The organism is Kosakonia sp. S57 (assembly GCF_016516575.1).
In the GTDB taxonomy this organism is placed as follows: Bacteria; Pseudomonadota; Gammaproteobacteria; order Enterobacterales; family Enterobacteriaceae; genus Kosakonia; species Kosakonia cowanii.
Window position 1 is genome coordinate 114009 of the sequence record NZ_JACVUL010000007.1, and the last position, 55644, is coordinate 169652.

Below are 55644 nucleotides of genomic sequence, written 5' to 3' on the forward strand. Positions count from 1 at the left end.
TGCCCGGTAATGGCTTCCTGCGGGTAACTGTTCAGCTCAATAACTCGCACCCCAGCGACATAGCCAACACGACGCCATGCGTAATCGTTGCCACTATCCCGGCTGTAACGGACGTTCATCAGCTTCTTATGTTCCATCAGGATGCTGAACCAAGCCGGGTCGATAAGCAGTACCAGCTCCGCCACCGGAATATCTTTCTCAGTCAGGAATCGATTAACAGCAGCTTTGATAGCGTGAAACAGTTCGTTAGCTGCATCCTCTTCGCTCTCCGTGGTCAGGTCGAGCGAGACAACATTATTCGTAAGCGGGTTAAACGTTGGTTGCAGTGTCGGCGGTGGTACAAAGTCAGTCGCTTTGATTAGCTGGATGGTGTGCGCTTCGTCGTAGAATTTAGCGTGAGCAGTACCCATATTGCGGCTCAATTCTGCGCGAAAGGTGGGAGCTGTCCAGTCGTCCTGATAGTCAATCGGGATGCGGATATAGCTCAGCGTATCCACAGAGATAATCAGCTTATCCGACTTAACGGCGGTAGGCTCCAGCGATTGCCCTGCGGTTCTGCCCTTCACCTCAAGATCACCACTCAGGCGATCAATGCGGTATTGGTTGCTGGCTTTCAGCGGCTTGTATGTGCTCAGTCCCTCGGCGAGAAACACGCTCTTTGCCTCAAGGCGGGTCTGAACGTCCCGGTCATACGCTTCAATGTGAATGTCGTTGTCAGCATCCACACCGCCCCAGTGCGGGCGGAATTGGTCAGGGGTATAAACATTGTCAGTCATAGAAATAGCTCCCGCGCCAGCGATAGCCAGTGCGATTTATGGAAAAGAGAAAAGAGAAAAGAGAATGGGATGAATCAGGCAGCAGCTTTTTCAACAGCTACCTCAAGAATCAGGCCGATAAGCGCGAAAGCAGGCCAATGGGGATTAAGCTCGTGCAGGTGCGCAACGCCCCCACCAAAAGCATCACGCACATCAGCACCAGAGATGCCCACGCGTTTGGCCGCCCGGCGCAGCAATCGCAGCTCGGAGCCGGGAACATACGCCGAGGGCATACGCACGCCGAAGCGTGAGGCGAGCCGCCGCCAGTGCGCTTCGTCGGCAAAGTCCTGCTTAAGCTGGCTGGCGTTGGCTTTCCAGTGTTCAATCCTTGCGCTACGGGCAGCCCTAGCCGCTGCCACGTTTTCAGGTGTCAGTAAGTTCATTGTCAGATCTCAATGCAAAGTGGGTTTATGTGTGGTGTTTGAGAGGTAATTTCGCGTTTTACAGGCGCAGATATACGAATGCACATCTGACGATGTACAACGCGATTCAGGCTCTAAAACGTAAGGTTAAGACGTGGGGAAGATAGGACAGGCGATTGCTTAGCGGCCAGCGCGTTTGCCAGCGGAACGCTCCGCAACCAGAGCGCGGTATTGCTCGTCGTACTGGCGATGGCCGGGGCCATACCCTGATTGCTGCGCCCACTGCGAAAGCTGGTCATACGCTGCTATAAACTCAGCATGTGACATTCCGACAGGTTGCGCGGCAGTCTGGCCGTTCGGGACGTAACCGGTAATGGAACCGCCAGCCATACGCTCTTGCAGATACTGAACCGCACGCGACATCTGCGCGGGATCGCCAGACATGACCATCCTTTCAAGGGTTGATTGTGTCCCGGCGTCGAGGGTGCCCGCGTACTGCAACATCGCGTCAACTGTCCCCTGCCCTAGCTGGCTTTCGACAGACTGGTGAAACTGCCCCATTAACCCTTGTAGCTCCGCGGTGTACTCAATAGCTGTTCCATCCATCAGAGGGATAGTATCGCCCACCTGCGCCCCGGCGCTGTCCGCGTTCTGGTCTTGCTGATTAGCAATGTTGCTATTATTCCATTGGCCGCCATCATTGCCGTTAACGGGCTGGGTACGGAGAAAATCAGCATCAGCAGGCGCAGAGCTAAAGCGGGATGCGCCATTGTCAGCGCCAACAGGTGTAGCTATGTACGGCGATTGTTGCGGTGCAGCATCAGCGCCGGAAAGATAGGGGTTTTGATTGTCAGCCATAATTATACAACCTCTTGTGATGTAACCCGGCGGTGTGCCAGTTCAAGTAAAAGCATGTGTGCGTGCACGCATCGGGCAGGAATCATTTTCTGCCCGTGGTACGCCTTGCAGAGATCTTGCCTGTCGATTTGGTACACATTCGCCAAGTCGATTTGACGAAGATTCAAAGCCTCGGCGATGAATTTCAATTGTTGCCCGCAATCAGCCGCGCGGCGTGGCTCCATTAAAATGATGGTGCTCATGAAATTATCCTCAGTTAAATAAGACCGTGACGGCGCAGCCAACGACGCTCACCAACGGAGCCGCGCGGGCGTTGTTTCGGATTCTGGTTAAGTGTTTGGCTGGGGTCAGTTCGACCTTTCCCGGTCAGGTTCTGCGTCAGCACATCCCAACCCCGTGATTCAATCGGAGCGTATCCTTCGCGTTGTTCGTCAAGGTTCACGTAGAGAACAGGGTTAACGGCGGGGTGCAGCGGTTCGTTCTCTGCCATCATTCAGCCTCGCTGAATTTGGAGTTAACAGACTCCAGAGTATCCGGGTACGACCAACGATTTCTCAGGCAGCGTTGCACATGCGCGACGATCTCAACAGGGACGCCCAACTTCCCGGCGATCTCCGCAGCAGGCCAACCGAAGCGCTCTAACTTGTGGATTTCATCTAAATCAGTAAGCACTAACTTGCGCACTACTTTCGCTTTCTCCGGCTTTGCTTTGACGGCTTTCGGCACTGGGTGCGTGTGGGCGTTGCTAAAGCGGGAATGTGCGATAGCCAGCACAGTCTCAGGGCGAATCAGCATATCGCGGGCAATCATAAATTCTGTATCACGGTGCAGCTTGCCGGGCTTATAGCGGCTGCGGATGGCGTTGTACTCCGCCAGAGTAATATCAGTATCGTCTTTCCAATTTTCGGCCAAGTCATCGACATAGACGCCACGGATTACAGCATCAATATCGGTCAGGGTATGACCTGTCTCCGCTGCAATCTCTTCATTGTTCTTTAGGTGCTTATGAGCCAGCGCGTTAATGCGCTGGATATCGGTAATACTCAAAGTCATAAATTAAACTCCGAATCAAATTTGATCTGGTCAGTAACCAGCGTGTGAATCAGCGCAAGGCTTGACGCGGTATGTGTGCCCGACTTGCGGGCGTTGTCGTACATGGTGCGTGCGGCGCTCTGATAGTGCAGTGGCAGCGTGGCGAACCATTGTCTGAATTGTTCAGGGGTCATTGGTCGTCATCCTCCGGGAACACGTTGTTGAATGATGTGTCCGGGGCTTCTACGGCGTTGGCCTTGAGGAAGTTGACCGCACTGGATAACTCCGCTGCGGCCATGCGCGACTCACCAGCCTTATCTTCTTCAAGGCGGCGAATCAGCGCCCCAAGAAGCAAGCCTTTCATTCGCCATGTTTCATTTTCAAATTCAGATTTCGTCATTGGTGGTTATCTCCAACTGGTAACAGGCCAAGCGCACGGATGTGCTGTATCACTTCTTGATGCACGGGCTTCGGCAGAAATAAACGGCGGGCAATGGCGGCGTAAACTTCATCAGGCGTCTTGCGCACTGGATGCACTCGGCCATTAAAAACCCGATCAGACAGGCGGACAGCTTTCCAGCAACGTGAGCCATCCGGCCTTTTCATGCGGTTCAGCACAGCGGCCATACACTCCCACGCCTCGCAATCATTCAGCAGGCAATACCGCTGTAGCGGCGTACTTGCTTCACGTAACAAAGCCTCACGGTTAAGGGTCTGGCGATGACGCTCAGCCAATCCATCAAAGGAATAGCCATTCAGGGCAAAGGCTAATTGTGCGGTGACGAGCGCATCCGCACGCGCAGCACGACGCTGCGCATGTTCGGTAACAGGCATATGAACAACTCCAAAAAAAAAATCAGAGGGGGAGCCTTTCGGCTCAGAGGTATTTAGCGATGTACTGCCAGTTGCAGTTTTCAGGGCGGTAGAAGTAAGCAAGCTCATCAGGCGCAGCATCCAGCGCCAGCGATGACCACAGCAGAAACGCGCGGGCAGGTTGACCATCGCGCCCGGCTCGTCCAATCATCTGAATGAGGTCAGGCAGGTCATCAGGGATATATGTAACGATGACGTTGCGAATGTCTGGCACATCAGCCCCCAGCCCGAAGGCTTTAGTAGCAATCAGAACCGCGCCCGGCGTAGTGGCAAACCACTCAGCGTTTGCGTGGCGTTCCTCGTTACTCAGATGCATCGTCTTCGAATGATATGGCCGCGCCCGGTCGCCTAAGAGTTTCAGGTACGCCCGCAACGTCTTAAGGTCATTGACGAGAATGAGCGTCTTCTCTTCATCCGGCAGAGCCTCGGCCAGACCAACAGCTGCACGGTATCGCTGGCGGCACTGCCTGACCGGAATCAACTGGATATTCTCGCGAGCAACATCAGCACGGAATGTGACGTAATCGCCACGGCATCCCAGTGACTCCATTAAACCACGCTCATTTTCACGTAGTAGCGTAGCCGTAAACACGCAGCGTTGAGCCGAGGGAAAAGCATTCTGTAGTGTGTGCTGCATTGCGTCGTAAGCTGGGCGGAAATCCCAGTCTTTGACCGTATGTGCCTCATCGATAATAAAACGATCAACACCGTAGGCCATCAGCGCCGCGAAAACCTGACTCGATGGAACAAGATGCTCAGGTGAAACGATAGCAACCCGGAATGCCCCGGCAGCCAGCCCCGCGAGTTGTTGCGCGTTGCGGTGCCTCGGCAACTTGTCACCGAATGCCACAGCGTGAACGCCAGCATCCCGCAACTGGCGGAGAATCTGGCGCTTTAGGGTATTAGTGGGAACCACGATTACAGATAGGCAAACACCAGCGCGGGACTCATAAATCAATGGATAAGTGAAGGCGGCGCTTTTGCCATATCCGGTCGGCAGAACGGCAAGCACATCACTACCACGGGAGAAGATCGCATCAGCGACAGACAACTGCCCCGGCCTCCACTCCAGCCCATCGGGTGGCAGCAGGCTAACGCGTGCGTATCGGTCACAGCGAACCAGCGGGCGGAACTCATATGGTGCTGTAGTCAATGGCGGCACAGACGGCGACACTGCCAAGCCGTTTGGGTCACAATGATGATTTGTACTGTTAAATTTATCCTCGGTAGGTTTCGACTCTCCACACCACGATTGACGAAACTCCGCCGAGTCCCCGTAGCGTTTGAAATCTGTATTACGCATCGCTTCCAGTTTATTCATGCCCCTGTTGATGCGGTGCATGGTCTTCTCATCACAAATCAGAAACTCGCGGCAGGCTTTGAGAAAAGCATTCTGCCCGGTCGTTGATTCCGGTACGGTGTGCTCACGCGGTTTCAATGCGGCATCGTCAACGCGAATGCCGGGAAAATCTGGCGGCAGCGGGTCAGCATACCGAGCTGGCTTCTTGTTGAGCCACATCTCTATCTCAGCGCGTCGGCAATGTATCGCGTCACCGGGCTGGATGACTTGCCGTAACCCCGTGTCAGAGCGCTGTTTTTGCTTCTTCGGTTGAACACCGTGCAGCGTTCGCCACTCCCGCAAGGTCATAGCGGAACCATCAGCATTGTAATAAAACTCTTCGGTCTTTGTGTTGTATGCCGCCTTAACGGGTTTACGCTTTACGGGGCATATTTTGGAACGCCGAATAACAACCCCGTCAGCGATCATTTGCTGTACATCTGCGTTTGCAGTATTGAGCGGGTCAGCATTGGCAGCCTGCGCAAGCAGGCGGTGTAGGTTTATTGGCATAGAACTGTCTCCAGAAATTGGGGCGGGTTTAGAAAGGGTCGCAGGACGGCAGCGCCGGGATATGGCTGCTTGTCCTCCTGAGTAGTGATTCTCATGTCGGTGATTGCGTAGGTTGTTCCTACTACCCAAGTAGACACCTTTATTTGATTGTTTTTCGATCACCCCCACTACAAGCCTTGTTCTATCTGACTTGCCAGTGATTCAGGAGAAGGTAAACCGTAGTACCACGAGTAGCTCAAAGGTTGGTCATTTGCGTTACTCTTTCTCCGGTATAGATGCTCTTATAATTTTTTAATAAATACAGTTAGTTGTGATCAATAGCAGCTATCGAAAAACATTTTCATTAATAACTTATTGTATTTAAATATAAATAATTATAATTACAGCTTTGATAGTTACATTACTACTCTATCCCCGCCGCGTTGACTGCCCGGCAAGCACGGTTGCGTGGAGGGCCGAGCATCGCAGCGGGCGTAGACCGGGAATGAGCCAAAGGCGATGGAGCGGGCTGGAGCACAGCGAGAAGCGCAGCCAGTGGAGAGCGTGAAGCGATAACACTGATTAGGAGATGGGGATGTAGGGGAAGAACCCTTTTTTGTACATGTATTTTAAATGCACCTTTAAAGAGAGCGAAGCGCTCTTACACTGCTTGGGATGAGAGAGTGAAGGGAGAGAAACCTTTATTGTACATGTACCAAAGATACATCTTTAAAACAGCTCAACCAAGTGATGCCACTCCGTCTCCTGTCTGGCTTTGAGACTGGACAACACAGCCTTTGATCCCTTCCCCTGCCCCATCCCTCGAATTGTTCAGTGATAAATCACATTCACAATCTGATCTCGATGTTCATCGTCTGGCACGGCTAAAGCCCCGCCATCTCTTCACATCGAGAGCCGCGAGTAAAACGAAAACACATTACAAATCATAGCATTACAACATTACGCATAACATAACACTCTGAAATCAATACAAAAGCTGTAGGCCACCCATCACCCATAGCCCAGTAACGGCCAGTGCTGGCACCTCATTTGGCTGTAGGTCATCATCCCTCGCCCTTGTTCCAGTGGCGTTTAACGGTGCTCACGCTGACGCCGAGACGCTTCGCTACCTTCGATTGAGACAACCCCTCACTCCGCAGCTCCTGCACCTTGTGAGTGGTGTCGGTGGCTTCCTTGCGTCCCAGCTTAACGCCATTGGCTTTCGCCTTCTCCAGCCCGTCCAGCGTCCTCTCACGGATACGGTTTCGCTCGAACTCAGCAAAGGCTCCAAACATCTGTCGGATTAGCTTGCCCTCAGATGAAGTCAGATCACGCGCTGGCAGGTCAAGAGACACCACCTTCACGCCACGTTCTAACAACATGTCGATGGTCTGCTGTACGTCGATGTTGTCACGCCCCAGCCTGTCCAGTTTCAGCACGACAAGCTGATCTCCCGCTTCCAGCTTGTGCTCAACCATCGCCCGAAACTTAGGGCGCTGCATAGCCTGAACACTACCGGAAATGTCCTCGCTGATTACCCGGCTTTCAGGCACCTTGTACCCGGCACGCTCAATAGCCAGCACCTGATTCTGCGTATCCTGCTCGCGTGTTGAAACGCGGCAGTAGATAAAAGTCCTCATGCTTCACCTCTCCCGTCTGGTATCACAAAACGGTAGCATCATTGCATTGGTGGTAGCATTTAGTCAAACCCTAAATTGATGACACCAGATAGTAATCACTCAGGAAGGTAGCAAGAATCGAACGATTGATGACACCAAAGTCAAAACAATAACGACAGCCAAGAGAAGCGCCAAGCATCAACGCAAAGTGCTTTAACAGTGGAGATTCAGGAGTGATTTAGCGTTTAAAGGGAAGAGTAACCCTAACCCACAGCCTCACGGCCAGAGAGCGAAACAGGGTCATAAACGCCACAGAGGAAGGCAAATCGATATACAGCCCGCCCAGCCTTCGGCTGGGAGAGGCGCACGGGGGAAGTTGAAGCCTTAATCGTTGAGGGAGGCCCAACTATAAGCGTGCAATTTTTCAAGCCGGGTTAAACCTGCACTCTCAAGCATTGCAGTCTCACCAGTAGAGGATTCTTATAGTCCGTCTGGACTACCATGTTTCAACCAACTAGGGAAATAACCATCAGGTAATCTTTCACGGAACCAGTCATACAACTCACGCAACTCGCTTTCGAACGCTCGGCTTAAGCCGTATCGCCCATCCTCAGCCGTGCTAAGGGCAGATTCAACCGCCTCATAAAGCTCAACAAAATCTAGTTTCAATACTTGGTAGGTATAAGCTCCGACAAAGTTGTTCAGCGCACGGCCAGCCTTCCAGCGCTCCTCTCGCACAGAAGAGTTAATATCTCCAAACTCTCCCGTGCTAACCCGTGCCTCTGACACCGCCATGTAATACTTAATCAGCATTAACCTAGCTTTCATCAATTCAAAATCTTCATTCATCGTTGAACCTCCTAGCGGCTGGCTTGTGAACCAATAATCAAACACTAACAGAGCACATTGCAACCTATTGGAGAAAATCAGATAACCCCCAATGAATGAAACGACTGGGCGGATAACGTGTGAACGAAACCATTAGCCCCGTTGGTGGTACAGGCAAGCGGAGCCTCTGGCGACTTCATCAGGGTTATGTCAGTTAGTGAGGCTTATCAGGATGACCATGTACCCAAGGGGAGCGAGGCCGAACCGCTGGCAGAGCTTGCATATGGTCTGCAAGTACCGTGACCACCATAAACCTGTTTATCCCCTGCGGCGTCTCGCGACGGCGACAGAACGGGGGCATCGGGCTGTAATGCGCTTCACTAAAAGTTTTTGGGACTGTTTAGAGACGGTGGCTACGTCATAGCTTTCAAGTTGAGTCAGTACGTGTTTGACGCTTGGAACTACACGCCGCTATGAGTTAACATCCCAATTACCACTATCAACCACAGCGGCTTTTTCAAGGGACATAACAGAGCATTTCTTACAGGCAAAAGAGACAGATTTTATTGTCTAACTAGCTGTATTGTAAGAAATTTAGTGACTTGGTGCCGAAGGCCGGACTCGAACCGGCACGTATTTCTACGGTTGATTTTGAATCAACTGCGTCTACCGATTTCGCCACTCCGGCACGGAAGGGGATGCGGAAACGTGTTGGATTATACCTGTCAATCGCCTCCATGCAAGCAGCGCCGCGCGTAACGTCTGCCAAGTGCTGAAATTTTCAGCGCTAAACCTTCCCCTCTCCTCCCCTCATAAATTCACCAAACCAATTGTTGGGTGATTTACATCGCTGCGCATTTGTTATGTGATCACGTAACATTCACCGGTAATCCATTACCAGGAAAACCTATGCGTTTTTACCAGGTCGATCCCACACTGGAAAACTACTGGCGGGGAGTGATCCTCTTTGGCAACAACTTCGCGACCTATAAGTTCGCGCTGGCGCATGCGCTGTACGATATCGATCGCAGCAATACATTCATCTCCTTGCAGGATCTGGCGATCCCCTTTAGCCAGCATATCTGTGCGCACCTGAAAAACGCACCAAAGCAGATCCTCAACACCAGCAAACCCGGCCCGTTTATCACCGCCTGCTTGCAGTTTAATCGGGGTGAGATTAGCTACGATGAGCTGTTGCAGGTGACGGCGAAGCAGGGTTTTAAGGTGGTGCTGAAGGCGTTTCACAACGTCAACGGCGGGCCGATTGAGAAGCAGTTTTTTATTGATGAGCAGCGCGAAGGCAAAGGCATTCGACTGACGGATGATTTTTACCGCCTGGCGCAGACGCCGCAGTTCCAGAACCTGGTCCATGAGACGGACGCGCGCTGGACGCTGGTCGAAAAGGCCTGGGAGATGAACCTGCCGCCGCAGTTGCTGGATGTTCACTATGATGACCAGCAGCAAACGCTTTTTACCCAGCTTAAAAGCGCGCGCATCACGCTGACCAGTTGCCGGAACAGCCTCAATGGTTACCAGAAAGGGCACTGTTTTTACTGCCATGCGCCGATAAGTCTCGAAAGCAGCGATCCGTTATTAGCCGATGTCGATCACTTTATCCCGTTGATGGCGCGCGCAGGGCTGCCGGGCGTCAACCTGAACGGCGTCTGGAACCTGGTGCTGGCCTGCCAGAGTTGCAACCGTGGCGCGCAGGGTAAGTTCGCCCAGTTGCCGACCTTGCAGTTGCTGGAGCGCCTGCATGCCCGTAATGAGTATCTTATTAATAGCCGCCTGCCGCTGCATGAGGCGATTATCAACCAGACCGGTAACAGTGAACCGAAGCGCAGAGCCTTCCTGAATGACCGCTGGAACAGGGCGCTGGCTTCACAGCTGAAAACCTGGGCTCCAGAGAGAGAACAACAGCGAGTGCTCTGATGACGATGAATTACTACCAGAATCATGCGCAAACCTTCTTCGACGGCACGGTCGATCTCGATATGTCGCCGCTGTACGCCGACTTTATGGCGCACTTGCCGGAACGGGCGTGCGTGCTGGATGCAGGATGCGGCTCCGGGCGCGATGCGCTGGCCTTTGCCCGCAAAGGTTACAACGTGGAAGCGTTCGACGCCTCTGCCGAACTGGTGGCGCTGGCGCGTCACTACAGCGGGCTGCCGGTCAAGGAGATGACCTTCGACCAGTTGAATGAAACGCAGAAGTATAACGGGATCTGGTGCTGCGCCTCGCTCCTGCACGTCCCGTATAACGAATTACCTGCGGTGATAAACACCCTGGCGCGCGCGCTGAAACCCGGCGGCGTCTGGTATCTGTCGTTTAAATATGGCGATAGCGAGCGCGAACTGGCGGGCCGCCGTTTTAGCGATATGACGGAGTCCCGACTGACCGCGCTGCTGGCCACCTTGCCTGAGCTGACAATCCATAAAATGTGGATAACGCAGGATCAGCGCCCCGATCACGATGAAAGCTGGCTTAACGCGCTGGTTAACAAGCGCTAACCCGCCTGCAAAAACAGCGCCCGCTCCGCTTCGCGCCGCCGTGTCAGCCCGGGCAGCACTCTGCCGCCCGCTTTGTTCCAGCGCAGAAACTGGTCGGCGGCCTGCGTATATTCGCTTTGATTTAACAGCTTGAGCAGCGTCGAGCTCTGCAAGTTCCCGGCACCGAGGTTAAAGGTAAACGACACCAGCGCGTCGAACTGATCCTGGTCGAGATCGACCGTCACCAGCCTGTGCACGCCGCGCTCGCTCGTCTGCAAATCCTTGCGCAGCAGCGCGTCAGCCTCCGCTTCGGTAATCGGGCGGGGAAAGTTCTCGTTCGGCAGGATCAGGTGCCCGTAGCCAATGGTCCACTTGCCGACGGCATCGCGATACTTCTCCAGCCGTAGCCCTTCAAAGGATTTGATTAATGCGACGCCAGCATCGCCGGTGTGTTGCGGTTGATTCGCCATCATCGTTGCTCCTGTAGAGAGAGAATGGCGCTGAGCGTTGACTGCGCGTTGCGCCCTTATTTGAGGATGGTTCGGACACATCGTGTTGCAAAGTCGCCACGGCTTAATATGCGGATGGAAAATCCTAAAAAACGCGGCTTTCAGAGCAGTCGCTTAACGAAACGGGCGGTATGCACAGCCGCAGGCTGCCAGAGCGGCGGCAGATGCCCTACACTTCAAGCGTCTCCCTCAACATAAAGGAATCCGTGATGAGCATCATCAAAAACTACGCCGCGCCACAGGCTGGCGCCGAGCTTGAGCTTCAGGAATACGATGCAGGCCCGCTGGCGGCTGAAGATGTTGAAGTCGCCGTGGATTATTGCGGGATCTGCCACTCTGACCTGTCGATGATCGACAACGAATGGGGCTTCTCCCAGTATCCGCTGGTTGCCGGGCATGAAGTGATTGGCCACGTGGTGGCACTGGGTGACGCCGCGCAGAACAAAGGGCTGAAAGTGGGTCAGCGCGTGGGTATCGGCTGGACGGCGCACAGCTGCGGCCACTGCGACGCCTGTATCGACGGCAACCAGATCAACTGCCTGGAAGGCGCGGTGCCGACCATCCTGAACCGCGGCGGCTTCGCCGATAAAATCCGCGCCGGTTGGCAGTGGGTGATTCCCCTGCCGGACAGCATTGATATTGAAACCGCCGGTCCACTGCTGTGTGGCGGCATCACCGTCTTTAAACCGCTGCTGATGCACAACGTCACCGCTACCAGCCGCGTTGGTGTGATCGGTATTGGTGGCTTGGGTCATATCGCCATCAAACTGCTGCGCGCGATGGGCTGCGAAGTGACGGCGTTCAGCTCGAACCCGGCAAAAGAGGCGGAAGTGCGCCTGATGGGCGCGGATTATGTGGTGAACAGCCGCGATCCGGAAGCGCTGAAAGCGCGCGCGGGTCAGTATGATCTCATCATCAACACCGTTAACGTCGATCTTGACTGGCTGCCCTTCTTCGAAGCGCTGGCGCACGGCGGCCATTTCCACACCGTTGGTGCCGTAATGAAGCCGCTGGAAGTGCCGGCCTTTACGCTGATTGGCGGCGATCGCAGCGTCTCCGGTTCCGCAACCGGTACGCCGTACGAGCTGCGTAAGCTGATGAAGTTTGCCGGTCGTGCGAAGGTTGCGCCGACCATCGAGATGTTCCCGATGTCGCAGATCAACGAAGCGTTGCAGCATGTGCGCGACGGTAAAGCGCGTTATCGCGTAGTGTTGAAAGCGGATTTTTAAGCCGTTTAGCCCGGTGAGCGTCAATGCCGCCGGGCAGGTTTAACGCCGTACGGCGCGTTGTTGAGCGTGCGAGTTAAATGCCGGATGGCGCGTAAACGCTTATCCGGCCTACGCCGTTTCAGCCAGCCGCATAATCACATGCCGTTTGAGCAGAGCGCACAATCACATGCCGGATGGCGTGTGAAGGCTTACCCGACATGCGCCGTTTCAGCCAGCCGCACAATCAGATGCCGTTTGAGCAGAGTGCACCATCACGTAGGCCGGATAAGGCGAAGCCGCCATCCGGCATGCGCCGTTTCAGCCAGCCGTATAATCAGATGCCGTTTGAGCAGAGCGCACCATCACGTAGGCCGGATAAGGCGAAGCCGCCATCCGGCAACTGTGCCCGGTGAACCACCGGGCGCCTCTTCCTATTTCCCTATCGCGGCAAACACTTCGGCAATCGCTACTGCGCCGGGATCGGTCACGCCTTCAAGGTTCTCACTGTTGACGTAAGATGAACGCCCCGCGCCCGCTTTCTGCATGGTGGCGGTGCTCTCTGCCCCTTTTTTCGCGGCATCAATGGCAGCGGCTAATCCGCGATCGCGCAGGGCTTCCAGCGCCGGTTGGAGCGCATCGATCAGCGTGCGGTCGCCGAGATCCGCCCCGCCATAGTGTTTCATCTGCTTTAACCCCAGCAGCAGCACGTCAGGCAGTGGCGTGGCGTTATGCACCGCCTGGCCTGCGGCGGTAAAGAAGATCGACATCAGCACGCCGCTGGAGCCGCCCATCACCGTCGCCAGCCGCTCGCCAATCAGTTGCAGCAGTTGTGCGGTGTTGTTCAGCGGCAGCGCGTTCTGCTCCAGCAGGCGCTTAATTTCGCGTGCGCCTTCGGCAAAGGTCGAGCCGGTATCGCCATCGCCCACTTTCGCATCCAGCGCGTTAAGGCGGCTTTCCAGGTCGATCAGCGTCTGCGCAGCAGTGCCGACCAGCGCTTTTACCTGCGGGTTATCGGAAGGCTCAATCTCCAGCCCGGTGTAAACGGCTTTGTGCGGCTGGGTTTTCATCGGCGCGAAGGCGACCGGCTTCTGCCAGCCGACGGTCTGCACTTCGGCGCAAAGCGCCTGCTCAAACTCATCCGTTAAACGTAGCAGGGAAAGGGAAAAGCCTTTCATATCGAGCGAACTGACCAGCGGCGCGGGGCCAATCAGGTAGGCCAGTTGATCTTTCAGCGCCGAATGGGCCAGCTCTTTGGTCAGCAGCGCCATCTCCAGCGCCGATACGCCGCCGAGGTTGTTGATCAACACCGCCACGCGATCGTTACCCACCGCCGCGCGCAGCGGTTCAACCAGCGTATCGATCAGCGATTTGCTGTTATGGGTCTCAAGGGTACTCGCGCCCGGCTCGCCGTGAATGCCGAGGCCAAGCTCAACGTGGCCCTGCTGAATGCGCCCCTCTTCGCTGTCGCTGCCCGGCAGGTTGCAGCTCTCCATCGCCAGCCCGAGGCTGTAGACGTTGTCGCAGGCCTGCTGGGCGAGGCCGCGCACTTCGCTCAGGGATTTGCCCTGCTCTGCGGCGTAACCGGCAATTTTGTGCACCAGCGCTGTACCGGCGATGCCGCGCGGCTGTTTGTTATCAGGCAGCGCGATGTCGTCGGCGACAATCACCATCTCCACTTTCAGGCCGTAGCGTTTGGCTTTCTCGGCGGCGAGGCCGAAGTTGAGCCGGTCGCCGGTGTAGTTTTTGACAATCAGCAGGCAGCCGCGATCGCCGGTCACCGCCACAATGGCGTTCAGCACCGCGTCTACGCTCGGTGAAGCAAAGAGATCGCCGCAGACGGCGGCGGTGAGCATGCCTTTACCGACAAACCCGGCGTGGGCCGGTTCATGGCCGGAGCCGCCGCCGGAGATGACCGCCACGCGGCTTTTATCCCAGTCGGCGCGGGCGACGATGCGGATCGCCGGATCGCTCTCAAGGCGTACAAGGTTGCCGTGCGGGGCGGAGATCACCAGCCCTTCGATGGCGTCGTTGACCAGCTGTTTGCGGTCGTTGAAAAAGAATCTGGACATAATCTTCCGGGAGTGTAGTGAAACATCCCTCAAGCATAGCCCGCACCGGGCGCAGCGGGGCAAAGACCAGATTTTACTGAAAGGTATCAGGGCGTGGTGCGGCCAAAACCGGCGTGGTAACCGTGGGTGTTACGCAGCTTGTCGAGGCGGTTGCCCTGCCAGAAGGTAACGGCGATAGCCAGCAGCAGCAGGCCGCCATGCAGGTACATCGCAAGGTGGGTATCGAGGAGGAAAAACCCGGCAATCACCGGCAGCAGCGCGCTCATCCAGAGCTGATCGAGCAGGGTCTCCGCCGCGTTAAAGCGTGCCAGCACACGATCCGCCTGCGCCTCTTCGGGCGAGCCGCGGCGCACCGTACCAACGGCCTGCGCCAGCGCACCAGCACGGCAGATAAGCCACTGCACCAGCAGCAGCGCCAGCACCACCACCGCGGCTTCAAAAGCCAGCAGGGCGCTGTCGCCCGCAGCCGAGGTCAGCCACTGCCCGCTCAATACGGCCATGGTGAAAAGGGCGTTAAGGATGCCGAACAGCAGTGCGGTAGAGAAACGGAGCGCAAAGCGCCTGGCGAGGGAAAACATCGTGTGCTCCTTGCAAAAAAGAAGAGAGGCCGCAGCCTCTCTCTTGGGATTTACTGGCTCTTGCGTGACATCAGCCACAGGCTCAGCAGGAAGAACGACGCGCTTGGCAGCAGCGCCCCGACCACCGGCGGAATGCCGTAGACCAGCGTCAGCGGGCCGAAAATCTGATCCAGCACGTAGAAGACAAAGCCGAAGCTGATGCCGGTGATAACGCGCACGCCCATCGCCACGCTACGCAGCGGGCCGAAGATAAACGACAGCGCCATCAGCATCATCACCGCCACGGAGAGCGGCTGGAAGATCTTGCTCCACATATTGAGCTGGTAACGCCCGGCGTCCTGGCCACTCGATTTCAGGTACTTCACGTAGTTGTGCAGGCCGCTGATGGAGAGCGCATCGGGATCGAGCGCCACCACACCGAGCTTGTCCGGCGTCAGGTTGGTTTTCCAGGTCCCGCTCACGGTCTGCGAGCCGGTCACCTGTTTCGGGTCGGTCAGGTTAGACTCGTCGACCTGCGACAGATTCCAGATTTTGTGCTCGGCGTCGAACTTCGCCGACGCGGCATAGCGCACCGACTGCAAACGGCGCTCTTTATTGAACGCATAGATACTGACGCCACCCAGTTCGGTGTCGCTCTTCACGCGTTCAATGTAAACAAAGTTACTGCCATCTTTCGCCCAAAGGCCAGACTGGGTCGAGAGCAGCGAGCCGCCGTACATCGACTGCGCACGCTGGTTACGCGCCATCTGCTCGCCCTGCGGCGCAACCCACTCGCCGATCGCCATAGTCAGCAGCACCAGCGGGATCGCGGTTTTCATCACCGCCAGCGCAACCTGCATACGGGTGAAGCCAGAAGCCTGCATTACCACCAGCTCGCTGCGCTGTGCCAGCATGCCGAGGCCGAGTAGTGCGCCAAGCAGCGCCGCCATCGGGAAGAAGATCTGGATATCTTTCGGCATGCTGAGCAGGGTATAGAGACCTGCGCCAAGGGCATCGTAGCTCCCCTGCCCGGCCTTTTTCAGCTGGTCGACAAACTTGATGATGCCCGAGAGCGATACCAGCATGAACAGCGTCATCATGATGGTGGTAAAAATGGTTTTACCGATATAGCGGTCGAGAACGCCAAAAGCCTGCATTATACCGCTCCTCTACGGGTAAAACGGGCACGAACCCGGCGCATCGGCACCGTATCCCACAGGTTCAGCACCACGGCCAGCGCCAGATAGAGCAGGTTAACCGCCCACATCCAGATCATCGGGTCGAGCTTCCCTTTCGCGCCATTGGAGCGCAGGGTGGTCTGCAACAGGAAGAAGATGAGATAGAGCAGCATCGCGGGCAGCATCGAGAGCACGCGGCCCTGACGCGGGTTGACCACGCTCAGCGGAACCACCATCAGCGCCATCATCACCACGGCGAAAATCAGCGTTAAACGCCAGTGCAGCTCGGCGCTGGCGCGCGGGTTGTCAGTATTGAACAGCGTGCGCATGTTCATTTGCTCGGTATCCGTCGGATCAAGCGCCACGGCCTGATGACCAATAACGGCCTGGTAGTTCTGGAAATCGGTAATGCGGAAGTCGCGCAGCATCGCGGTGCCTTCAAAGCGCGTACCGCTGTTGAGGGTCACTACCTGCGAACCATCTTTATGCTGGGAGAGCTGCCCGGAGTCCGCCAGCACCACAGAAGGACGCGCGTTGCCTTTTGGACGCAGCTGGGCAAGAAAGACGTTGTTGAAGTTCTTACCGTCCACGCCTTCGATAAAGAGCACCGAGTTGCCGTCCGACGCCTGCTGGAACTGGCCCTGCGCCAGCGCCGCCATGCCGGGGTTGGCTTTGGCATCGGCCAGCACCTGATCCTGATGGCGCGAAGACCACGGCCCGGCCCACATCACGTTGACCGCCGCCACGACACCGGTAAACAGCGCCAGTACCAGCGCGGCTTTCACCAGCACCGCCCGGCTCAGGCCGCAGGCGTGCATCACCGTAATTTCACTTTCTGTATAAAGTTTACCCAGCGTCATCAACAGACCCAGGAAGAGGCTCAGCGGCAGGATAAGCTGCGCCATCTCTGGCACGCCAAGCCCGAGGAGAGAGAGAACGAGGTTCGTGGGGATTTCGCCGTCAGCGGCTGCGCCTAAAATCCTGACCAATTTCTGACAAAAGAAAATCAGAAGCAGGATGAATAGGATTGCAAGCTGGCTTTTCAGCGTCTCCCGCACCAGATATCTTGTGATTATCACTTTAATTACGCCCGTAAAAACCAGTCTTTTTCCTGGAAAATCGCTTGTTTCATGGCTTAAACGTCATTTATTCTCTTGAGTCGTCGAAATGATCGCTAAGATTAATATACTCAGCGGATACGTGCGTGAGACCCGATTCTGACGTGCCGAAACCGCAGTAACGTTAAGATTAACACGAAGTCACCGCAACAGCGGACCTGAGTTACGAAAGCTTGCAATTCTATCCGTAGCCGCCGCCGTTGTCTTTAAGATTCAGGAGCGTAGTGCATGGAGTTCAGTGTAAAAAGCGGTAGCCCGGAGAAACAGCGGAGTGCCTGCATCGTTGTTGGCGTCTTTGAACCGCGCCGGCTCTCTCCGATTGCCGAGCAGCTGGATAAAATCAGCGACGGTTATATCAGTGCGCTGCTGCGTCGCGGCGAACTGGAAGGCAAGCCGGGTCAAACCCTGCTGCTGCACCATGTGCCAAATGTGCTTTCCGAACGTATTTTGCTGATTGGTTGCGGAAAAGAGCGTGAATTGGATGAGCGTCAGTACAAGCAGGTCATTCAGAAAACCATAAATACGCTGAATGATACTGGCTCAATGGAAGCAGTCTGCTTCCTGACCGAACTGCACGTTAAAGGGCGCAACACCTACTGGAAAGTGCGCCAGGCCGTTGAGACGGCGAAAGAGACGCTCTACAGCTTCGATCAGCTGAAGACCACCAAAAGCGAGCCGCGTCGCCCGCTGCGTAAAATGGTCTTCAACGTGCCGACCCGTCGCGAGCTGACCAGCGGCGAACGCGCCATTCAGCATGGTCTGGCGATCTCTGCCGGTATCAAAGCGGCGAAAGATCTCGGGAATATGCCGCCAAATATCTGTAACCCGGCCTATCTCGCCTCTCACGCGCGCCAGTTGGCGGACTCCTACAGTAAAAATGTCACCACCCGCGTGATTGGCGAACAGCAGATGCGCGAGCTGGGCATGTGCTCCTATCTCGCCGTCGGCCAGGGTTCGCAGAACGAATCCCTGATGTCGGTGATCGAGTACAAAGGCAACCCGTCTGAAGACGCGCGCCCGATTGTGCTGGTCGGCAAAGGGCTGACCTTCGACTCCGGCGGTATCTCCCTCAAGCCTGGCGAAGGCATGGATGAGATGAAGTACGACATGTGCGGCGCAGCGGCAGTGTATGGCGTGATGCGCATGGTGGCTGAACTGCAACTGCCGATCAACGTTACCGGCGTGCTGGCGGGCTGTGAAAACATGCCTGGCGGACGCGCGTACCGCCCGGGCGATGTGCTCACCACCATGTCCGGTCAGACGGTTGAAGTGTTGAACACCGACGCCGAAGGCCGCCTGGTGCTGTGCGATGTGCTGACCTACGTTGAGCGCTTCGAGCCGGAAGCGGTGATCGACGTGGCGACGTTAACCGGTGCCTGCGTGATTGCGCTGGGCCACCACATTACCGGTCTGCTGTCGAACCACAATCCGCTGGCTCACGAGCTGATTGGCGCGTCTGAGCAGGCGGGCGATCGCGCGTGGCGTCTGCCGATGAGCGATGAGTATCAGGAGCAGTTAGAGTCTAATTTTGCGGATATGGCGAATATCGGCGGCCGTCCTGGTGGTGCAATCACCGCAGGCTGCTTCCTCGCGCGCTTTACCCGCAAGTACAATTGGGCGCACCTGGACATCGCCGGTACCGCGTGGCGTTCCGGTAAAGCGAAAGGCGCCACCGGGCGTCCGGTCGCCATGCTGTCGCAGTTCCTGCTCAATCGCGCCGGATTTAACGGCGAAGAGTAAGCGTCGTCCGCGCCGGATTGATTGCCGGATGGCGCTACGCTTATCCGGCCTACAACAACCTCGCGCAATGTGGATCCTTTACCCTATGGATTTCGCGTTGCATCGCGGCGGCAACTGAGCAAATCCCAGGAGCATAGATAACTATGTGACTGGGGTATGCGAAGGCAGCCAACAAAGAGGCAGCGTGAAAGACGACGGGTAAAGATATGAAAAATGCGACTTTTTATTTACTGGACAATGACACCCAACAAGATGGTTTAAGCGCCGTCGAGCAGCTGGTGTGTGAGATTGCCGCAGAACGTTGGCGTCATGGCAAGCGCGTGCTGATCGCCTGCGTCGATGAGCAGCAGGCCATTCGTCTTGATGAAGCGCTGTGGGCGCGACCGGCGGAGAGTTTTGTGCCGCACAACCTGGCCGGTGAAGGCCCGCGCGGCGGTGCGCCGGTCGAGATTGCCTGGCCGGCGAAACGTAACAGCAGCCCGCGCGACATCTTAATCAGCCTGCGCGCGGAATTTGCAGATTTTGCCACCGCTTTCACAGAAGTGATAGACTTCGTCCCTCACGAAGACTCTCTGAAACAACTGGCTCGCGAACGCTATAAAGCCTACCGCGTGGCCGGTTTTAACCTGAACACGGCAACCTGGAAATAATGGAAAAGACATACAACCCCAAAGATATCGAACAGCCGCTGTACGAGCAGTGGGAAAAGCAGGGCTATTTCAAACCGAACGGTGATGAAAGCCAGGAAAGCTTCTGCATCATGATCCCGCCGCCGAACGTCACCGGCAGTTTGCATATGGGCCACGCCTTCCAGCAGACCATCATGGACACCATGATCCGCTACCAGCGCATGCAGGGGAAAAACACCCTCTGGCAGGCCGGTACTGACCACGCGGGTATCGCCACCCAGATGGTGGTGGAGCGTAAGATTGCCGCTGAAGAGGGTAAAACCCGCCACGATTACGGCCGCGACGCCTTTATCGACAAAATCTGGCAGTGGAAAGCGGAATCCGGCGGCACCATTACCCGCCAGATGCGCCGTCTCGGCAACTCCGTGGACTGGGAGCGCGAGCGCTTCACCATGGATGAAGGCCTCTCCAATGCCGTGAAAGAGGTGTTCGTCCGTCTCTACAAAGAGGATCTGATTTACCGTGGCAAACGCCTGGTAAACTGGGACCCGAAACTGCGCACTGCGATCTCCGATCTGGAAGTGGAAAACCGCGAGTCCAAAGGCTCGATGTGGCACATCCGCTACCCGCTGGCTGACGGCGCAAAAACCGCCGACGGTAAAGATTACCTGGTGGTTGCCACTACCCGTCCGGAAACCCTGCTCGGCGATACTGGCGTCGCGGTAAACCCGGAAGATCCGCGCTACAAAGATCTGATTGGCAAATTCGTGCTGCTGCCGCTGGTTAACCGCCGCATTCCGATCGTTGGCGACGAACACGCCGATATGGAAAAAGGCACCGGCTGCGTGAAGATCACCCCGGCGCACGACTTTAACGACTACGAAGTGGGCCGTCGTCACGCCCTGCCGATGATCAACATTCTGACCTTCGACGGTGATATCCGTGAAAGCGCAGAAGTGTATGACACCAAAGGCAATGAATCCGACGTCTACGCCAGCGATATCCCGGCGGAGTTCCAGAAGCTGGAGCGCTTTGCCGCGCGTAAAGCGATCGTTGCTGCCGTTGACGCCCTTGGCCTGCTGGAAGAGATCAAACCGCACGACCTGACCGTCCCGTATGGCGATCGCGGCGGCGTGGTGATCGAACCGATGCTCACCGATCAGTGGTACGTGCGCGCCGATGTGCTGGCGAAACCGGCCGTTGAAGCGGTCGAGAACGGCGATATCCAGTTCGTGCCGAAGCAGTATGAAAACATGTACTTCTCCTGGATGCGCGACATTCAGGACTGGTGTATCTCCCGCCAGCTGTGGTGGGGCCACCGCATTCCGGCGTGGTACGACAACGACGGCAACGTCTACGTTGGCCGCAGCGAAGAGGAAGTGCGTCAGGAGAACAACCTCTCTGCGGATGTCGCGCTGCGCCAGGACGACGACGTGCTCGACACCTGGTTCTCTTCCGCGCTGTGGACCTTCTCGACCCTCGGCTGGCCGGAAAATACCGACGCGCTGCGTCAGTTCCACCCGACCAGCGTGATGGTGAGCGGCTTCGACATCATCTTCTTCTGGATCGCGCGCATGATCATGATGACCATGCACTTCATCAAAGATGAGAACGGCAAACCACAGGTGCCGTTCAAGACTGTCTATATGACCGGTCTTATCCGCGATGACGAAGGGCAGAAGATGTCGAAATCGAAAGGCAACGTTATCGATCCGCTGGATATGGTTGACGGTATTTCGCTGCCGGATCTGCTGGAAAAACGCACCGGTAACATGATGCAGCCGCAGCTGGCGGAAAAAATCCGCAAGCGCACCGAGAAGCAGTTCCCGGACGGCATTGAGCCGCATGGCACCGACGCCCTGCGTTTCACCCTCGCAGCGCTGGCCTCAACCGGCCGTGATATCAACTGGGATATGAAGCGCCTGGAAGGTTACCGTAACTTCTGTAACAAGCTGTGGAACGCCAGCCGCTTTGTGCTGATGAACACCGAAGAGCAGGATTGCGGCTTCAACGGCGGCGAAATGGTGCTGTCGCTGGCGGATCGCTGGATCCTCGCCGAGTTCAACCAGACCATCAAAGCGTACCGCGATGCGCTGGACAGCTACCGCTTCGATATTGCAGCCGGCATTCTGTATGAGTTCACCTGGAACCAGTTCTGCGACTGGTACCTGGAGCTGACCAAACCGGTGATGAACGGCGGTTCCGAAGCCGAGCTGCGCGGCACGCGCAACACGCTGGTAACGGTGCTGGAAGGTCTGCTGCGCCTGGCGCACCCGATCATTCCGTTTATCACTGAAACCATCTGGCAGCGCGTGAAAGTGCTGAAAGGCATTGATGCCGATACCATCATGCTGCAACCGTTCCCGAGCTTTGACGCCGCCCAGGTGGATGAGCAGGCCGTTGCCGATACCGAGTGGCTGAAGCAGGCGATCGTTGCGGTGCGTAATATCCGTGCCGAAATGAACATCGCGCCGGGTAAACCGCTTGAGCTGCTGCTGCGCAGCGCCAGCCCTGAAGCGCAGCGTCGTGTAAACGACAACCTGAGCTTCCTGAAGACGCTGGCGCGTCTGGAGAGCATCACGCTGCTCTCTGCCGACGAGAAAGGGCCGGTTTCGGTCACCAAGATCGTTGATGGCGCGGAGTTGCTGATCCCGATGGCCGGTCTTATCGACAAAGAGGCCGAGCTGGCGCGTCTGGCGAAAGAGGTGGCGAAGGTTGAGCAGGAGATTGGCCGCATCGAGAGCAAGCTGGGTAACGAAGGCTTTGTTGCCCGCGCGCCGGAAGCGGTGATTGCCAAAGAGCGTGAGAAGCTCGACGGCTATGCGCAGACCAAAGCGAAGCTGATTGAGCAGCAGGCGGTTATCGCCGCGCTGTAATCATCAGCACGAAAAAAAGCCGGGCATCGCGCCCGGCTTTTTTATTGGCTGCGGGATAACTCCCGCTGCTTTGTTAATTTGTAGGCCGGATAAAGCGACTCCCCTGCCCGGCTGCTTTTGTCGACCGGATAAGGCAACTCCTCTGCCCGACCGCTTTTGTAGGCCGGATAAGGCAACTCCTCTGCCCGACCGCTTTTGTAGGCCGGATAAGGCGTAGCCGCCATCCGGCACTTTTAACCGAAATCAATCACAGCCGCCATCCGGCACGTTCTACCGAACTTAAATCGCCGCCGGATAGAACGACAAACCACGCGCCAGCAGGTTGGCCGGATCTTTCGCTGGCTGCACGCCGTGATCTTCCAGCGTCAGCGCTTCCAGGTTGCCATGCACATGGGTATTTTCCAGGAGGTAACGGGTCATACGCACTTTCGCCCACGGCCACGCCAGGAACAGCGTCACCAGGCACACCGCCATATTACTGATGGCGATCCACAGCATGCGCCCAACGGTCACCGTGGAGGAGAAGCGAATATCCCCTTCCAGCGCCAGCTGGCTGTAGAGGTAAGCGCGCAGCTTCACGAAAGCAAAGGTAAAGCAGACAATCGCGCCGAGAATATAGATCAGGTAGGTGAGCATGATTTTGCCGTACATCGGGCCCATCATCATCGCCATCTGCTCAGGATCGCCCTGCAGCAAATAGGCAGACTGCATCAGTTCAATCATTGCCGGCACAATCAATACCATCACCAGCGCGATAAACGGAATAAACAGCAGCATCGACAGCAGCACAATACCGATGCATTTTTTCATCGAGAAACTGCCAGAGAATTTTAATTTGCCGTACTGCAAATTATTCGCCAGCATGCCATACCACTGCGCGGCAAATACGCCCTGCATCACGCCAATACCCAGCAATACGGCCAGCGATCCGATGATGCCTACCGTAACAATGGCGCCAATCGAACCACTGCTTGCCACCATCGTTGCGAAGATAGAGAAAATAATCCCTACGCCAACCATAATCAGCAGCGGGCAGCCCATCATCACCCACCACGCGCGCAGCGGGCTGGCGTAAAAGTTAAAGCGCACGCCGTTAATCTCGGTCATCAGCATCTGATAACGCAGACCCTGCGTAATTAACCATGGGAAGAAGAGAATAAATAAACCCATCATGCAGAGTTGCAGAATAACGTTCCCATGTACCACGTTAATAAAAAAAATCGCATACAGCGCCAGCAGGCAGAGCCAGCCAACAAAAATGGAGCTGCCGGTCGCGTGGTAAGAGAAACGCGCGCCCTCCAGCTCGGTGTTTTCGTAGAAATAACGACGCGCGCGAATTAACGCCCACGGTAAATAAATCCCCAGCGTTATTAAGGTCAGCAGAATATTGACCAGCCAAACAACGAAATAGCCTTTCCCGCTACCCTGAAAGCGGAAATGGCGCACGGGAGCCGCCACAGAAGCATGAATGTCGGAAGTCATAACAATCCTTATTGTAAAAAAGAGGTGCTAACGGAGTTAACCACAGCAATATTGCTTAAGAATTATCTCCACTGTGCAGTGTAAATACCTTACGGTCAAAAAAATAGCGCCCAATATTCCTGGTCTTGCCAGATGGGCCCTGTAGTGGTATTAACCAGGATCCCCGAAAAAGCAACAGACAGAGTGCGAAAATGAATGTAACCGCGCCGGTAGAGGTCAAAATGCGCCGCATTGCCGCGACAGATAATGCGGCTATCGCCTCGGTGATCCGTCAGGTGTCAGCCGAATATGGCCTGACGGCTGATAAAGGCTACACCGTTGCCGATCCTGAACTGGACGAGCTTTATCAGTTATATAACCGCGAAGGCTGCGCTTACTGGGTCGTTGAATTGAATGGCGAGGTGGTGGGCGGCGGCGGCGTGGCGCCATTGAAGTGCAGCGAGCCGGATATCTGTGAACTGCAAAAGATGTATTTTCTGCCCTGCGCGCGCGGCCAGGGGCTGGCGAAAAAGCTGGCGCTGATGGCGCTCGATCACGCGAAAAAAAGCGGCTTCACGCGCTGCTATTTAGAGACCACCGCCTTTTTAACCGACGCTATCGGTCTGTATGAGCATCTCGGGTTTGCGCATATCGACGGCCCGCTGGGCTGCACCGGTCACGTCGATTGCGAAGTGCGAATGTTAAAAACGCTCTAATCAAGTGCGGGCGCATCGGCCCGCACCATCACTGCTCTTCCGACGCCAGCACCAGCCGCACAATCGCGGCGGCTTTCTGCGGCGGTAGCGCCAGCACATCACCCCAAAGCTGTTGCAGCATATCGCAGACCAGCTTCTCTTTGCCGATGGCATTTTGCGGCGCATCCAGCAGTTGCAGATCCTGACCATACTTCTGCGCCATTGGCTGCACCACCGTCGCCACATCCCGCTGCGCATTGGCGCGCTCTTCGGCAGTTACCGTGTGTTTATTGGGCCCGTAAGAGGCGTTGAGCATGGCGGCTTCAGTATCCAGGCGGCGTTTTAACATCTCCGGGGAGATAAAGCGCACCGGGTTGATGCCCCCTTTTACCGCCGGATATTGAAAGCGGAAACAGGCATCATCGCTCTTCGCCTGAATTTCGGCGGCCTGCTCCATCATCACGCGCATTTCGGCGACCACCAGATCGTCCGGCGCAAACTGCAAACGCTGCATCTGCACCGCGAGGATTTGCGGCTGAATGGCGTCGATCACCTTCTGCTCATTGGCCCCCTCTTTCATCATCACCATCACCTGGGCGCGCAGTTTCGCCATCAGGGCGGGATCGTGCTCGGCGATAAACTTCCACGCCGGGATCTGCTGCACCGTCGCGTCAAACTTCTCATCCGCGGTCTGGGCTAACTTTTCGCCCTGCAAATATTTAATGTCGATCACGTTCCACAGGGCGATAAACACCACCACCAGCACGATCGCGCTTCCTTTGCTCAGCCACCCTTTTTTACGCAGCAGGCTGGCGACCACGGCGATCGCCATCCCGGCGTAGCCCGCCATCAGGATATGTGTCCAGTTCATTATTTTCCTTTGATCTCAAATCAGGCCGGTACGCCGCTGTGAAAACGGAACTCCGTATCCGGTGAGCTAATCAGCGCCGCTTCCACTTCGCCGAAATGGCGCACGCGCGGCGCAATATCGGTGGCCGAAATCTGCTGCGCCAGCGCGAGGTAATCCTGGTAGTGGCGCGCTTCGGAACGCAGGAGCGACAGGTAAAATTTTTGCAAATCCGCGTCAAGACACGGCGCAAGTGCGGCAAAGCGTTCGCAGGATCGCGCTTCGATATAAGCACCGCAAATTAATTTATCGACCAGAGTCAGCGGTTCATGAGTGCGAACTTCTTTCAGCATCCCTTTGGCATAACGGCTGGCGGTAATTTTCACATAGGGAATATTGCGGGCGAGCATCGCTTCGCGCACCTGCCAGAAGTGGTGCAGCTCCTCTTTGATCAGCAGCACCATGCTGTCGATCAGCGCCTGGCCCCAGGCATCATCAGTCTGCGGCATCACGCTCTTGCCGATCTGCTTATGCAGGGCGACAAAGTCCGGTTCCGGGCCTTCACGGAAGGCAAACTCTTCATAGGGTTTCAGCCAGGCAAGCAGCGCTTCTGAGCCGGTTTTATCGGCAACATAGCGGCGCACCAGCAGCATGGCGGTTTGTGCGGCCTTCAGTTCGCAGACCAGGTGATCCGTAAGCAGCAGCGGCAGCATCTCGGGCTGACGGGCTTTCTCTATCCAGGCGGTGGGGGTTGGGCAGTGCAGAAAAGCGCGAACCGGGGCGAGTAGTTGCGGGTAATCCATGGCATTTCCTTGCTTTGCGGCAGCGGGGCGCTGCCGCAACGTTCACTTAGTGACGGACACCGTCATCTTCTTCGTCAACGTAATCTTCGTCGTCTTCGTCGTCGCCCTCTTCGCCGTTCGGGTCTTCGTAGTAGGTGCCCCAACCGTCGTACTCAACGTCGAATTTCTCTGCCAGGTTGATCAGCTGCTCAACCTGCGCATCGATCAGATCGGCATTCAGCGCGCTTTCGCTCAGCACGTCGCAGCAGATCACCACTTCGCCCTCTTCCAGCTCCAGCTCTTCCGGCTCGGTCACTTCGTAGCCGAGTTTGAAGGCTTCAACAGCCGCTTTTTCCAGCGTTTCGAAATCATCTGCCGACAGGTGATGCTCAATGGTGTAGAGCGCATCAGGATCGCTGCCATCTTCCAGCAACTCTTCAATAATCAAACGCGTCTCTTCGCGCTGCTCTTCCAGGTGTTCCGGGTTTGCCATGGGTCGTTCCTCATCAAAGTGGCAGATACTCTTATTGTCACACACCACCGCCGTTGCCTCCACTCTTCGCCGAAAAGATTTATCCATCAGGGTTGCAAATGAATATTCATCCATATAGATTGAATTTTAATTCAATAAGTGGCGTTCGCCATGCGAGGAAAAAATGTCACCTTTTTACCAGAAACATTTTCTGAAACTGCTCGATTTTACCCCTGCTGAAATCGACGCTCTGCTGCAACTTGCCGCGCAACTCAAATCAGATAAGAAAAAAGGCCAGGAAGTCCAGAAACTTACCGGCAAAAACATCGCGCTCATCTTCGAAAAAGACTCTACCCGCACACGATGCTCTTTCGAAGTTGCCGCTTACGATCAGGGCGCTCGCGTCACCTACCTCGGCCCAAGCGGTAGTCAAATCGGGCATAAAGAGTCAATTAAAGATACCGCGCGCGTACTGGGCCGGATGTATGACGGCATTCAGTATCGCGGCTATGGCCAGGAGATTGTTGAAACCCTGGCGCGCTTCGCGGGCGTGCCGGTGTGGAACGGCTTAACCGATGAGTTTCACCCCACGCAGCTGCTGGCGGATCTGCTCACCATGCGCGAGCACCTGCCGGGCAAAGCCTTTAACCAGATGACGCTGGTTTATGCAGGCGATGCGCGTAACAACATGGGCAACTCGATGCTGGAAGCCGCCGCGCTGGTGGGCCTCGATCTACGCCTTGTAGCACCGAAAGCCTGCTGGCCGGAGTCGAGCCTGGTGGCGGAGTGCCAGGCGCAGGCGGTGAAAAACGGCGGCAATATCCTGCTGACCGAAGATGTCGCCGTCGGCGTGAAAGATGCGGACTTTATCTACACCGATGTCTGGGTGTCGATGGGCGAAGCGAAAGAGAAGTGGGCAGAGCGCATCGCCCTACTGCGTCCTTACCAGGTCAACAGCAAAATGCTGTCGCTGACCGGCAACCCGCAGGTGAAGTTTCTCCACTGTCTGCCGGCGTTTCATGACGATCAGACCGCGCTTGGCAAGCAGATGGCGCAGGAGTTCGGCCTGCACGGCGGGATGGAAGTGACGGATGAAGTGTTTGAATCGCGGGCAAGCGTGGTGTTTGATCAGGCGGAAAACCGCATGCACACCATCAAAGCGGTGATGGTCGCCACGCTCAGCGAGTAAGGCGTTTCCCCTCTCCTCGCAGAGAGGGGGAGCAATCAGGCCACCAGCAGCTTAACCACCGCTTTGCGCACCTGCGCGGGCGCGTTGACCGCGCAGAGCGGTTTATGCACTTCGCCAGGATAGAAGACGACAAAATCCCCGGCGCTCAGCACCACGGTTTTCTCCTGCTCGCCCTGCGGCAAAAAGGCGATATCTTTATCCGCCAGCCAGTCGGTATCCGGCGCGCCCGCAGGCTGCGTGCTGAAGGTCATCCCCTCTTCGCCTTTTAAAACAATCTGGATATCCAGATAGCGCGCGTGATACTCGGCGCGGCGCTCGGCAAAGGGCTGCGTCATATCTTCCGATACGAGGTAAAAGAGGCGATTGCCATCGATATCGTGTTTGCCAACCGGCGTCGCTGCGGTCACGTGCTGCTTGATATGCTCAATCGCCTGGCGCAGCTCTTCCGGCAGCCAGGGTTGTAGGTTGTGAATATTGCCAACGATCATTGCTAAACCCTCAATTAAAACAGCGTTTCATTTCCACCATTTATACGAGGATTCCCCGGCCCCTGCTACCCCTATCTGCCTGAGTTTTGCGTTAACGCATGTTTCAACGCTGGCGCGTAAGCGGCGGTTAAAACGCATTACTATTCATAGAGGACCGTTTGCACTGCGTAAAGTGTGCATCAAACGCTTGATCCGCGAAAACAGCTGCGTATAATCCGGGACAATTTGCCGGGAGGAAGCATGGTCCAGTGTGTTCGAGAGTCTCTCTTACCGCGTCTTAACAAAGGCGCAGGCCTGCCGTTTTTCGCTCCCGTGGCTTACCCCATATCCAGCCCCTCTTTTGAGGGGCTTTTTTTTGCGCCGTCGTCAGGAGATAACCATGGCTAATCCGCTATATCAGAAACATATCATTTCCATAAACGATCTCAGCCGCGAAGAACTTGAACGGGTACTCCACACGGCGGCGAGCCTGAAAGCCAACCCGCAGCCGGAGCTGCTGAAGCATAAAGTGATCGCCAGCTGCTTCTTCGAAGCCTCCACCCGCACGCGTCTATCTTTTGAAACTGCGATGCACCGCCTGGGCGCAAGCGTGGTCGGCTTCTCCGACAGCAGTAACACCTCGCTCGGCAAGAAGGGCGAAACGCTGGCGGACACTATTTCGGTGATTAGCACCTATGTCGATGCGATTGTGATGCGCCATCCGCAGGAGGGCGCGGCGCGCCTGGCGACGGAGTTCTCCGGCGGCATTCCGATCCTCAACGCGGGCGATGGTGCGAATCAGCATCCGACGCAGACGCTGCTGGATCTCTTTACCATTCAGGAGACCCAGGGTCGTCTGGAGAACCTTAATATCGCGATGGTGGGCGACCTGAAATATGGCCGTACCGTGCACTCGCTGGCGCAGGCGCTGGCGAAATTTAACGGCAACCGCTTCTACTTTATCGCCCCGGACGCGCTGGCAATGCCGCAGTACATCCTCGATATGCTGGATGAAAAAGGGATCGCCTGGAGCCTGCACGCCAGCATCGACGAGGTGATGGCCGAGGTCGATATTCTCTATATGACGCGCGTACAGAAAGAGCGCCTCGATCCGTCGGAGTATGCCAATGTCAAAGCGCAGTTTGTGCTGCGCGCCGCGGATCTTGAGGGCGCACGCAGCAATATGAAAGTGCTGCACCCGCTGCCGCGCGTCGATGAGATCACCACCGATGTCGATAAAACCCCGCACGCCTGGTACTTCCAGCAGGCCGGGAACGGTATTTACGCCCGCCAGGCGCTGCTGGCGCTGGTTCTGAATCGCGATTTGGCTCTGTAAGAGGGAAACGACAATGACGCATGACAACAAACTTCAGGTCGAAGCCATCAAACGTGGCACCGTGATTGACCATATTCCGGCGCGTATCGGCTTTAAGCTGCTGACGCTGTTCAAGCTGACGGAAACGGATCAGCGCATCACCATCGGCCTAAACCTGCCTTCCGGTGAAATGGGCCGTAAAGATCTGATTAAAATCGAGAATACCTTTCTGACCGACGAGCAGGTGAACCAGCTGGCGCTCTATGCGCCGCAGGCGACGGTGAACCGCATTGATGAGTATGAAGTGGTGGGCAAATCGCGCCCAAGCCTGCCGGAGCGCATCAGCGGCGTGCTGACCTGCCCGAACAGCAACTGCATCAGCCACGCCGAGCCGGTGTCGTCGAGTTTTGCGGTGAAAAAGCGCGAAAACGACATCGCGCTGAAGTGCAAATATTGTGAAAAAGAGTTCTCGCACCACGTGGTGCTGGCTAACTAATTGCGGCTGGTAAAGCCGGGTGCCCTCCCTATAATGGATCGGCATCCCTTTTACCGCAGATTACAGGAGTGATTTATGACTAAAGTTATCGCCACGGAAAACGCGCCAGCCGCGATTGGTCCTTATGTGCAGGCCGTCGATCTTGGCAATATGATCCTGACTTCCGGTCAGATCCCGGTCGATCCGAAAACCGGCAGCGTGCCGGATGCGATCGATGCCCAGGCGCGTCAGTCGCTGGAGAACGTGAAAGCGATCGTTGAAGCGGCAGGTTTGACCGTGGGCGACATTGTGAAAACCACCGTTTTCGTCAAAGATCTCAACGATTTCGCCACCGTTAACGCCACCTACGAAGCCTTTTTCACCGAGCATAACGCCTCCTTCCCGGCGCGCTCCTGTGTCGAAGTGGCCCGTCTGCCGAAAGATGTGAAAATCGAAATCGAAGCCATCGCCGTTCGTCGTTAATGCCTTCAGCCGCCATCAGCGCCCTTGCCTGATGGCGGCTTCGCCTTATCAGGCCTACAAAACCCATGTAACTGAAACGGCGTAGGCCGGATAAGCAAAGCGCCATCCGGCAAATAATCCGCACATCGCCCTCTGGCGCAATGCCTGATGGCGGCTTCGCCTTATCAGGCCTACAAAACCAGACCACAAACCGCATTCCCGTAGGCCGGATAAGCGAAGCGCCATCCGGCAAACAGCCCGCACATCGCCCTCCGGCGCAATGCCTGATGGCGGCTTCGCCTTATCAGGCCTACGAAACTGCGCCTTATCAGGCATGGGAAGACCATGTTGCTGAAACGGCGTAGGCCGGATAAGCGCAGCGCCATCCGGCACTTATCCGCGTTACTGCCAGCCATAGCGGCGGTAAAAGATCCCCTTCACGCACTGGGTCAAAATCATATACCCCGCCAGGATCGCCACCAGCCACGGGAAATAGCCGAGCGGCAACGCCTGTAATTGCAGGTAACCCGCCAGCGGTGAGAAGGGCAGCGCAATGCCAACGCAGATGCCCATTAGCGTCATCGCCACCAGCGGCCAGGCGGGGCGGCTCTGAATAAACGGCACGCGGCGGGTGCGGATCATATGCACAATCAGGGTTTGCGACAGCACGCCCACCACAAACCAGCCGGACTGGAACAGGGTTTGCGCCTCCACCGTATTGGCCTTAAACACCCACCACATCACGGCAAAAGTAATAATGTCGAAGATGGAGCTGATCGGCCCGAAAAAGACCATAAAACGCCCCAGATCCGCCGGGTTCCAGCGCTGCGGCTTCGCAATCTGCTCCTCGTCGACGTTATCGAATGGGATCGCCACCTGCGACACATCGTAAATCAGGTTCTGAATCAGCAAGTGCAGCGGCAGCATCGGCAAGAAGGGCAGAAACGCACTGGCCACCAGTACGCTAAAGACATTCCCGAAGTTCGAGCTGGCGGTAATTTTGATGTACTTGAGCATATTGGCAAAGGTGCGACGCCCTTCGATTACCCCCTGCTCCAGCACCATCAGGCTCTTCTCCAGCAGGATGATATCCGCCGCTTCACGGGCGATATCGACCGCGCCATCCACCGAGATACCAATATCCGCCGCCCGCAGGGCTGGCGCATCGTTAATGCCGTCGCCCATAAAGCCCACCACGTGCCCTTCGCGTTTCAGCAGGCGCACAATGCGCTCTTTGTGCATCGGCGTCAGGCGGGCAAACAGCGTCACATGCTGCGCCACGTGCGCCAACTCGTTGTCGCTCATGCGTTCGATTTCGCTGCCAATCAGCACATCGCCCACCGCTAAGCCCACTTCGTGACACACTTTGCCGGCAACCAGCTCGCTGTCGCCGGTGAGGATTTTGACGGTGATGCCGCTGGCTTTCAGCGCCTTTAACGCCGGGGCGGTGCTCTCTTTCGGCGGATCGAGAAACGCGATATAGCCTTCGAGGATCAGATCCGACTCATCAATCCGCTGATAGTCACCGCTGCGCGCAGGCAGATACTTGGTCGCCACCGCCACGACGCGCAGCCCCTGGCGGTTAAGGGTGCTGGTGACGCGCTCAATGCGCCGCAGCATGCTGTGATCCAGCGGCACAATCTCACCGTTGTAGCGCACATGGCCGCAGACGCTGAGCATCTCGCTGAGCGCGCCTTTGCAAATCAGCTGATGGGCGTCCGCCTCCTGCGCCACCACCACCGACATGCGGCGGCGCTCGAAATCAAAGGGGATCTCATCCACTTTGCGCCACTGTGTGGCGAGCGTTTGCACCATCTCCGCCTCGACGCTCTCCAGCACCGCGGTATCGAGCAGGTTTTTCAGCCCGGTCTGGTAGTGGCTGTTGAGCCACGCGCAGTGCAGCACCCGCTCGCTCACTCTCCCGCTGATGTCGGTGTGGTTCTCCAGCACGATTTTGTCCTGCGTCAGCGTGCCGGTTTTATCGGTGCAGAGAATATCCATCGCGCCAAAGTTCTGAATGGCGTCGAGGTGTTTCACAATCACTTTCTGTTTTGACAATTTCACCGCGCCGCGCGCCAGCGTCGAGGTGACAATCATCGGCAGCATCTCCGGCGTCAGCCCAACGGCGACGGAGAGAGCAAACAGCGCCGCTTCCCACCAGTCCCCTTTGGTGAAACCGTTGATCAGCAGCACGATGGGCGTCATCACCAGCATAAAGCGGATCAGCAGCAGGCTGACGCGACCGATCCCCTTCTGGAAGGCGTTCGGTTCGCTCTCCTGCTCGCCGACCCGGCTGGCGAGTTGCCCAAACCAGGTCTGGCCGCCGGTAGCAATCACCAGCGCCTGCGCGGTGCCGCTCACCACGTTAGTGCCCATAAAGCAGAGGGTATCGCACTCCAGCGGGTTGCTCTGCGCTACCTGACGGGTGATGGCGCTCTTCTCAACCGGCAGTGATTCGCCGGTCAGCGACGCCTGGGCGACAAAGAGATCCCGCGCCTGCACGATGCGCAGATCCGCCGGGATCATATCCCCGGCGGAGAGCTTGACGATATCGCCCGGCACCAGTTGATCGATCGGCAGCTCGCACCAGTCGCTCTCGCCGGTATCACTCACCACGCGCCGCACCGTCGCGGTATTGGTGACCATCGCTTTTAACGCATCCGCCGCTTTGGTCGAGCGCGCTTCCTGCAACCAGTTCAGCAAGGTGGAGATCGCCACCATCAGCGCGATCACCCCTGCGCCAAAGAGATCTTCCGAGGCATAGGAGATGATGCCGAGCACGGTGAGCAGCAGGTTGAACGGGTTACGGTAGCAGAGCCAGAGATGCACCCACCACGGCGACGGTTTCTGCGCCGGGATCAGATTCTCGCCGTGGATCTCCCGCGCCAGACGCACCTCCTGCGCGTTTAACCCCTCCGGGTGGCTGTTAAAGGTTTCCCACAGCTGCTGCTGCTCCATCAGCGCCGTTTGCAGGCAGCGTTCACTCATTGAGGGCGGGATCTCGCCCTGGGTGGCGCTACGCACGCCGGGAAGCGGATCGCGCGCCACCAGGCGGCGCGGTAAGTGGCGGTTCAGGCGAGCGAAAAGCTGCCGGGTAAATGTTTTCAGCATAGCGATGTCCTTGCCCCCGCCTCACGCGGGTGCGTTAACTACGGGCGCGACGATGCCGCACCAGCAGGTGTTAATAACTCGGGCAGGGACGAGATGACGTCGCTGCCTTACGCATCCGGTAAGGCAGCAAATGCGGGCTTACCGGAAGGGTCTTCTCCATCGGGGATGAGGGGTGGGATCGGGATCCATAGCGCCTCCGGTAAGGGTTAAAAGGGGATGATTACGCAGCGGTATCATATACCCCGAAATGTAAACCGAACGTATACGACCGCCACTCGCGGCGCCCGGGGATAAACCAGACTTTACTCATTGTTGTTATTTGCTCTGAAGTGCAACACTTTCTGACTCTGCCCAGTATCAGGAGTGCTGCATGCCAAACCGCCTGACCATTAATGACATCGCGCGTTTAAGCGGCGTGGGAAAATCGACCGTCTCGCGCGTGCTGAACAATGAAAATGGCGTCAGCCAGCAGACGCGCGAACGGGTGGCGGCGGTGGTCAATCAGCACGGCTTCTCCCCTTCCCGCTCCGCACGCGCCATGCGCGGGCAGAGTGACAAAGTGGTGGCGATTATCGTGACGCGGCTCGACTCCCGCGCCGAAAACCTGGCGGTACAAACCATGCTGCCGGCCTTTTATGAGCAGGGCTACGACCCGATCATGATGGAGAGCCGCTTTCAGCCGGAGCTGGTGGCGGAGCATTTGCAGATGCTGAGCCAGCGTAATATCGACGGCGTGGTGCTGTTCGGTTTTACCGGCATCACGCCCTGCCTGCTTGCCGCCTGGCGCGACTCGCTGGTGGTGATGGCGCGCGACGTCAGCGGCTTTTCCTCCGTCAGCTATGACGATGAGGGCGCCATAGAACTGCTGATGGCGAAGCTCTACGCAGAGGGGCACCGGCAGATCGCTTTTATTGGCGTCCCGCACAGCGATATCACCACCGGTAAGCGTCGCCACCAGGCGTATGAGACGTTTTGCCGCCAGCACAATCTGACGCCGCGCGCGGTGCTGCCCGGCCTGGGTATGCAGCCGGGTTACGATCATGTGGCTCAGGTGCTGACACCCGAGACCACGGCGCTGCTCTGCGCCAGCGACAGCCTGGCCATGGGTGCCAGCAAATATTTGCAGGAGCGGCGCATCGCGCTTCAGCTTGCCAGCGTCGGCAACACGTCCCTTATCAATTTTCTCCACCCGGAGATCCTTACCGTTGATCCGGGCTACGCCGAAGCCGGTCGTCAGGCGGCGGCGCAGCTGATCGCCCAGGTAACCGACGTTGATGCCCCACGTCAGCACGTCATTCCTGCCCGTCTGGTTTAACTTTTGCACGCTTTTTTGATGCATTTTTAATCATCATAAAAGCGTGAAATTTTATATCTCCCCTGAATGCCCCGCCCGCTGTAGCGTCAGATTTTTACTTTGTCCTGAGTCAAAAAAGACGTAAACATCTTTGATGCAAATCACTATATATAGAAATTAGAATGCCACCCGGCCCTACATGTTGTAGTTCTTGACTATTATACGAACAAACCTACCGCCCGGAATGCACGTCATTCTGTGGATAATCGGGGCCAGAACGGGACGAACTTATTGGTTTTAATAATGAATAACCAACCGATGGGGCGTCTTTATCGTGTGGATAACCTGTTTTGCAGAAGGGAGTGATCATGACACCGCATGTGATGAAACGAGATGGCTGTAAAGTGCCTTTCAACTCAGCGCGAATCCAGGAGGCAATCTGGCGCGCCGCAACCGCAGCGGGAGTCGATGACGCAGACTATTGCGCCACCGTCGCAGCAGTTATCAGTAGCCAGATGCAGGATCGCGCGCAGGTCGATATCAGCGAAATTCAGACCGCCGTTGAAAATCAGCTGATGTCCGGCCCTTACAAGCAGCTGGCGCGCGCCTATATTGAGTACCGTCACGACCGCGATATCGCCCGCGAAAAGCGTGGTCGCCTGAATCAGGAGATCCGCGGCCTGGTGGAGCAGACCAACTCGGCGCTGCTCAACGAGAATGCCAACAAAGACAGTAAAGTGATCCCGACCCAGCGCGACCTGCTGGCGGGGATTGTCGCTAAACACTACGCCCGTCAGCACTTGCTGCCGCGCGACGTGGTGCAGGCTCATGAGCGCGGCGAGATTCACTACCACGATCTCGACTACTCCCCCTTCTTCCCGATGTTCAACTGCATGTTGATCGACCTGAAGGGGATGCTGACCCACGGCTTTAAGATGGGCAATGCGGAGATTGAGCCGCCGAAATCGATCTCCACCGCCACGGCGGTGACCGCGCAGATTATCGCCCAGGTCGCCAGCCATATTTATGGCGGCACCACCATCAACCGCATTGATGAAGTGCTGGCACCGTTTGTTACTGAGAGTTTTGAAAAGCATCGCAAAGTGGCAAACGAGTGGCAGATCACAGACGCCGATGGCTACGCCCGCTCGCGCACCGAGAAGGAGTGCTACGACGCGTTTCAGTCGCTGGAGTATGAGGTCAACACGCTGCATACCGCCAACGGTCAGACGCCGTTTGTCACCTTCGGCTTTGGCCTCGGCACCAGTTGGGAATCGCGCCTGATCCAGCAATCGATTCTGCGCAACCGCATCGCAGGCTTGGGTAAAAACCGCAAAACCGCGGTGTTCCCGAAACTGGTGTTTGCCATTCGCGACGGGCTGAACCACAAGTTCAGCGATCCAAATTACGACATCAAACAGCTGGCGCTGGAGTGCGCGAGCAAGCGCATGTACCCGGACATTCTCAACTATGACCAGGTTGTGAAAGTGACCGGCTCGTTTAAAACCCCGATGGGCTGCCGCAGCTTCCTCGGCGTGTATGAAGAGAACGGTGAGCAGATCCACGACGGGCGTAACAACCTTGGCGTTATCAGCCTTAACCTGCCGCGCATCGCGCTGGAGGCGAAAGGGGATGAAGCCGCTTTCTGGACGCTGCTGGATAGCCGCTTAGCGCTGGCGCGCAAAGCGCTGATGACCCGTATCGCCCGCCTTGAAGGGGTGAAAGCGCGCGTGGCACCGATCCTCTATATGGAGGGGGCGTGCGGCGTGCGTCTGCAAGCGGATGACGATATTGCGCCGATTTTCAAAAATGGCCGCGCGTCGATCTCGCTGGGCTATATCGGCATTCATGAGACCATCAATGCCCTTTCCGGCAATAAACATATCTACGACAGCGAAACCCTGCGTGCGAAAGGCGTGGCGATTGTTGAGCACCTGCGCCAGGCGGTGGATCAGTGGAAAGAGGAGACCGGCTACGGTTTCAGCCTCTACAGCACGCCGAGCGAAAACCTCTGCGACCGCTTCTGCCGTATCGATACCGCCGATTTTGGCGTGGTCGATGGCGTAACCGATAAAGGGTATTACACCAACAGCTTCCATCTCGACGTGGAGAAGAAGGTGAACCCATACGACAAAATCGATTTTGAAGCGCCCTATCCGCCGTTAGCCAGCGGCGGGTTTATCTGTTACGGCGAGTACCCGAACATTCAGCACAACCTGCGCGCGCTGGAGGATGTGTGGGATTACAGCTATCAGCATGTGCCCTATTACGGCACCAATACGCCGATTGATGAGTGTTATGAGTGCGGTTTTACCGGCGAGTTTGCCTGCACCAGTAAAGGCTTTACCTGCCCGAAATGCGGCAATCATGACGCCTCCCGTGTGTCCGTCACCCGCCGCGTGTGCGGTTATCTCGGCAGCCCGGACGCGCGACCGTTCAACGCCGGCAAGCAGGAAGAGGTAAAACGCCGCGTGAAACACCTTGGCAATGGGCAGATGGGTTAAGCCCGGCGATGTGCCCGATGGCGCTACGCTTATCGGGCCTACGGTTGTTTGGCAAAACGACTCTGAATCGATTTCGCTAAACAGTTATGGCGGCAAGCAGGAAGCGATTTCGCAAAGCAATTGGCGTCATAACAAGGCGGCAAACGAAGGAATCCCGGCAGCTTACATAAGTAAGTGACCCGGGTGAGTGAGCGCAGCCAACACAGTTATGGCGTCAAGTGGGAAGCGAAAATGAAATATCATCAATACTATGCCGTCGACATTGTGAATGGCCCCGGCACCCGCTGCACCCTGTTTGTCTCCGGCTGCGTGCATGAGTGCCCGGGCTGCTACAACAAAAGCACCTGGCGGCTGAACTCCGGCCTGCCGTTTACGCTGGAGATGGAGGATCGGATCATCGCCGATCTCAACGACACGCGCATTAAGCGCCAGGGGATCTCGCTTTCCGGCGGCGATCCGCTGCATCCGCAAAACGTGCCCGATATTTTGAAGCTGGTAAAACGCATCCGCGCCGAGTGCCCCGGCAAAGATATCTGGGTGTGGACCGGGTATAAAATCGATGAGCTGAACGCCGCGCAGCAGGAGGTTGTGGATCTGATCAATGTGCTGATCGACGGCAAGTTTATGCAGGATCTGAAAGACCCGATGCTGATCTGGCGCGGCAGCAGCAATCAGGTAGTGCACCATTTGCGGTGATGGGGTTACAGGCGGTGATTAGCGCTGTGGTAAGCCGCCTCTTTTTCACGCTTACCGATCGCCACGACAAACACCGTCACCACGTTGTCTCTGACCTGGTAAATCAACCGATAGCCCGAGGCACGAAGCTTTATCTTGTAGCAATCCGGCAAGCCATGCAGCCGGGCTTTTTCTACTCTCGGTTGAACCAGCACTTCTGCGAGCTTCTTTTTAAACTGCGCCTGAACCGTCACGCCCAGTTTTTTCCACTCTTTCAACGCGCGCGGATCAAACACCAGTTCATAGATCATCCAGCCTGACCTTGATCCCTTTTTGCGGGTTCGCCAGGCGCTCTCTGACCACCTTCAGCAGTGCCGCTTCATCTTCACTCACCGTTACGGTTTTAACCGGCATGCGGCCATTCTCGGCAACGTATTGAAACAGCAGGCGCACCGCTTCGGTGGGCGTAATGTCGAGTTTCTCCAGCACTTTCCAGGCCTCCTCTTTGAGCTTGTCATCCAGTCGAACATTGAGCGTTGCCATTATGCCTCCGGGCAGGTGGGAGTGTGTAATGCAATATAGCATTACATTGGCATTACATCTGTTTTTGGATAACCGCTCTCAAAACCGGCTGACGCAGGCCATCGCCACGCGTTGAAAGGTGTCAAAATCGGCGCAGGCGCAGAGCCTGGCGGTGGCGCGTTCGCGCAGGAAGGTGACGAAGATATCGTAGATCGCCATCGCCTCTTCATACTCGCTTTTGCTGATCGCCAGTAAAAAGATAACGTGCGCCGTCTCATCGCCCCAGGCGATGCCCTGCGGGGCCAGCACGGTGTAAACCACGGTTTTCTTCGCCAGCAGGCCAAGGGCGTGCGGCAGCGCGATGCCTTCCCCGAGCATTGTGCTGACAATCGCTTCGCGCTCCACCACCGAATCGAGGAACTCGCCATCGACAAAGCCCTCCTGCTGTAGTTCGCCGCAGAGGGTGCGGAACAGGGTTTGCTGATCCATCGCTTCATCGATAATGCGAAAGTGGGCGGCGTCGAAATACTTCTTCAGCATCCACGGGCGGGTGCGGTCCACCAGCACCAGTTTGCCAATCTGCTCCAGCTGGTAGTCGCTGGGGAACGGCGCGATGGTCACCACCGGTTTATCTTTTTCGCTGATGCGCGCGGTAGAGATAACAAAATCTTCCGCCAGCGTGTCGCACTGCTCGTAGTCGCGCAGCGTCACGGTGCGGGTAATGACGATTTGCGGATATTTGCGTGCCAGCACCGCTTCAATCATCCGCACCATCGCATTCCCGGCATCGCACACCAGCAGCACGCGCGGCTGGCGCTGGTAGCCAACGTTGTAGTGCCGCTCCAGCCCGACGCCGATATGCAGCACCAGAAAACCGATCTCATTTTCGCTGATGGTATAAGGCGTATATTTCCCCCAGCTCGACACTGCCGCCAGCGTCATATCCCACGCCATCGGGTAGTGCTGTTTTATGTTATCCAGCAAGGGGTTAGGGATCATAATCTGGTAGCGCACGCGGGTGATCATGGTTTTGATATGGGTCAGCAGGTCGGCATGCAGCTGCGCATCGCCCTGCAGGTTGTAGTTATAGTGGGTGTTGATATAGCCAAGGATGTAGTTCACCAGCGTTTCGTCATCATCGGCGCTGATGGCGCTGGGTGCCGGATCCTGCACCCGCCGGGCGGCGATATGCACCCGCAGCCAGTGCTCCTCCGCCTCCGCCAACGGTTTGCCCGCCAGCTGCTGCAACGCACTGGCAATATCCCGTGCGGCGTGATGCACCTGCTCATCGCCATCGTCGGCGGTGAACTCCGAGAGCGGAAACCCCTCGCTGATGCGCCGCACGGCGACGGCGCAGTAGAGCTGGATAAAGCGATCGCCCTCATCGGTGAGGCGAATATGGTAGCGGCTAAAGCAGTCGTGCAGAAACGGCGCCAGTGCCTCCGGCACGCCCGCATTAAGGGCATCTTCGGTAATCAGCGGGTTATGGGCATTGTGCTGCGCCAGTTCCCACAGCAGGTCGGTAAGGCAGGCGCGCAGCGCCATCTCGCTGCCGAAGAGCTTCATGCCGTGGCGCGGGCGGGTCTCCAGCGTCAGGCGGTAGCGGGCGAACCACTCACGCACCTCGGTCATATCGTTTTGCAGCGTGGCGCGGCTGACAAACCACTCGTCAGCCAGATCCTCAAGCTTGAGCGAAAAGGCCGAGGTGAGAAAGCGCACCACCAGATAGTGGACCCGCTCCGGCCCGCTGCGTGGAATGCGCAGCGCGCGCGGGCGGGTGGCTTGCAGCGCGTGATAAAGCGCGGCATCGAGCACCTTCAGCTGGTAACCGCTACCGCGGCTCAAAATAAACTGCGCGCCGTGGTTCTCCAGCAACGCATTGAGCGCAGTGATATCAGCGCGGACGGTACGCGTGGAGACCGACAGCCGCTGCGCCAGCTCATCCTGCGGCAGCGTCTCGTTTTGCAGCAGGCTGAAGAGTTGCGCTAAACGTTGGTTCGGAAATCGCACGTCGTTACCTCATGGTTAAAAGTGCCGGAGATTGCTGATATATATCCAGATAATCAGGCCGGATAACGCCGGCGACAGGCCTTACACCAGCGCTTTAGTCATCATAAGCAGCTGGCGGACATCCGCCGGGCGGGTCTCGCCACTCACCTTATCAATAATTGAACTATAAATGTGCGGAATGATTTTGCTGACGCCCGCCGCCAGCGCTATTTCGACGATCTCGCTGAAATTCTCCAGATCGATGCCGCCGGTCGGCTCCAGCCAGAAGTCGTGCCGCGCGCAGGCTTCGGCAACGGCTTTGTACTCCTCGCGGCATTGCAACCCGCCCATCGGGAAATATTTGATTGAGCTACCGCCCATATCTTTCAGCAGGGCAATCGCCGTTTCCACCGGCACAATCGCGTCGGCGGCCTGGCTGCTGAGCGGCCCGGTGGAAATTTTTACCTGCCCCGGCGTGCCGGTGGGTGACACCAGACCATTAACTACCGTCTCGTTCTGCCCAAGCAGCGCGCGGCTGGTGCCTACGCCGGTAAAGACCTGGTTCACATGCTGCGGCTGCACTTCGCGGGAGATGGCGCTGACCATCGCCGACTGGTTCGGATCGCCAGCACCAAGGCCGACGGAGAGCGCGTTATCGATCCTCAGCGCATACTGGCGCATCTCGGCCACCGCCGAGTCGATATCCGGGTAGTTTTTTGACAGCACGCCAACCAGCACATGCCCTTCCGCCGCCTCATAGATGGCGCTGGCGTTATCGATGCTGCCTGCCAGCACGTTCAGACATACGCGGTCGTGGTAAAAGTTGGGGGTCAGTTTCATGGGCGTGGCTCCTTATTCAGTTCCTCGGCGATGCGTTGCGCGATGATGGTCAGTTGCTCGGCGCTGACGCTGCGCACATCGGCTTCGATAATCCCTTCATTGGCTTTGTAGCCGCGAAAATAGATGGCGTACTCCCCCTGCTTGAGAGCCTCAACCAGTTCTCCGGTGGCGATGCCTGTGACGGCTTCGTCAAATTTGATTTCACTGCGGGCGATGTCGCGCCCGGCGCTGTCCCACACCACGCGGGCGCTGACGCCATTAAGGCTATTGAGCTGTTCAATAAAGGGCGTCATTTTGGCGACCATCTCCGCCCCGCTCTCCTTTTTCGCGCTGAGGTAGTGCTCGATGGCGCAGGTGAGGCCAAGAATGCCCTCTTTGCCCACCTTCATTGCGCGGCCAATGCCCGCCGTCTGGCGTTTCACCCACTCGACATACTGCGTTTTACCAATCACCAGCCCACTGGTTGGCCCTTCAATCGCTTTCGCGCCGCTGTAGATCACCAGATCGGCCCCGGCGCGGTAGTAGCACTGCAGATCCTCTTCGGCGGCGGCATCGACAATCAGCGGCAGGTTATGTTTACGCGCTACAACGGCGGCCTGCTCGACGCTGAGCATGCTCTTCTGCACGCAGTGGTGGGACTTAATAAAGAGGATCGCCGCAGTGCGCGGGGAGATCGCCGCCGCCAGCTGATCGGCGGAGCATTCGTTGGCGTAACCGGCTTCAACCACTTTGCCGCCGCCAAGCGCCACCATCGTGCCGACCGGCGCACCGTAGTTGACGTTGTGCCCGCGCGGCAAAACAATCTCACTGTTTTCGATCTTTGTGCTGTGCAGGTTCTCCAGCAGCCAGTCGCTCTCTTTCACCAGCACGGCGGCAACGGCTTGCGCCAGCCCGGCCGAGGCGCAGGAGACGACGGTTGCGCCTTCCACATCCAGCAGCTTCGCGATGTAGTCGCCGGTTTTATTCACCAGGTCTTTCATTTCAAAGTAGTGGTTCATGCCCTGCAACGCCGCCTCCACCACTTCCGGGCGCGGGGTCGAAACGCCGAGCGCCGTCATGCGCCCGGAGGCGTTAATCACCTGTTTTAACTGGTACTTCTCATAAATCGAAGACATGCTCTGCCCTCCCTTGTTCGGTCAGATAGCCCCGGCCCGCGCGAATGGCGGCCAGCGGCGTAAGTAACTGGTCAGCCTGCAAGGCGCTGTTCTCTGCATCGGTAAACAGCACCGGCTGGCGGCGAAGATCGAAAATCGTCAGATCGGCATCAAAGCCAACCGCCAGCCGCCCCTTTTTCGCCAGGCGCAGGCCGTCGGCGGCGTGTTCCGTCACGCAGGCGATCACCTGCGGCAGCGAGAGGCCGATGGCGAGAAACTTGGACATCACGTTCGCCAGCGATCGCACCGGGCCATCGATGCGGTTGCGGCAGTAGATATCGGAACTGATGGTGTGCGGCAAAATACCGAGGCCGATGGCCTGCTTCGCCACCGCAAAGCTGAAGCTGGCGCTGCCGTGGCCGACATCAAGGCGCACGCCACGCGTGATGGCGCGGGTCACCGCAGCGCGCAGTTCGCCGCCCGGCGTCAGAATGCGGTTCGGCTTGCCGTTATAGCAGTGGGTGATGATGTCCCCGGCGCTCAGCAGGTCGGCAATCTCATCGAGGTTTGGCGGGTTATTGCCGATATGCACCATCAGCGGCAGATCGCCATTCTCCTGCTGCATCGCCTTCGCGCGTTCCAGCGGCGTGATGCCGTTGTCGCCAACCACGCTGCTGCTCATGCGTGCCTTCAGGCCAACAACAAAATCGGGGTGGCGCTGCACGGCGTCGCGCACGGCACGGGCGTCAATATTGTCGAGGTTCGCAAGCTCGTTCTGCGCAATCAGCCCGACGCGGGAAATATTGAGCAGGGCGTAAACGTCGGTCGTGGCCTGGCGGGTGATGGCGTAGAAGTCATCAATATCATCCGCGCCGGTGCTGCCAGCATCGATAACCGTGGTGACGCCGGTTTCAATCCCGACGCTGTCCGGTTGGTCATAGTAAATTGGCGAGTTGGGGTAGCAGTGGACATGGGAGTCGATCCAGCCAGCGCTGACATAGTGTTTGCCCGCCAGATCGACGCTTTTCACCGCCGGGCCGCTAATTTCGCCAAGTGCGGCGATTTTCCCGTCGCTGAGGGCAATATCCGTTACCGTATCGTCCACCAGACGCGCCCGGCGCAGGAGTAAATCAAACATATCTCTCTCCAGAAGTGACGGGTGCCGCAGCACCCGTATCGATCAGAGTGCGACCGGGAAGATCGCGCCCAGCAACATTGCGCCGAGGATAGCGCCGCCGGTAATCGGCTTTTGCCAGAGGTAAAAGAGCAGCGCGCCCACCAGCGAGCCAATACCAATCGGAATCGAGGCGGTCATCGCGCTTAAGATAATCAGCGGGCCAAGAAAACGGCCGGAAGCGTTACCCGCACCCATCATTACGTCTGCGCCGTAGGTGGAGTCGCTCTGATTAATGGTGAATTTACGCGCCAGAATGATCAGGTAACCAATCGCCAGGCCAATCACCAGCCCGGTGGCCAGCGAGGCGATAAAGTTGGCGACCGGGAAGACAAAGCCCGCGCCGAGCAGCAAGGCGGGCACACCAAGGCCAACACCGGTCTGGATCGCGCCGCCGATATCGAGAATGCCGACCAGCGACCCTTCGATAATGCGCGCGAACAGGAAGCTGGCACCGAAGGCGGCGACCGCGCCATAAACGCCGGTGTCCATCCCCGCGCGCAGCATCGAGACAAACGCCACTTCGTTAAACGCGCCGATGCCGTAGAGGTAGTACATGTGCGTTCCGGCAAAGACGCCGGAGGAGAGCAGGCCAACGAAGATCGGGAATGACCAGTCGGCGTACCAGAAGCCTTTATTCTCTTCCATTGCAGATCCTTATTTGCCGCTCAGCGAGTTGTGGATGAGCTCCAGCCAGTTCGGCGCGCTCAGGTGGAATGACTCAATCATTTTCAGATCGAAGCCGCGGAAGAAGGCGCTCAGCACAAACAGGGCGACAATGGCGCTCATCATCACTTTGGTGACGCGGTTCCAGCCGCTCTCTTCCACCCCTTTACCAATCAGGATGCCGAGCACCAGGCCCGGTACGGCATTGCCCATAATCAGCTGCGCTGCGCCGCCGAATACCGTCGCCCAGAAGCCCGATTTTTTGCCCGCGTCGATCGCCGCCAGCCAGAAGATCACCGGCATGATGGTGTTGACCAGCAGGTTAGCGGCGGGTACCAGCACTTTCACGGCGGTGACTTGCAGCGCTGCAGGCACGGAGGAAGCCGTAAGGTTAAGGAAGGTGACGACCACCATGCCGATCAAACCACAGGCAATCGCCATCTTTTTCGGATTGTGCAGGGTTTCGCCGACGTTGCGGTTTTTGACCATCAGCGCCGCCGCGCCCCAGTTCGGAATGATGCGGTGATCAACGTCCTGGGTAAACGAACCCGCCGCTACTGATGAAGCCCAGGCGTTAAAGAAGAAGCCCAGGCCAAAGGAGAAGTGCGACGCCGGATCCCCTTCGCAGGAGTTCAGCTCGCCCAGTGTACGAAATGCGCCCATTCCCTGAGTGGTTGGCGCGTGAAACATGCGTGCAGCCCCGGCGCCCACACCGACGCCGACCAGGCCGCCGATAATGAGCGATTTTATTAGTATGAGTAAGAACATCAGTCTGCCCTCTTCTACCCTGCCAGCGATGCCTGCGGGGTATGCGGTAAGTTAGTGCGTGACGAACTCCACCTTATCGAGATTGATGGCGGTCACGTTGACGGTCACGTCCAGCTCCACACTGTACGAGCGTCTTTCGCGACGCAGAAAGAGGAACAGAAAAGCCTCTTTGCGCGTCGTTTCCTGCGCCTGAACGACCTGCACATCCTGTGGCTCAATACGCAGTAAAATGTGCGGCGACGCCTTCATCACCGCGGCCTGAACATGGTTCAGCGCGTCAGCAAAGGCGCGCGTTTTGGCGTCGCCCTTGCCCTTCACCCTGACCGTGGTGGTGAACTGTTCTTTCATGGTTATGCGCCGTGTTTTTTCTGCCACGCCTGCACCAGGCGCTCGCCTAACTCTTCTTTATCCATAAAGCCGAAACCGAGTACTTTGCACCCTTCATTGATGGCGGTGACGCCCTCGTCGATGGAGCGCATGCCGTGTTTCGCTTTATAGCCATATTTGTTCTGCGCGGTGATGGCGCCTGCGCCGCCGCTGCCGCAGAAGGAGATGCCGAAGGTGGCGTTTTCCGCGTTCATCACATCGCCAAGTTTCATATCCGCCGCCACGCCCGGTACCACTACCGCGCGGCCGCCCGCTTTCTCGACGCCTGCCGCCACTTTCTGCCCTTTGCCCAGGCGGTCGCCAATCACTACGGTAATCTGTTCCATGGTTTGCTCCTTAAAGGTTCTCTTTTGCCACTTCGAAGTGCACTGACAGCAGCCAGGCCTCTTCTTGCGGGAGATTGCCAAACGCCGCTACCACGTCGTGGGCGAGGCGCATCGATTCAGGCGAGATCTCATCAAACAGGCTGGCATCCACTTCCGGCAGCGGCTCGCCGGTCACCGACCGGTGCGCCATCGCGCGAAGATGGGAGGTCAGCATCTGCTGCTGCACCGCATTCGGCGTGATGTTCTGCGCATGAAGCAAGGTGTAGACCTGCGACAGCATGCGCTCCGCCAGGGTTGCCGTTTGCGCCGCCTGCATGGTCGCATCGTTCATTACCGCTCCGTTATTCACTCGTCGTACCCCGTTGATGGCTCAGGGATAAAGCTAACGGCGCGAAGGCAGAGTTTGTAGCGAGGAGTTTTCCACTTCGAAGTGGAAACCGGGAGGGCGTTAGTGATCTGCGCCACAAAAAAAGCACGCGGGGGGATTTTTCACTGAACGGCGGTCACAACGTTGGGTGATGAGGGCGGGATTTCATGCCCGCTGGAGCAGAAAAAAAGGGGCATGCAGGAGGAGAAAGTGTGAGGGGGATAAGGTTTGCTTATTGGGGGGCCGCTGGGGTTACGGTACCGCTGAAACCGCGTAGGCCAGATAAGGCGCAGCCGCCATCCGGCAATAGGGTTACCACGGTGGAATGGTTCCGTTCACCACGCGTTCGGGAGTTTCATTAATCTCTTATGCGGTGAACGGGATAAGGGGAGCGGCCGCGCTCCCCTTATCAATCCCCGCGGCCCCGCGAGGAAATCGGTGCTTCGCACTGCGCTCACCTCCCACGTGCCTGACTGCGGCCGGCTCGACTCGACTTGCTCGCCCCTACGGGGGCTCGCTCCCTGTCTCGGTTCGCCTCTGTCCGCCATCCATGGCGTCCAGACCTTGTCATTCACGCTTCGGTTCGCCGATTTCAGCGGGAACACAACCCCTCGCTGTGAGATCTTGGGTAAAAGCAATGTCGGTGTGGCTGTAGGTACGGTTTGGTAGGCCGGATAAGCGTGTAACGCGCCATCCGGCAATTGTGCCGAGGAGATAATGCCGGATGGCGGCTGCGCCTTATCCGGCCTACCACGGCACGTCACGCATGCTGGAAAACGGCATAAAAAAAGAGCCGCGACGGTGAGGTGGCGGCCCTTTCCTGATGGAATTCGGTTAACGGAATTTCTGATGATAGGTATTGCGGGTACCGGCAATATCCTTCGCTGCCGCCTTCGCCTCTTTCACTTTACCTTCGTTCGCCAGCTTCATAGCGCCGTCGATCTGGGCAATCAAAATATCAAAACCGTGGCGGAAATCCTTCATCTCCGGGCTGTCCGGCGCTTTGCCTTCCAGCTTCGGCGGGGTCTCTTTCTGGGCGTCCTGCGCGGCGGTGCGCATTTTCCCTAACGCCTCTTTCAACTCAGAAGCATCGTCGGTTTTCTGCACCACTTTGTAGTTGTCATTCAGCGTTTCCATATCATCTTCAAGGTCAGCGGCAAACACCGCTGAACCCACAAACAACGACGACACCGCGAGGATCGCTAACAGGTTTTTACGCATTGCTCATTTCCTTTTTTATTATCACGCTTAAAGGCGCAGAACGCCGCGCCACGAATTATTGTCCGGCGATCTTCATCTCCGGCAGCAACACTGAACCACACTGGATGTTACTGCGCTGTTCAATATCGTCACCGACGGTAACAATATTGCGCCACATATCCTTCAGGTTGCCGGCAATGGTAATTTCGCTTACTGGATACTGAATTTCACCGTTTTCTACCCAGAAACCAGACGCGCCTCGCGAATAATCCCCGGTGATGCCGCTAACGCCCTGGCCCATCAGTTCGGTGACCACCAGACCAGTGCCCATCTCTTTCAGCATCTGCTCAAAGCTCAGGCCGCGCCCGGCAATGCGCCAGTTGTGAATGCCGCCCGCGTGACCGGTGCTCTTCAGCCCCAGTTTGCGCGCCGCGTAGCTGGTCAGCAGCCACTGCATCAGCACGCCCTCTTTGACGATATCGCGGCGCTCGGTGCGCACGCCTTCGCTGTCGAACGGCGTGGAGGCTAGCCCTTTACGCAGGTGCGGGTGCTCTTCAATGGTTAACCACTCCGGCAGGATCTGCTTGCCGAGGTAATCGAGTAAAAAGGTCGATTTGCGATAGACCGCGCCGCCAGCAATCGCGCCAACCAGGTGACCAAACAGCCCGGTCGCCACTTCATTAGCGAAAATCACCGGCGCTTTCATGGTCGACAGTTTACGCGGCGAGAGGCGCGACAGCGTGCGGCGGGCGCACTCTTCACCCACCCACTCCGGCGTTTTTAACTCGTTGATATCACGGCTAATGGTGTAGGCGTAATCGCGCTCCATGTCGCCATTCGCTTCGGCAATCACGCTGCTCGACAGCGAGTGACGGCTGGAGCAGTAGCTCTGCAACATGCCGTGGCTATTGCCGAAAACTTTAATGCCGTAGTGGCTGTTGAAGCTGCCGCCTTCGGTGTTGCTGATGCGTTTGTCCGCTTTCAGCGCCGCCTGCTCGGCGCGCGCCGCCCACTCAATTGCTTCATCGGGGGTCACTTCCGCCGGGTGGAAAAGATCGAGATCCGGCGCGTCAAAGGCCAGCAGCTCTTTTTCTGCCACGCCAGCGAACGGGTCTGGCGAGGTGTAGCGGGCAATATCGAGCGCCGCCTGCACCGTGCGCGCAATCGCCTCCGGGCTCAGATCCGTCGACGAGGCGCTGCCTTTGCGGTTCTGGTGATAAACGGTGATGCCCAGGGCACCATCGCTGTTAAATTCGACATTCTCCACTTCACCATAGCGGGTGCTGACGCCGATACCGGTGGTTTTGCTGACCGCCACTTCCGCGCCATCCGAACGGCCTGAAGCCAGATCAAGCGCGGTTGCGACCGCTTCTTCCAGAACTTTGCGCTGTTGTGCCACTTGTGTGATTACTTTCATCGCCAATGCCATAATTAAGGGAGAGAATCTTTGAAGTCTAACAGAGAACCGTTTTTCAGTGCGCGCCTTAACTGGTAACATTAGCCTCTTTTTTAAGGAGCCTGAGATGACAAAGCAGCCCGACGACTGGCTCGACGACGTGCCCGGTAACGAGAGCGAAGACGAAGATGATGAGATCATCTGGGTCAGTAAGAGTGAAATTAAGCGCGATGCTGAAGAGTTAAAGCAGCTTGGCGCTGAAATGGTAGAGCTGGGAAAAAACGCGCTGGATAAGATCCCGCTCGACCAGGATCTGCGCGACGCCATTGAGCTGGCGCAGCGCATCAAGAAAGAGGGTCGCCGCCGTCAGTTGCAGTTGATCGGTAAAATGCTGCGTCAACGCGATGTCGAGCCGATTCGCCAGGCGCTGGATAAGCTGAAAAACCGCCATAACCAGCAGGTTGCCTTCTTCCATAAGCTTGAGCACCTGCGCGATCGCCTGATTGAAGAGGGTGATGACGCGGTGCCGGACGTGCTGAATCTGTGGCCGAATGCTGACCGTCAGCAACTGCGCTCGCTGATCCGCAACGCCAAGAAAGAGAAAGAGAGCAACAAGCCGCCAAAAACCGCGCGTTTGATCTTCCAGTATCTGCGTGAGCTCGCAGAGAGCAGCGAAGAGAGCTAAACCGCACAGAACCCTCTTTACCCGAAGAGGGTTTTTTTATCCCCGGCAAGCTGAAACGTTAAAGCTAAAAGTACGCCACTTCACATATTCATACCCTCCATTATTTTCATTTCATCAATAAACGAGATCAATATCTCCCTTTCCGCCTCTGCCCGACGCTCATTTTCAGCAGATGAAACGGATCACATTTTCCTGGCGGCGCAAAACGTAGATTCCTGCTGTAACGCAGGTAATCGATTCAGCTAAAAAGGAAAATAAGATGAAAAAGACCGTGATGCTCTCCGCTATTGCGCTGCTGGTGTCCGCGCCGGTGATGGCAAAAACCTGGGTGCTGACAAGTGCTGAAGGCAACATTGAGCAGGGAAACTGGCGTATCACCAGCGATCAGCTGAACATAAAAGATCAGCATTTCAGCATTGAACAGGTGGTGCTGCACGGCGGCAAGCAGGAGGGGAGCAAAGTCATCAAGCTGACCAGCAAAAACGGCCTGACCATTGCCCTTAGCCCAACGCGCGGCATGAATTTGCTCTACGCCGATGGTTTTGGTGTGCATATGGGCTGGAGTTCGCCGGTGAAAGAGGTGGTGAACCCGGCGTTTATCAACCTGGAGAGCCGCAACGGGCTTGGCTGGCTGGAAGGGTTCAACGAAATGGTGGTGCGCTGCGGCTATGAGTGGACGGGTCACCCGGTCACGGCTGACGGGCAGCTTTACACCCTGCATGGTAAAGCGGGCAATACGCCTGCCTCGCAGGTTTCCGTCGATGTCAGCGAAAAAGCGCCGTATGAGATCCGCATTCGCGGGCTGGTGAAAGAGAGCACCTTTAAGAAAGCGGATCTGCAAACCGAGATGGAGCTGCGCTACATTCCGGGCAGCAACAGCTTCAGCCTGCATGATGTGCTGACCAACCACGCCGACTACCCGCATGATTACCAGATCATCTATCACAGCAACTTCAGCAAACCGATCCTCGAAGAGGGTGCGCGCTTTATCACGCCGCTGGAGAGCGTCAGCCCGTTCAATGACTACGCCAAAGGCGGCATGAAAACGTGGCAAACCTATGCCGGGCCGACCAAAGGCTTCGACGAAATGGTCTTTAATATCAAACCGCTGGCCGATGCGAACAAGCAGACCGTCGCCGCGCTGCTGAATAAAGCGGGCGATAAAGGCGTGGCGATTGACTACAACACCGATCAGCTGCCAGTGCTGACGCTGTGGAAAAACACCGATACCGAAAAACAGGGTTACGTCACCGGTATCGAGCCGGGCACCAGCTACGCCTACCCGGTCACCATCGAGCGCGAGCAGAAACGCGTTAAGCAACTGCAAGCAGGCCAGAGCACCCGCTTCGACCTCACCTATACCCTGTTGCACAACCGCGATCAGGTGGCGAAAGTTGAAGAGCGCGTGAAAACCATTCAGGGCGACAAAGCGCCGCAATCTGTTGATACGCCGATGGCGAAAGAGTAACGCCAGGCATAAAAAAAACCGCGCCGGTCGCCCGTGCGCGGTTTTTTTACGCCTCAGCTATCAGGCTTTTTCAGCCGCGAGCTGCGCTTTCTTCTCCAGCTTATCGAGCAGCTTCTGGTGAATACCGCCGAAGCCGCCGTTGCTCATCACCAGAATGTGATCGCCCGGCTGGGCGCTTTTCACAATCTGATCCGCCAGCGTATCGACATCCGCGCTCCAGTGCGCAGGCTGGATACAGGCCTCCGCCACTTCCGCAACCTGCCAGGGAATATGCTGCGGTTGCAGGAGGAAGACCTCATCGGCACGGCCCAGCGAGGGCGCGAGGTCATCTTTGCACAGCCCCATCTTCATGGTGTTGGAGCGCGGCTCCAGCACGGCGATGATCTTCGCCGTGCCGCCCACTTTACCGCGCAGCGCGGCGAGTGTTGCGAGGATTGCCGTCGGGTGGTGCGCAAAATCGTCATATACGCAGACGCCGTGCGCTTCACCGCGCAGCTCAAGGCGGCGGCGGGCGTTGATAAACGAACCGAGCGCATTGGCGGCATCCGCAGGCGTAACGCCAACATGACGCGCAGCGGCGATCGCCATCAGACCGTTATGCATGTTGTGCTCGCCCACCAGACCCCAGTTGACCTGGCCGACGCATTCACCATCCAGCCACACTTCCCAGTTTGAAGCATCGGTGGTCAGCTTCTTCGCCTGCCAGTGGCCCTGATCGCCCACCAGCTCCTGCTCGCTCCAGCAGCCCATCGCCATCGTCTGTTTCAGGTTGATATCGTTTTCCGGCCAGATGATTTTCCCCTGCCCCGGCACGATGCGCACCAGGTGGTGGAACTGCTTCTGGATCGCTTTCAGATCGTCAAAAATGTCCGCGTGATCGAACTCAAGGTTGTTGAGGATCAGCGTGCGCGGGCAGTAATGGACGAATTTGGAGCGCTTATCGAAGAAGGCACAGTCGTACTCGTCAGCTTCGATAACGAAAAAATCGCTCTCGCCAAGGCGCGCGGAAACATCGAAATTGCCCGGCACGCCGCCGATGACAAAACCGGGTTTATAGCCGCAGGCTTCGAGGATCCAGGTCGCCATCCCGGCGGTGGTGGTCTTACCGTGCGTACCGGCAACCGCCACAACCCAGCGGTCGCGCAGCACAAAATCATGCAGCCATTGCGGGCCGGACATAAACGGAATGTTCTTCTCCAGTACCGCTTCGACACACGGATTTCCGCGGGTCATTGCATTGCCGATGATAACCAAATCCGGCGCGGGATCGAGCTGGCTTGCATCATATCCCTGAATTAAATCAATGCCTTGCTTCTCAAGCAGCGTGCTCATCGGCGGATAGACATTGGCATCCGAACCCGTTACCTGGTGGCCCAGCGAGCGCGCCAGCATTGCCAGCCCGCCCATGAAAGTGCCACAAATCCCCAAAATATGAATGCGCATACGTCATTATCCTTGCTTAACCTGGCGCACATTTTACGCATATGTTTAACGTCTGAGAAATGCATTTCAGGATAATCCGTACCCCGCTGGCGCGATTCACCTGTGCGCGAAGTTTTGAATGTTTGTTAGTATTGTTGCATGTCCGCTGCGTTTTCGTTTGCGAAAGCTCGGGTTGTTACCGTTTCGTTGGTAAACGGCCCTGAACTTCTTCGCCAAACATGCAGAAAACCGCAGGCTACAATCGCTTTACTCCATATTCAAAAATGCAGGGAAAGTGTTATGAAAACGTTAGGTGAATTTATTGTCGAAAAGCAGCATGAGTTCTCGCATGCCACGGGTGAACTGACTGCTTTACTGTCGGCGATAAAACTGGGCGCCAAGATCATTCATCGCGATATCAATAAGGCCGGTCTGGTCGATATCCTGGGTGCCAGCGGTGCTGAGAACGTACAGGGCGAAGTGCAGCAAAAACTCGACCTGTTTGCGAACGAGAAACTGAAATCCGCGCTGCGCGCCCGCGATATCGTCGCCGGTATCGCCTCTGAAGAAGAAGATGAGATCGTCGTTTTCGAAGGGTGCGAACACGCTAAATACGTGGTGCTGATGGATCCGCTGGATGGCTCCTCCAACATCGACGTTAACGTCTCTGTTGGCACCATCTTCTCAATCTACCGCCGCGTTACGCCTGTTGGTACGCCGGTCACCGAAGAGGATTTCCTGCAGCCGGGCAACAAACAGGTTGCTGCCGGTTATGTGGTTTACGGCTCGTCGACAATGCTGGTCTACACCACCGGCTGCGGCGTTCACGCCTTCACCTACGATCCGTCACTCGGCGTCTTCTGCCTCTCCCAGGAGCGCATGCGCTTCCCGGAACGCGGCAACACCTACTCGATTAACGAAGGGAACTACATCAAATTCCCGCAGGGCGTGAAGAAGTACCTCAAGTTCTGCCAGGAAGAGGATAAAGCGACCCACCGCCCTTACACCTCGCGCTACATCGGTTCACTGGTGGCGGATTTCCACCGTAACCTGCTGAAAGGCGGCATCTACCTCTACCCGAGCACCGCCAGCCACCCGCAAGGGAAACTGCGCCTGCTGTATGAGTGCAACCCGATGGCCTTCCTCGCGGAACAGGCCGGCGGCAAAGCGAGCGACGGTAAAGAGCGTATTCTTGATATCCAGCCAGAGAGCCTGCACCAGCGCCGTCCGTTCTTCGTCGGCAATGAGCATATGGTGGATGATGTTGAGCGTTATATGCGTGAGTACCCGGACGCATAACACGTTGTGATGGCCGGAGGGCGCGATGGCCCTCCGGCAAATCTTTACTTCACAAAGGTACGCTTCACGCGTTCGGAAACGATGAAGTAAGGGATCCAGATACAGGCGCTCAGCACATTACGCACCAGCGGTTTGACCGTATCAAAGACATAAGGCACATCCAGATAGTGGTGCCCCAACAGCAGATCGACGGCGACAAAGGCCGTACCCACCCCCACCAGTACAATGTAATGCCGCGGCAGCTGACGCTTTTTACGGAAAAAGAGGCTGCTGACAAACAGCGCATAGGCAAACATGCCGACAAACGACGCCAGCTCGAAAAAGAGGATCCCTTTCTGTCCCGAGCCAATCAGTGCGAAGTTCTCCATTAAAAAGCGCAGCGTAAAGTTAATGGATATCAGGTTGACTATGATCGACGCAACCAACCCCAGCGCCGGGAGATAGAGCCAGCCGCGGATCTTTTTAAACTCGCGCTCCTCGCAGATGGCACAATAGTCGCTGCCCTTCAGCGCCTCGCTATCACATTGAATACATACAGCCATGACACCTTACCTTTGATTATGCTTGCGTCTGCAAACGGAACGACGCCATCGCTTCAAGCAGCTCTCGTGATTGCTGCTCCAGCGAGCGCGTCGCCGCAGACGATTGTTGTACCAGCGCCGCATTCTGCTGCGCCGTTTCATCCATCTGACTTACTGCAATATTAACCTGCTCAATACCGCGACTCTGCTCTTGCGAGGCGTTAGCAATTTCGCGCATTAATTTAGTCATGCGCAACACCTCTTCGGCGATCTCATCCATCGTTTCACCGGCCTGCATCGCCAGTTCGCTGCCTTCGGAGACCTGCGCTTGCGAGCTGCTGATAAGCTGGCGGATCTCTTTCGCAGAGTCGGCGCTGCGGCTGGCGAGGCTGCGTACTTCGCCCGCCACTACCGCAAAGCCTCTGCCCTGCTCACCCGCGCGCGCCGCTTCGACGGCGGCGTTGAGCGCCAGAATGTTGGTCTGGAAAGCAATGGCGTCGATCACGCTAAGAATATCGGCGATGCGATCGGAACTGCCAGCGATATCGCGCATTTTCTCAATCACATAGCAGACCATTTCGCTGCCGCGATCGGCGGTATCGGAAACCGCTTTCGCCAGCGTGTGCGCCTGCTCGGCGTTGTCGGCGTTGAGTTTCACCGTGGCGGTGATCTGCTCCATGCTGGCGGCGGTCTGCTCAAGCGAATTGGCGGTGGATTCGGTGCGCTGCGAGAGATCGAGGTTGCCTGCCGCCAGCTCCCGGCTGCCGGTATCAATCTGCGAACTGGCATCGCGCACGCGCATCACGGAGCCGATCAGCGCATGGCGCATCTCCTCAATCGCCGCGTTCAGGCGGTTAAACTCTTTCCCCGTCACCTCGGTTTTCGCGGCAATCAGGTTGCCCGCCGCCACCTGTTCCAGTTGTTGAATCGAGGTGTCGAGGGGTTTAAGCAGCATATGGCGCAGCGCCAGCCAGGCGAGCACGATAATCCCGGCCACCAGCAGCGCGACCACAAAGATCAGTGACATAACAAAGCGCTTACTGCTCTGCACCGCCGCCACTTCGCTTTTACCGCGCGCTTCGCCCCACGCCTGGAAGGCCTGCATATCGTTATCGAACTGGCGGGAGACGGGGATCAGTTTGCTTTCGAGGAGTTCGTAATAGGCATCGGCGCTCTGTTGGTT

Annotated in this window: 58 protein-coding genes and 1 tRNA gene (2 of these 59 running past the window's edge); 18 read left to right on the forward strand and 41 right to left on the reverse strand. The window is 56.9% G+C overall.

Annotated elements, in window-relative coordinates; translation table 11 throughout:
- The 13 genes from IAE48_RS08840 to IAE48_RS08900 all read right to left on the reverse strand — a co-directional run.
- Positions 1–776: the 5' portion of a capsid protein gene (locus IAE48_RS08840; RefSeq protein ID WP_200134129.1), read on the reverse strand. Its footprint begins 220 nt before the window's first position; 776 of the gene's 996 nt are visible here — the first part of the coding sequence; its start codon is at positions 774–776; its stop codon lies beyond the left edge, outside the window.
- A gap of 74 nt (positions 777–850) precedes the next feature.
- On the reverse strand, positions 851–1198 hold the full coding sequence (locus IAE48_RS08845) for a hypothetical protein (RefSeq protein ID WP_200134130.1): 348 nt from the start codon (positions 1196–1198) through the stop codon (positions 851–853).
- Between the two features lie 159 nt (positions 1199–1357).
- Complete coding sequence (locus tag IAE48_RS08850) at positions 1358–2035, reverse strand: hypothetical protein (RefSeq protein WP_200134131.1); 678 nt, start codon at positions 2033–2035, stop codon at positions 1358–1360.
- A 2-nt stretch (positions 2036–2037) separates the two neighbouring features.
- Positions 2038–2277, reverse strand: a complete 240-nt coding sequence (locus IAE48_RS08855; RefSeq protein WP_200134132.1) for a hypothetical protein — start codon at positions 2275–2277, stop codon at positions 2038–2040.
- Positions 2278–2291: 14 nt separating this feature from the next.
- Positions 2292–2528, reverse strand: coding sequence for a hypothetical protein (locus tag IAE48_RS08860; RefSeq protein WP_233631504.1), 237 nt, complete (start codon positions 2526–2528; stop codon positions 2292–2294).
- Positions 2525–3088 carry a hypothetical protein gene (locus IAE48_RS08865; RefSeq protein ID WP_194500941.1) on the reverse strand — a complete coding sequence of 188 codons (564 nt, stop codon included), beginning with the start codon at positions 3086–3088 and terminating at the stop codon, positions 2525–2527. Before IAE48_RS08865 ends, IAE48_RS08860 begins: the two co-directional genes overlap by 4 nt.
- The gene (locus IAE48_RS08870) at positions 3085–3261 is read right to left on the reverse strand and encodes a hypothetical protein (protein WP_172942654.1); all 177 of its coding nucleotides are present in this window, start codon (positions 3259–3261) and stop codon (positions 3085–3087) included. Before IAE48_RS08870 ends, IAE48_RS08865 begins: the two co-directional genes overlap by 4 nt.
- Positions 3258–3467, reverse strand: a complete 210-nt coding sequence (locus IAE48_RS08875) for a hypothetical protein (protein ID WP_200134133.1) — start codon at positions 3465–3467, stop codon at positions 3258–3260. The genes IAE48_RS08870 and IAE48_RS08875 overlap by 4 nt, the downstream gene beginning before the upstream one ends.
- The gene (locus tag IAE48_RS08880) at positions 3464–3901 is read right to left on the reverse strand and encodes a hypothetical protein (RefSeq protein ID WP_200134134.1); all 438 of its coding nucleotides are present in this window, start codon (positions 3899–3901) and stop codon (positions 3464–3466) included. The genes IAE48_RS08875 and IAE48_RS08880 overlap by 4 nt, the downstream gene beginning before the upstream one ends.
- 43 nt (positions 3902–3944) lie before the next feature.
- On the reverse strand, positions 3945–5789 hold the full coding sequence (locus IAE48_RS08885) for a DEAD/DEAH box helicase (RefSeq protein ID WP_200134135.1): 1845 nt from the start codon (positions 5787–5789) through the stop codon (positions 3945–3947).
- 1043 nt (positions 5790–6832) lie between these two features.
- Positions 6833–7408: a recombinase family protein gene (locus IAE48_RS08890; RefSeq protein WP_200134136.1), complete on the reverse strand. Its 576-nt coding sequence runs from the start codon at positions 7406–7408 to the stop codon at positions 6833–6835.
- Between the two features lie 459 nt (positions 7409–7867).
- Entirely contained in the window at positions 7868–8236 is a 369-nt protein-coding gene (locus tag IAE48_RS08895) for a hypothetical protein (protein ID WP_200134137.1), read from the reverse strand.
- Between the two features lie 582 nt (positions 8237–8818).
- Positions 8819–8903: transfer RNA gene (locus IAE48_RS08900), tRNA-Leu, on the reverse strand.
- Positions 8904–9124: 221 nt separating this feature from the next.
- Between IAE48_RS08900 and IAE48_RS08905 the strand changes: the two genes are divergently transcribed.
- Positions 9125–10147: an HNH endonuclease domain-containing protein gene (locus IAE48_RS08905; RefSeq protein ID WP_200134138.1), complete on the forward strand. Its 1023-nt coding sequence runs from the start codon at positions 9125–9127 to the stop codon at positions 10145–10147.
- The gene (locus IAE48_RS08910; protein WP_200134139.1) at positions 10147–10725 is read left to right on the forward strand and encodes a bifunctional 2-polyprenyl-6-hydroxyphenol methylase/3-demethylubiquinol 3-O-methyltransferase UbiG; all 579 of its coding nucleotides are present in this window, start codon (positions 10147–10149) and stop codon (positions 10723–10725) included. The genes IAE48_RS08905 and IAE48_RS08910 overlap by 1 nt, the downstream gene beginning before the upstream one ends.
- Here the strand turns inward: IAE48_RS08910 and IAE48_RS08915 are convergent.
- Positions 10722–11174 (reverse strand): lysozyme, encoded by a 453-nt coding sequence (locus tag IAE48_RS08915; RefSeq protein ID WP_200134193.1) that lies wholly within the window; start codon positions 11172–11174, stop codon positions 10722–10724. The two genes, IAE48_RS08910 and IAE48_RS08915, sit on opposite strands and share 4 nt — an antisense overlap.
- A gap of 248 nt (positions 11175–11422) precedes the next feature.
- Here IAE48_RS08915 and IAE48_RS08920 point away from each other — a divergent pair, with 248 nt between their 5' ends.
- Complete coding sequence (locus IAE48_RS08920; RefSeq protein ID WP_042713995.1) at positions 11423–12442, forward strand: NAD(P)-dependent alcohol dehydrogenase; 1020 nt, start codon at positions 11423–11425, stop codon at positions 12440–12442.
- Positions 12443–12852: 410 nt separating this feature from the next.
- On the opposite strand, the gene IAE48_RS08925 is transcribed toward IAE48_RS08920, so the two are convergent.
- The 5 genes from IAE48_RS08925 to IAE48_RS24070 form a co-directional block, all read right to left on the reverse strand.
- Positions 12853–14490: a dihydroxyacetone kinase subunit DhaK gene (locus tag IAE48_RS08925; RefSeq protein WP_200134140.1), complete on the reverse strand. Its 1638-nt coding sequence runs from the start codon at positions 14488–14490 to the stop codon at positions 12853–12855.
- An 86-nt stretch (positions 14491–14576) separates the two neighbouring features.
- The gene (locus tag IAE48_RS08930; RefSeq protein WP_200134141.1) at positions 14577–15068 is read right to left on the reverse strand and encodes a hypothetical protein; all 492 of its coding nucleotides are present in this window, start codon (positions 15066–15068) and stop codon (positions 14577–14579) included.
- 50 nt (positions 15069–15118) lie between these two features.
- On the reverse strand, positions 15119–16204 hold the full coding sequence (gene lptG / locus IAE48_RS08935; protein WP_054804010.1) for an LPS export ABC transporter permease LptG: 1086 nt from the start codon (positions 16202–16204) through the stop codon (positions 15119–15121).
- Positions 16204–17304, reverse strand: a complete 1101-nt coding sequence (lptF, locus tag IAE48_RS08940) for an LPS export ABC transporter permease LptF (protein WP_200134142.1) — start codon at positions 17302–17304, stop codon at positions 16204–16206. The genes lptG and lptF overlap by 1 nt, the downstream gene beginning before the upstream one ends.
- Before the next feature lie 63 nt (positions 17305–17367).
- On the reverse strand, positions 17368–17418 hold the full coding sequence (locus IAE48_RS24070) for a hypothetical protein (RefSeq protein ID WP_216848985.1): 51 nt from the start codon (positions 17416–17418) through the stop codon (positions 17368–17370).
- 153 nt (positions 17419–17571) lie between these two features.
- Between IAE48_RS24070 and pepA the strand changes: the two genes are divergently transcribed.
- From pepA to IAE48_RS08955, 3 genes are all read left to right on the forward strand, one after another.
- Positions 17572–19083, forward strand: a complete 1512-nt coding sequence (gene pepA / locus IAE48_RS08945; RefSeq protein ID WP_023480432.1) for a leucyl aminopeptidase — start codon at positions 17572–17574, stop codon at positions 19081–19083.
- Positions 19084–19289: 206 nt separating this feature from the next.
- Positions 19290–19733 (forward strand): DNA polymerase III subunit chi, encoded by a 444-nt coding sequence (gene holC, locus IAE48_RS08950; RefSeq protein WP_023480242.1) that lies wholly within the window; start codon positions 19290–19292, stop codon positions 19731–19733.
- Positions 19733–22588 (forward strand): valine--tRNA ligase, encoded by a 2856-nt coding sequence (locus IAE48_RS08955; protein ID WP_023480471.1) that lies wholly within the window; start codon positions 19733–19735, stop codon positions 22586–22588. The genes holC and IAE48_RS08955 overlap by 1 nt, the downstream gene beginning before the upstream one ends.
- 279 nt (positions 22589–22867) lie before the next feature.
- On the opposite strand, the gene IAE48_RS08960 is transcribed toward IAE48_RS08955, so the two are convergent.
- The gene (locus IAE48_RS08960) at positions 22868–24070 is read right to left on the reverse strand and encodes a YjgN family protein (protein WP_042714025.1); all 1203 of its coding nucleotides are present in this window, start codon (positions 24068–24070) and stop codon (positions 22868–22870) included.
- 191 nt (positions 24071–24261) lie between these two features.
- Between IAE48_RS08960 and IAE48_RS08965 the strand changes: the two genes are divergently transcribed.
- The gene (locus IAE48_RS08965) at positions 24262–24765 is read left to right on the forward strand and encodes a GNAT family N-acetyltransferase (protein WP_200134143.1); all 504 of its coding nucleotides are present in this window, start codon (positions 24262–24264) and stop codon (positions 24763–24765) included.
- Positions 24766–24793: 28 nt separating this feature from the next.
- On the opposite strand, the gene IAE48_RS08970 is transcribed toward IAE48_RS08965, so the two are convergent.
- The 3 genes from IAE48_RS08970 to rraB are packed head-to-tail and all read right to left on the reverse strand — an operon-like array spanning position 24794 to position 26866.
- Complete coding sequence (locus IAE48_RS08970) at positions 24794–25615, reverse strand: topoisomerase II (RefSeq protein WP_233631505.1); 822 nt, start codon at positions 25613–25615, stop codon at positions 24794–24796.
- A gap of 20 nt (positions 25616–25635) precedes the next feature.
- Positions 25636–26394, reverse strand: coding sequence for a tRNA isopentenyl-2-thiomethyl-A-37 hydroxylase MiaE (miaE, locus tag IAE48_RS08975; protein WP_042714029.1), 759 nt, complete (start codon positions 26392–26394; stop codon positions 25636–25638).
- A 46-nt stretch (positions 26395–26440) separates the two neighbouring features.
- Entirely contained in the window at positions 26441–26866 is a 426-nt protein-coding gene (rraB, locus tag IAE48_RS08980) for a ribonuclease E inhibitor RraB (RefSeq protein ID WP_023480438.1), read from the reverse strand.
- A 163-nt stretch (positions 26867–27029) separates the two neighbouring features.
- Between rraB and argF the strand changes: the two genes are divergently transcribed.
- The gene (gene argF / locus IAE48_RS08985; RefSeq protein WP_200134144.1) at positions 27030–28034 is read left to right on the forward strand and encodes an ornithine carbamoyltransferase; all 1005 of its coding nucleotides are present in this window, start codon (positions 27030–27032) and stop codon (positions 28032–28034) included.
- Between the two features lie 35 nt (positions 28035–28069).
- Here argF and IAE48_RS08990 read toward each other — a convergent pair whose 3' ends face one another.
- Positions 28070–28522 (reverse strand): YhcH/YjgK/YiaL family protein, encoded by a 453-nt coding sequence (locus tag IAE48_RS08990; protein ID WP_200134145.1) that lies wholly within the window; start codon positions 28520–28522, stop codon positions 28070–28072.
- A 240-nt stretch (positions 28523–28762) separates the two neighbouring features.
- Between IAE48_RS08990 and IAE48_RS08995 the strand changes: the two genes are divergently transcribed.
- The 4 genes from IAE48_RS08995 to ridA all read left to right on the forward strand — a co-directional run bounded on the left by IAE48_RS08995 (position 28763) and on the right by ridA (position 30774).
- The gene (locus IAE48_RS08995) at positions 28763–28909 is read left to right on the forward strand and encodes a pyrBI operon leader peptide (protein WP_187291244.1); all 147 of its coding nucleotides are present in this window, start codon (positions 28763–28765) and stop codon (positions 28907–28909) included.
- Positions 28902–29837, forward strand: a complete 936-nt coding sequence (gene pyrB / locus IAE48_RS09000; protein WP_042714036.1) for an aspartate carbamoyltransferase — start codon at positions 28902–28904, stop codon at positions 29835–29837. The genes IAE48_RS08995 and pyrB overlap by 8 nt, the downstream gene beginning before the upstream one ends.
- A gap of 13 nt (positions 29838–29850) precedes the next feature.
- Positions 29851–30312 (forward strand): aspartate carbamoyltransferase regulatory subunit, encoded by a 462-nt coding sequence (pyrI, locus tag IAE48_RS09005; protein WP_023480436.1) that lies wholly within the window; start codon positions 29851–29853, stop codon positions 30310–30312.
- A 75-nt stretch (positions 30313–30387) separates the two neighbouring features.
- Positions 30388–30774 (forward strand): 2-iminobutanoate/2-iminopropanoate deaminase, encoded by a 387-nt coding sequence (gene ridA, locus IAE48_RS09010; protein WP_023480382.1) that lies wholly within the window; start codon positions 30388–30390, stop codon positions 30772–30774.
- Positions 30775–31155: 381 nt separating this feature from the next.
- Here the strand turns inward: ridA and mgtA are convergent, their stop codons facing one another.
- The gene (gene mgtA / locus IAE48_RS09015; protein ID WP_200134146.1) at positions 31156–33864 is read right to left on the reverse strand and encodes a magnesium-translocating P-type ATPase; all 2709 of its coding nucleotides are present in this window, start codon (positions 33862–33864) and stop codon (positions 31156–31158) included.
- A 370-nt stretch (positions 33865–34234) separates the two neighbouring features.
- On the opposite strand from mgtA, the gene treR reads away from it, so the two are divergent.
- From treR to nrdG, 3 genes are all read left to right on the forward strand, one after another.
- Positions 34235–35179, forward strand: a complete 945-nt coding sequence (gene treR / locus IAE48_RS09020; RefSeq protein ID WP_200134147.1) for a trehalose operon repressor TreR — start codon at positions 34235–34237, stop codon at positions 35177–35179.
- A gap of 347 nt (positions 35180–35526) precedes the next feature.
- Positions 35527–37662, forward strand: a complete 2136-nt coding sequence (gene nrdD / locus IAE48_RS09025) for an anaerobic ribonucleoside-triphosphate reductase (protein WP_200134148.1) — start codon at positions 35527–35529, stop codon at positions 37660–37662.
- 231 nt (positions 37663–37893) lie between these two features.
- Positions 37894–38358, forward strand: coding sequence for an anaerobic ribonucleoside-triphosphate reductase-activating protein (nrdG, locus tag IAE48_RS09030; protein ID WP_200134149.1), 465 nt, complete (start codon positions 37894–37896; stop codon positions 38356–38358).
- A 5-nt stretch (positions 38359–38363) separates the two neighbouring features.
- On the opposite strand, the gene IAE48_RS09035 is transcribed toward nrdG, so the two are convergent.
- From IAE48_RS09035 to pmbA, 13 genes are all read right to left on the reverse strand, one after another.
- Positions 38364–38648, reverse strand: a complete 285-nt coding sequence (locus IAE48_RS09035) for a type II toxin-antitoxin system RelE/ParE family toxin (protein ID WP_128483767.1) — start codon at positions 38646–38648, stop codon at positions 38364–38366.
- A complete protein-coding gene (locus IAE48_RS09040; protein ID WP_200134150.1) occupies positions 38638–38880 on the reverse strand; it encodes a type II toxin-antitoxin system RelB/DinJ family antitoxin in 243 nt (80 codons plus the stop codon). The genes IAE48_RS09035 and IAE48_RS09040 overlap by 11 nt, the downstream gene beginning before the upstream one ends.
- Positions 38881–38958: 78 nt before the next feature.
- The gene (locus IAE48_RS09045) at positions 38959–40869 is read right to left on the reverse strand and encodes a PRD domain-containing protein (RefSeq protein WP_200134151.1); all 1911 of its coding nucleotides are present in this window, start codon (positions 40867–40869) and stop codon (positions 38959–38961) included.
- An 81-nt stretch (positions 40870–40950) separates the two neighbouring features.
- Complete coding sequence (locus IAE48_RS09050; protein ID WP_200134152.1) at positions 40951–41688, reverse strand: KDGP aldolase family protein; 738 nt, start codon at positions 41686–41688, stop codon at positions 40951–40953.
- Positions 41685–42803: a DgaE family pyridoxal phosphate-dependent ammonia lyase gene (locus IAE48_RS09055; protein WP_094419227.1), complete on the reverse strand. Its 1119-nt coding sequence runs from the start codon at positions 42801–42803 to the stop codon at positions 41685–41687. The genes IAE48_RS09050 and IAE48_RS09055 overlap by 4 nt, the downstream gene beginning before the upstream one ends.
- Positions 42787–43920 (reverse strand): amidohydrolase/deacetylase family metallohydrolase, encoded by a 1134-nt coding sequence (locus IAE48_RS09060; RefSeq protein WP_200134153.1) that lies wholly within the window; start codon positions 43918–43920, stop codon positions 42787–42789. The genes IAE48_RS09055 and IAE48_RS09060 overlap by 17 nt, the downstream gene beginning before the upstream one ends.
- A 42-nt stretch (positions 43921–43962) precedes the next feature.
- Entirely contained in the window at positions 43963–44604 is a 642-nt protein-coding gene (locus tag IAE48_RS09065) for a DUF4310 family protein (protein WP_200134154.1), read from the reverse strand.
- 9 nt (positions 44605–44613) lie between these two features.
- Entirely contained in the window at positions 44614–45390 is a 777-nt protein-coding gene (locus IAE48_RS09070) for a DUF4311 domain-containing protein (RefSeq protein ID WP_124970326.1), read from the reverse strand.
- 51 nt (positions 45391–45441) lie between these two features.
- Positions 45442–45738, reverse strand: coding sequence for a DUF4312 family protein (locus tag IAE48_RS09075; protein WP_023480238.1), 297 nt, complete (start codon positions 45736–45738; stop codon positions 45442–45444).
- Between the two features lie 2 nt (positions 45739–45740).
- Complete coding sequence (locus tag IAE48_RS09080; RefSeq protein WP_023480243.1) at positions 45741–46103, reverse strand: SFCGS family glycine-rich protein; 363 nt, start codon at positions 46101–46103, stop codon at positions 45741–45743.
- A 10-nt stretch (positions 46104–46113) separates the two neighbouring features.
- Positions 46114–46452, reverse strand: coding sequence for a glycine dehydrogenase (locus tag IAE48_RS09085; RefSeq protein ID WP_071789532.1), 339 nt, complete (start codon positions 46450–46452; stop codon positions 46114–46116).
- An 852-nt stretch (positions 46453–47304) separates the two neighbouring features.
- Positions 47305–47691: a cytochrome b562 gene (gene cybC / locus IAE48_RS09090; protein WP_023478426.1), complete on the reverse strand. Its 387-nt coding sequence runs from the start codon at positions 47689–47691 to the stop codon at positions 47305–47307.
- 55 nt (positions 47692–47746) lie between these two features.
- The gene (gene pmbA / locus IAE48_RS09095; protein ID WP_042714065.1) at positions 47747–49099 is read right to left on the reverse strand and encodes a metalloprotease PmbA; all 1353 of its coding nucleotides are present in this window, start codon (positions 49097–49099) and stop codon (positions 47747–47749) included.
- 94 nt (positions 49100–49193) lie between these two features.
- On the opposite strand from pmbA, the gene yjgA reads away from it, so the two are divergent.
- Positions 49194–49751 carry a ribosome biogenesis factor YjgA gene (gene yjgA / locus IAE48_RS09100; RefSeq protein ID WP_023478484.1) on the forward strand — a complete coding sequence of 186 codons (558 nt, stop codon included), beginning with the start codon at positions 49194–49196 and terminating at the stop codon, positions 49749–49751.
- 259 nt (positions 49752–50010) lie between these two features.
- Positions 50011–51219 (forward strand): aldose 1-epimerase family protein, encoded by a 1209-nt coding sequence (locus tag IAE48_RS09105; RefSeq protein ID WP_200134155.1) that lies wholly within the window; start codon positions 50011–50013, stop codon positions 51217–51219.
- Positions 51220–51279: 60 nt separating this feature from the next.
- Here the strand turns inward: IAE48_RS09105 and mpl are convergent, their stop codons facing one another.
- Positions 51280–52662 carry a UDP-N-acetylmuramate:L-alanyl-gamma-D-glutamyl-meso-diaminopimelate ligase gene (gene mpl / locus IAE48_RS09110; protein WP_124970340.1) on the reverse strand — a complete coding sequence of 461 codons (1383 nt, stop codon included), beginning with the start codon at positions 52660–52662 and terminating at the stop codon, positions 51280–51282.
- A gap of 279 nt (positions 52663–52941) precedes the next feature.
- Between mpl and fbp the strand changes: the two genes are divergently transcribed.
- Complete coding sequence (gene fbp / locus IAE48_RS09115) at positions 52942–53940, forward strand: class 1 fructose-bisphosphatase (protein WP_023478503.1); 999 nt, start codon at positions 52942–52944, stop codon at positions 53938–53940.
- A 44-nt stretch (positions 53941–53984) separates the two neighbouring features.
- Here fbp and IAE48_RS09120 read toward each other — a convergent pair whose 3' ends face one another.
- Positions 53985–54482, reverse strand: a complete 498-nt coding sequence (locus IAE48_RS09120) for a DUF2569 domain-containing protein (RefSeq protein ID WP_200134156.1) — start codon at positions 54480–54482, stop codon at positions 53985–53987.
- 16 nt (positions 54483–54498) lie between these two features.
- Positions 54499–55644, reverse strand: partial view of a methyl-accepting chemotaxis protein gene (locus IAE48_RS09125; protein ID WP_200134157.1) — the 3' portion only. 420 nt of this gene lie beyond the right edge of the window; only the last 1146 of its 1566 coding nucleotides appear in the window; the start codon falls outside the window, past its right edge; the stop codon is at positions 54499–54501.

What these genes read in the sequence shown, in the direction of transcription:
- IAE48_RS08955 (WP_023480471.1), top strand. Translation starts at nt 19,733, where the DNA reads ATGGAAAAGACATACAACCCCAAAGATATCGAACAGCCGCTGTACGAG.
- IAE48_RS08930 (WP_200134141.1), bottom strand. Translation starts at nt 15,068, where the DNA reads ATGTTTTCCCTCGCCAGGCGCTTTGCGCTCCGTTTCTCTACCGCACTG.
- IAE48_RS09080 (WP_023480243.1), bottom strand. Translation starts at nt 46,103, where the DNA reads ATGGAACAGATTACCGTAGTGATTGGCGACCGCCTGGGCAAAGGGCAG.
- nrdG (WP_200134149.1), top strand. Translation starts at nt 37,894, where the DNA reads ATGAAATATCATCAATACTATGCCGTCGACATTGTGAATGGCCCCGGC.
- IAE48_RS08845 (WP_200134130.1), bottom strand. Translation starts at nt 1,198, where the DNA reads ATGAACTTACTGACACCTGAAAACGTGGCAGCGGCTAGGGCTGCCCGT.
- IAE48_RS09060 (WP_200134153.1), bottom strand. Translation starts at nt 43,920, where the DNA reads ATGTTTGATTTACTCCTGCGCCGGGCGCGTCTGGTGGACGATACGGTA.
- IAE48_RS08920 (WP_042713995.1), top strand. Translation starts at nt 11,423, where the DNA reads ATGAGCATCATCAAAAACTACGCCGCGCCACAGGCTGGCGCCGAGCTT.
- IAE48_RS08855 (WP_200134132.1), bottom strand. Translation starts at nt 2,277, where the DNA reads ATGAGCACCATCATTTTAATGGAGCCACGCCGCGCGGCTGATTGCGGG.
- mpl (WP_124970340.1), bottom strand. Translation starts at nt 52,662, where the DNA reads ATGCGCATTCATATTTTGGGGATTTGTGGCACTTTCATGGGCGGGCTG.
- IAE48_RS08890 (WP_200134136.1), bottom strand. Translation starts at nt 7,408, where the DNA reads ATGAGGACTTTTATCTACTGCCGCGTTTCAACACGCGAGCAGGATACG.
- ridA (WP_023480382.1), top strand. Translation starts at nt 30,388, where the DNA reads ATGACTAAAGTTATCGCCACGGAAAACGCGCCAGCCGCGATTGGTCCT.
- mgtA (WP_200134146.1), bottom strand. Translation starts at nt 33,864, where the DNA reads ATGCTGAAAACATTTACCCGGCAGCTTTTCGCTCGCCTGAACCGCCAC.
- IAE48_RS08990 (WP_200134145.1), bottom strand. Translation starts at nt 28,522, where the DNA reads ATGATCGTTGGCAATATTCACAACCTACAACCCTGGCTGCCGGAAGAG.
- IAE48_RS08850 (WP_200134131.1), bottom strand. Translation starts at nt 2,035, where the DNA reads ATGGCTGACAATCAAAACCCCTATCTTTCCGGCGCTGATGCTGCACCG.
- IAE48_RS09120 (WP_200134156.1), bottom strand. Translation starts at nt 54,482, where the DNA reads ATGGCTGTATGTATTCAATGTGATAGCGAGGCGCTGAAGGGCAGCGAC.
- IAE48_RS08960 (WP_042714025.1), bottom strand. Translation starts at nt 24,070, where the DNA reads ATGACTTCCGACATTCATGCTTCTGTGGCGGCTCCCGTGCGCCATTTC.
- argF (WP_200134144.1), top strand. Translation starts at nt 27,030, where the DNA reads ATGTCACCTTTTTACCAGAAACATTTTCTGAAACTGCTCGATTTTACC.
- cybC (WP_023478426.1), bottom strand. Translation starts at nt 47,691, where the DNA reads ATGCGTAAAAACCTGTTAGCGATCCTCGCGGTGTCGTCGTTGTTTGTG.
- rraB (WP_023480438.1), bottom strand. Translation starts at nt 26,866, where the DNA reads ATGGCAAACCCGGAACACCTGGAAGAGCAGCGCGAAGAGACGCGTTTG.
- IAE48_RS08880 (WP_200134134.1), bottom strand. Translation starts at nt 3,901, where the DNA reads ATGCCTGTTACCGAACATGCGCAGCGTCGTGCTGCGCGTGCGGATGCG.
- IAE48_RS08970 (WP_233631505.1), bottom strand. Translation starts at nt 25,615, where the DNA reads ATGAACTGGACACATATCCTGATGGCGGGCTACGCCGGGATGGCGATC.
- IAE48_RS09075 (WP_023480238.1), bottom strand. Translation starts at nt 45,738, where the DNA reads ATGAAAGAACAGTTCACCACCACGGTCAGGGTGAAGGGCAAGGGCGAC.
- IAE48_RS09050 (WP_200134152.1), bottom strand. Translation starts at nt 41,688, where the DNA reads ATGAAACTGACCCCCAACTTTTACCACGACCGCGTATGTCTGAACGTG.
- miaE (WP_042714029.1), bottom strand. Translation starts at nt 26,394, where the DNA reads ATGGATTACCCGCAACTACTCGCCCCGGTTCGCGCTTTTCTGCACTGC.
- IAE48_RS08905 (WP_200134138.1), top strand. Translation starts at nt 9,125, where the DNA reads ATGCGTTTTTACCAGGTCGATCCCACACTGGAAAACTACTGGCGGGGA.
- pepA (WP_023480432.1), top strand. Translation starts at nt 17,572, where the DNA reads ATGGAGTTCAGTGTAAAAAGCGGTAGCCCGGAGAAACAGCGGAGTGCC.
- holC (WP_023480242.1), top strand. Translation starts at nt 19,290, where the DNA reads ATGAAAAATGCGACTTTTTATTTACTGGACAATGACACCCAACAAGAT.
- IAE48_RS09105 (WP_200134155.1), top strand. Translation starts at nt 50,011, where the DNA reads ATGAAAAAGACCGTGATGCTCTCCGCTATTGCGCTGCTGGTGTCCGCG.
- IAE48_RS09070 (WP_124970326.1), bottom strand. Translation starts at nt 45,390, where the DNA reads ATGTTCTTACTCATACTAATAAAATCGCTCATTATCGGCGGCCTGGTC.
- IAE48_RS08915 (WP_200134193.1), bottom strand. Translation starts at nt 11,174, where the DNA reads ATGGCGAATCAACCGCAACACACCGGCGATGCTGGCGTCGCATTAATC.
- treR (WP_200134147.1), top strand. Translation starts at nt 34,235, where the DNA reads ATGCCAAACCGCCTGACCATTAATGACATCGCGCGTTTAAGCGGCGTG.
- IAE48_RS09035 (WP_128483767.1), bottom strand. Translation starts at nt 38,648, where the DNA reads ATGATCTATGAACTGGTGTTTGATCCGCGCGCGTTGAAAGAGTGGAAA.
- yjgA (WP_023478484.1), top strand. Translation starts at nt 49,194, where the DNA reads ATGACAAAGCAGCCCGACGACTGGCTCGACGACGTGCCCGGTAACGAG.
- pmbA (WP_042714065.1), bottom strand. Translation starts at nt 49,099, where the DNA reads ATGGCATTGGCGATGAAAGTAATCACACAAGTGGCACAACAGCGCAAA.
- IAE48_RS08865 (WP_194500941.1), bottom strand. Translation starts at nt 3,088, where the DNA reads ATGACTTTGAGTATTACCGATATCCAGCGCATTAACGCGCTGGCTCAT.
- IAE48_RS09055 (WP_094419227.1), bottom strand. Translation starts at nt 42,803, where the DNA reads ATGTCTTCGATTTATGAGAAGTACCAGTTAAAACAGGTGATTAACGCC.
- nrdD (WP_200134148.1), top strand. Translation starts at nt 35,527, where the DNA reads ATGACACCGCATGTGATGAAACGAGATGGCTGTAAAGTGCCTTTCAAC.
- IAE48_RS09040 (WP_200134150.1), bottom strand. Translation starts at nt 38,880, where the DNA reads ATGGCAACGCTCAATGTTCGACTGGATGACAAGCTCAAAGAGGAGGCC.
- IAE48_RS08885 (WP_200134135.1), bottom strand. Translation starts at nt 5,789, where the DNA reads ATGCCAATAAACCTACACCGCCTGCTTGCGCAGGCTGCCAATGCTGAC.
- IAE48_RS08925 (WP_200134140.1), bottom strand. Translation starts at nt 14,490, where the DNA reads ATGTCCAGATTCTTTTTCAACGACCGCAAACAGCTGGTCAACGACGCC.
- IAE48_RS08870 (WP_172942654.1), bottom strand. Translation starts at nt 3,261, where the DNA reads ATGACCCCTGAACAATTCAGACAATGGTTCGCCACGCTGCCACTGCAC.
- IAE48_RS08860 (WP_233631504.1), bottom strand. Translation starts at nt 2,528, where the DNA reads ATGATGGCAGAGAACGAACCGCTGCACCCCGCCGTTAACCCTGTTCTC.
- IAE48_RS09065 (WP_200134154.1), bottom strand. Translation starts at nt 44,604, where the DNA reads ATGGAAGAGAATAAAGGCTTCTGGTACGCCGACTGGTCATTCCCGATC.
- IAE48_RS08910 (WP_200134139.1), top strand. Translation starts at nt 10,147, where the DNA reads ATGACGATGAATTACTACCAGAATCATGCGCAAACCTTCTTCGACGGC.
- lptG (WP_054804010.1), bottom strand. Translation starts at nt 16,204, where the DNA reads ATGCAGGCTTTTGGCGTTCTCGACCGCTATATCGGTAAAACCATTTTT.
- fbp (WP_023478503.1), top strand. Translation starts at nt 52,942, where the DNA reads ATGAAAACGTTAGGTGAATTTATTGTCGAAAAGCAGCATGAGTTCTCG.
- IAE48_RS08965 (WP_200134143.1), top strand. Translation starts at nt 24,262, where the DNA reads ATGAATGTAACCGCGCCGGTAGAGGTCAAAATGCGCCGCATTGCCGCG.
- IAE48_RS08995 (WP_187291244.1), top strand. Translation starts at nt 28,763, where the DNA reads ATGGTCCAGTGTGTTCGAGAGTCTCTCTTACCGCGTCTTAACAAAGGC.
- IAE48_RS08895 (WP_200134137.1), bottom strand. Translation starts at nt 8,236, where the DNA reads ATGAATGAAGATTTTGAATTGATGAAAGCTAGGTTAATGCTGATTAAG.
- pyrB (WP_042714036.1), top strand. Translation starts at nt 28,902, where the DNA reads ATGGCTAATCCGCTATATCAGAAACATATCATTTCCATAAACGATCTC.
- IAE48_RS08875 (WP_200134133.1), bottom strand. Translation starts at nt 3,467, where the DNA reads ATGACGAAATCTGAATTTGAAAATGAAACATGGCGAATGAAAGGCTTG.
- pyrI (WP_023480436.1), top strand. Translation starts at nt 29,851, where the DNA reads ATGACGCATGACAACAAACTTCAGGTCGAAGCCATCAAACGTGGCACC.